Source organism: Streptomyces sp. WMMB 714 (assembly GCF_900090125.1).
Lineage (GTDB): Bacteria > Actinomycetota > Actinomycetes > Streptomycetales > Streptomycetaceae > Streptomyces > Streptomyces daqingensis.
Window position 1 is genome coordinate 115,344 of sequence record NZ_FMHJ01000012.1, and the last position, 57,102, is coordinate 172,445.

A 57,102-nucleotide genomic window follows, 5' to 3' on the forward strand; every position below is an offset into this window, starting at 1 on the left:
GCGTCACGATCTCGACGTGGGGCCGGTGCGGCGATGAGTTCCCGGCACCGCCGGAGTCGTCATGGGCACCAAGTACATCCCCCTCCCCGCGTCCCCCCGTGTCCGCCGACCGTATCCACCGACCGCACACGCACACATGGAGGCCGTCATGGCCCGGGAACTCTTCGCCGGCGTCCCCGTCACCGACTACGCGGCGGCACTGCCCTGGTACGAGCGGTTCTTCGGCGGGAAGCCGTCGTTCCTGCCGAACGACGTCGAGGCCGTGTGGGAGGTCGCCGAAAGCCGCTACGTCTACATCGTGGAGGACCCGGTCCGGGCGGGGAACGCCCTCGTGCTGACGTTCGTCGACGATCTCGACGGCCGGGTCGCCGGGATCGCCCGGCGGGGCATCGAGCCCGCGGAGCGCGAGACGTACGAGGGCGGCGTGACCAAGGTGATCTACCGGGACGCGGACGGCAACGAGATCAGCCTCGGCGGCGGGCCGGACTGACGCCGCCTCCAGTCCCGGCGGCCCCGGCCCGACGGGCGCCCCGTCGCGGCACGGACAGGCGCGCCGTCCGCCGCGGGCTTACGCTTCCCATATCGCCCACCTGCGGGTTCCGCCCCCGTCCGCCATCGAGAACCGTCCCGGCCCGCTCGCCTGCCCCTGCCGCCGGCGGACGGCCGGATCTGCTCGATGCGGGCTTCCGACGACGGCCTGGGAGGACGCCATGTCCACCGAAGCTGGTCCGGTTCCGCTCAGCGGCCTGCTCGCCGGGCACGCGCCCGGCGCGCCGTGCCTGGTCTTCGGGGGCCGGCGCTGGACGTACGCCGAACTGGCCGCTGCCACGGACGCCCTGGCCTCGGAGATGGCCCCCGTGTCAGGTGAGCGCGTGGCGTTCATGCTGCCGAACTGCCCGGAAGCGGTGACGGTGTACCTGGCCTGCTTCCGCTCGGGAGCTGTGGCGGCGCCGTTCAACACCCGGTACGCGCCCGCCGAGGTCGAAGCGGCCCTGACGCGGTCCCGTCCCCGGTGGCTGATCGTCCACGAGAGCCTCCTCGGCAAGCTGGAGGGCGTACGGCAGGAGGTCCTGGCGGGGGTCCGCGTCCTCGTGGCGGGCCGCGGCGAGGTCCCCGTGGCGGGCCGCGGCGACGGCTTCGAATCCCTGACGCCGCTCTGCGCCTCCGGAGCGAGGCCCACCGCGCCACGTCCCGGACCGGACCGGCCGGCTCTGCTGTTCTTCACCTCGGGGTCCACGGGCCCGCCCAAGGGCGTCCTCCACAGTCAGCGTTCGGCCTCCGCCATGCTGAGCAGCACCTCCGAGGCGATGGGAGACGTCGGCCCCCGCGACGTGACGCAGGTATGCGACCCCCTGGCCCACGTGAGCGGCTTCATCGAGACGATGACGACGCTCGCGGCCGGAGGAACGGTCGTGCTGCTCGACGGTTTCGAACTCGACTCGTACGTATCGGGGTTGCTCACGCACCGCCCCACTCTGGTCTGCACCCACCTCGACGTCCTGGCGCAACTCGTCCATGCCCCGGGCGCCCGCGGCGGGTGGTTCTCCTCGCTGCGGGGCGTCTACGCCGGCGGCGACACCTTCCCCGCCGCGCTCCAGCGCGACTTCAGGGACCTCACCGGTCTGGCCGTCGGCGTCGGCTGGGGGATGACGGAGGCGATCTGGCTGACTCTGGACCGCAGTCCGGGGCCGGACCGCGAGGGCTGCGTCGGCGTCCCGGTCGGCGGCGCAGAAGTGCGCACCGACGTGACGGGCGAGCTGCTCGTGCGCGGGCCGATGCTCATGACGGGGTACTGGGAGGACCCGAGGCTGACGGAGGACTCCTTCACCGGCGGCTGGTTCCGCACGGGCGACCTGGGTTCTCAGGACCCGGACGGCGCCTGGTGGTTCGAGGGGCGCATCAAGGACCTGATCGTGCGGCGCACCTCGAAGATCACACCGGGAGAGGTCGAGGCGGCCATCAACGGGCATCCCGACGTGGCCGCCTCGGCCGTGGTGGCCGCACCCGACGCCGAGGAGGGGCAGGTCCCGGTGGCCTTCGTCGTCCCCTCCCCCGCACGCGGTCTCACGCCGGACGGCCTGATGGCCTACCTGCGCAAGAGGATCGCGGCTTACAAACTGCCCGCCCGCATCCACTTCCTGGACCGGCTGCCGCTCACCGCGAGCGGCAAGATCGACCACAACGACCTGCGCAGTCTCGTCTGACCCCCGCGCTCTCGGTGGCGCCCTCGCGGCGATGCGTCACCGAAGCGACGGCAGCGGGGAGGGCCCGCCTCAGGAGCCGAGATTGCGAAGCCGCTCGAGCTGCTCCCAGTGTCGCGTGATGGCGGCCCTGCCCTGGGGCGTGAGGCCCACGCTGGTATGGGGCTTCTTGCCGACGAACGACTTGGTGATCGTCACCAGACCGCCCGCCTCCAGCTTGGCGAGATGGCTGGACAGGTTGCCCTTGGTCACCCCCAGCACGTTCTGCAGGAACAGGAAGTCGGCCGACTCGATGCGCTGCAGCACCGTCAGGATGCCCATCCGGGCGGGCTCGTGTACCAGCCGGTCGACCTGCCCGACGTCGGAGCTCCCGGGGTCAGCCATCGGCGACGGGCCGCATCGCGCTGGTGAGCCGGAGATGGTCGACCGCTCCGATGGCGATGAGCGCCAGGCCCATCAGTCCGACATCGGCCCGCCAGCGTCCGTCCGACGCGACCAGCCCGGCCAGCGGGAGCAGTGCGCCGGCCGCGAGCGCGCCGACCACGGCCGCCTGGGAGCGGGTCACCCCGACATGCCGGTAGTTGAGCAGGCCGAGGATCAGCAGTCCGACGGCTCCCGCCAACGGCCCCAGCAGGACCGGCGCGTCCAGAGCTTCGTCGGCCACGATCCCCGAGCACGCGACGACGATCAGGATGACGGCCGAAGCCACGGACATCCAGACCTGCTGGGGGCGCTGACGGACCTTGCCGTACTTCTTGTAGTAGTAGCCCTGCCCCAACGGCACGGCCATCGCGACGACGGCCGCGCCGTAGGCGGGAGTCGCCGTCAACGCCATGATGATCAGCCCCACGCCGGCTCCGAGCATGGTGAGGCCCTGGAGGGCCTCATAGTCCGCGGCCACCGCGGAGGCCCGCTGAATCGGATCCGTGGGCATCCCTGGCTTCCTCATACCGCTCCCTCAACGCCGACTGGTTTGCGCTGCAAACCCTAGCCTCGGCAGCGGCGGCCGGCAAACGGGTCTGCGTCGCAAACCTCGATTCGAGGCGCCGTCCGGCCCGGGCCCTACTTCCCTGGCCCGGGCTTCCTCCCCGCGCCACCCCCGTCGCGTCCGGCTCCCGAACGCCCCACCGGCCCCCGCCGCACCGACCCCGGCGCGTCCCACTCAGCGCGCTTCTTCGCGCGCTTGCGCGCCAGTTCGGACGACTCCAGCTGCCACGGCACGGACGTCACCATGACGCCCGGCGTGTACAGCAGCCGCCCCTTGAGTCGCAGCGCGCTCTGGTTGTGCAGCAGCTGCTCGTACCAGCGGCCGACGACGTACTCCGGGATGAAGACGCTCACCACGTCGCGGGGATTCTCCGAACGCAGCCGCTTGACGTACTCGATGACGGGCCGCGTGATCTCGCGGTACGGGGAATCGAGGATCTTCAGCGGTACGTCGATGCCCGCCTCCTCCCACTCCCTGCGCAGCTGCGCGGTCTCCTGGGCGTCGACGCTGATGGTCAGGGCCTCCAGCGTGTCGGAGCGCATCAGCCGGGCGTACGCCAGCGCCCGCAGGGTCGGCTTGTGCGTCTTGGAGACCAGCACGATGGAGTGCACGCGGGAGGGCTTCACACGCTTCTCGTCCGGATCGTCGGCGGCCAGCTCCTCCGAGACGAGGTCGTAGTGGCGGCGGATGGCGGTCATCACGCCGTAGAAGAGCAGCATGCCGAGGAGCGAGACCCACGCGCCGTGCGAGAACTTCGTCACGAGTACGACGAGGAGCACCAGCCCCGTGCAGAAGGCGCCGAAGGTGTTGATCACCCGGGAGCGGTGCATGCGGCGCCGTGCTCCGGCGTCCCCCTCCGTCGCCAGGAGCCGGTTCCAGTGCCGGACCATGCCGATCTGGCTGAGCGTGAAGGAGACGAAGACGCCGACGATGTAGAGCTGGATGAGGCGCGTGGAGTCGGCCTCGTAGGCGACGACCAGTATGGCCGCGGCTCCGGCGAGCACCACGATGCCGTTGGAGAACGCCAGCCGGTCGCCGCGGGTGTGCAGCTGGCGAGGCAGGTAGCGGTCCTGGGCGAGGATCGAGCCGAGCAGCGGGAAGCCGTTGTAGGCGGTGTTCGCGGCGAGGAACAGCACGAGGGCCGTCGCCGCGGCGAGGAAGACGAAGGGGAGGGACCCGCTGCCGAACACGGCTGCCGCAACTTGGGAGATGACCGGGTCCTGGTGGTAACCGGCGCCCGCCGGTTCGCCGTTGACGATCAGCTCCGTCGCGGGGTTCTCGGCCATCTTCACGCCCGTGGCCAGCGCCAGCAGGATGACGCCGCAGAACATCGTCACCGCGATCAGGCCCATCACCGCAAGGGTGTTGGCGGCGTTCTTCGACTTGGGCTTGCGGAAGGCGGGCACACCGTTGCTGATCGCCTCGACGCCTGTGAGGGCGGCGCAGCCGGAGGAGAAGGCCCGCAGCAGCAGGAAGGCCAGCGCGAAACCGGTGAGCCCGCCGCTGTGTTCGGCGTCGATCACGAAGTCCGCGGTGGGGGCGCGCATCTCGTCGCCGAGCAGGCCCCCGCGTATAGCTCCCCAGAGGATCATCCCGAAGACGCCGGCCACGAAACAGTAGGTGGGGACGGCGAACAGCTTGCCCGACTCCCGTACGCCGCGCAGATTCATCAGCGTCAGCAGCACGATGATGACGACGGCGACGGTCGTCTTGTTCTGGACGATGAAGGGGACCGCGGACCCCAGGTTCTCCACGCCGGAGGAGATCGACACGGCCACGGTCAGGACGTAGTCGACGAGCAGCGCGCTGGCGACGGTCAGCCCGGCCCGGCGGCCCAGATTGGTGTTGGCGACCTCGTAGTCCCCTCCCCCGGAGGGGTAGGCGCGTACGTTCTGCCTGTAGGAAGCCACCACCGTGAACATCAGGACGACGACCGCCACCGCGATCCACGGGCTGAAGTGGTACGCGGACACGCCTGCGACGGACAGGACCAGAAGCACCTCACCGGGGGCGTACGCCACCGACGACAGCGGGTCGGACGCGAAGACCGGCAGCGCGATCCGCTTGGGCAGCAGAGTCTCCGCGAGGCGGTCGCTTCGCAGCGCCCTCCCGAGCAGAAGTCGTTTGGGCAGATGGGTAATCCTGGACACGGAGAGGATCGTATGCGGTCAGCCGTGCGATGCTGAGGCGGCCCGCTGTAAGTGACGAGAGGGACGGGCGTGCATGTTGTGATCATGGGCTGCGGCCGGGTAGGCGCCGAGCTCGCACAGGCTCTGGAGCAGCAGGGCCACACGGTCGCGGTCGTGGACCAGGACCCGACGGCCTTCCGCCGCCTGGGCTCCGGCTTCGGGGGACGCAGGGTGACCGGGGTCGGGTTCGACCAGGACACCCTCAGGGAGGCCGGCGTCGAGGAGGCCGGTGCGTTCGCGGCGGTCAGCAGCGGCGACAACTCCAACATCATCGCGGCGCGCGTGGCCCGGGAGATGTTCGGCATCGAGCACGTCGCGGCGAGGATCTACGACCCCAAGCGGGCCGAGGTCTACCAGCGTCTGGGCATCCCGACGGTGGCCACCGTGCGCTGGACGGCCGACCAGATGCTCCGGCGCCTGCTGCCCTCCGGCGCGGAACCGCTGTGGCGGGACCCCAGCGGCGGCGTCCAGCTCGCGGAGGTGCACACCTCGACGAAGTGGGTGGGGCACCGGGTCAGCAAGCTTCAGGAGGAGGCCGGAGTGCGGGTCGCCTTCCTCACGCGGGTGGGCGAGGCGATGCTTCCGACGTCGGAGACGGTGCTCCAGGAAGGCGATCTGGTCCATGTGATGATGCGCTGCGACCAGGTCGATCAGGTGGAGGCAGTCTTCTCGCGGGGGCCCGAGGAGGGGCACTCGTGAACGGTGAAGGCACAGCGAACAGGGGACGCGGCCGATGAGGGTAGCTATTGCGGGTGCGGGCGCCGTGGGCCGCTCCATCGCGGGCGAGCTGCTGGAGAACGGGCACGAGGTGCTGCTCATCGACAAGGCGCCGACGGCGATCTCCGTGGAGCGGGTGCCGCAGGCGGAGTGGCTGCTGGCGGACGCCTGCGAGATCACGTCCCTCGACGAGGCAGCCCTGGAACGCTGCAACGTGGTGATCGCGGCCACCGGCGACGACAAGGTCAACCTGGTGGTCTCGCTGCTCGCCAAGACGGAGTACGGGGTGCCGCGTGTGGTGTCGCGCGTCAACAACCCCAAGAACGAATGGCTGTTCAACGAGTCGTGGGGTGTCGACGTCGCCGTCTCCACACCGCGGCTGATGTCGGCCCTGGTCGAGGAGGCCGTCAGCGTCGGCGACCTGGTGCGGCTCATGCGCTTCTCGCAAGGCGACGCGAACCTGGTGGAGTTGACGCTTCCGCCGGAGGCGGCCCTGGCGGGCACGCGGGTGGGGGACGTCGGCTGGCCCGAGGACACCGCCCTCGTCACCATCATCCGCGGCAACCGCGTGCTCGTTCCGGACAGCGACGACGCGCTGGAGGTCGGCGACGAGCTGCTGTTCGTCGCCGCGCCCGCCCGTGAGGCGCAGCTGGAGGACCTGCTCTCCGTCCGCGGCGAGTGACACCCCGGGACAGCGGCAGCTTCAACGGGCGGGCCGTTGTACTGGATCGGTCCTGTGGGGCCGGGCCGTCAGCCCGGCTCCGCCCGTACACGCGCCGGCGGCGCTCCGCCGCCGGCGCCCGGGCGGCCCGGGCCGTCAGCGGCGGTGACGCCCCGGCTGCTGCCCCCCGCCCGGCTCCTGCGCACGCTCGGACTCCGCGAGCAACGCCGAGGCGGCGTCGTCCGCGAGGCCCTCGCCGATGGCGTCGAGCTTCTTCTTCTGCTGCTCCCGCTCCTGCTCAGCCTTCTCCTCGGCCTCCATCTCCGCGATGACGTTGATGGGCGCGGGCGCCTTCGCCAGGAAGATCCACGTCAGGTAGACCGCGAGCAGGAAGGGCGGAATCTTCAGCGCGACCGTCACCCAGCCGAAACGCGTCGCGTCCGCTCCCGCGAAATACATCGGGAAGAGGATCGCGCACTTGCCGAGCAGGATGAATCCCCACGCGTAACTGGCCTTCGTGTAGGCCCTCTTGCGGCCCGGGTTCCGCTTGCGCCAGGAGAGGTTCTCCTTGAAGACCGGCCCGAGGACGAGGCCCAGCAGCGGGACGCCCGCCGCCGCCGTGATGATGTACGCCAGGGCGAGGCCCAGCGTGTAGAGCATGCCGGGCAGGTAGAAGGCCTTGGCGTCGCCCGTCATCATCGCGAAGATCACGCCGAAGGCCACGCCGAAGACGCCGCTGAAGGCGTGCTTGACGGTGTCCCTGCGGATCAGCCGGAAGATCCCCAGCACGGCGGAGAGGGCCAGAGCCGTCAGCGCCGCCGCATGGATGTCCTTGTTGATCGTGAACATGGTGATGAAGACGAGGCCCGGAACGGTCGTCTCCACCAGGCCGCGCACACCGCCGAAGGCTTCGAAGAGCGCTGCCTCCGTCACGGCACGCGGGGCCGCCGCGTCATCGGGTTGCGTTCCGCTGTCGGATGCCGGGTCGGCACCGGTCCGTCGGCCGGTTCCGTCGGCGGCCGGCTTGTCGAGGGGGGTCACCCGCTACTCCTGTCCCAGGGGTCGCAACTCGTACTTCGGGTTGAACATCACTGGACGGCCGTGGTTGAGCGAGACCCGTCCCCAGACGATCAGGCTCCGGCCCGGTTCTATGCCGGCGATTGCCCGGCGGCCGAGCCAGATCACGTCCAGGGCGGCGGACCCGTCGAACAGCTCCGCCTCCAGCGTCGGCACCCCGGCCCGCGGGCGCAGGGTGACGGTGCGCAGGGTACCCGTGACGCGCACTGTCTCGCGGTCCTGGCAGGCGGCGATGCGGGTGCAGCCCTTGCTGTCCGCCTCCTCGCGCAGCTCCTGGGAGTGCAGATCCTCCTCAGTAGAGGAAAGCCGCTCCAGGAAGCGCTTGAAACGCCCCCCGCCGCGCGGTCCCTGCTCTGCTCGGATGGCGCCTGTCATGGTGCCAGCGTACCGGGGAGAGCGGGCCCCGAACGGCCCAGGACCCCATCGTTCCCCGGGGATGCGCGGACACGCGACGGCCGTGGGGCCGGCCGGCGCGGCGGCCCCACGGCCGGAAAGCACTGACGCTCAGCGGACCTCGCTGATCTCCGGTCCGCGCTGCAGCTTGTCGAGGCCGCCCGCGAAGCGGGAGCCCTCCTCGACGGTCTCCTGCTGGACGCCGTCCGGCACCATCTGCGCATCGTCCGGCAGCTTCAGGACGATCGGGTCGCGGGGAGCCATGGGAGCGTCGCCGCGGACCACCACGGTGTCCTGGAAGACCTGCTCCAGCAGGACGCCCGACTCGGGCTGTACGGCGCCCTGGCCCGAGATCACGCCCCGCAGGAACCAGCGCGGCCCGTCCACACCGACGAAGCGGACCACCTGCACGCCGTTGGTGCCGTCGGGCAGCTGCACCGGGACCTGCGCACGCAGCTCCCAGCCGAGCCGGCCCTCGACCTCGTCGATGACACCGCCCTGCTTGGTGATGCCGGTGGCGATCTCCTCGCGCACCTCCTCCCACAGGCCCTCGCGCTTGGGAGCGGCGAAGCCCTGGAGCTGGATGGCGCTGTCCTGCAGTACGAGGGTCGCCGCGACGATCGACTCGCCCGCGACCTCCACGCGCAGCTCCATGCCCTCGACACCGGGGACGTACAGCCCGCCGAGGTTCACCCTGCCGTTGCTGGGGTCGGTCACCTCGCTGACGTCCCAGGGCCCGTCGGGTCGCGGCGCCGGAGGCAGCTTCACTCGCGCTGCCTGGGCGTCGGTGACGGAGTCGGCGGGGTCGGAGCTCCGGGCGGCGCCCTGCCCGTCCGTCCCGAAGTCGTCCGAGGCGCCCGTCTCAGGCTCTTCGCTCTTCTTGCGACGACGTCCGAACACGTCACTGTCCTCTCAGGTCGGAATGCCGGTCGGCTCCGACCGGAACGTAGTCATTCTGATGTGCGGCGGCCGCGGTGCTGCCGCCTGTGGAGCCGAATCCCCCCGCGGCCCGCGCCGAGCCCGGCAACTCTGCCACCTCGTGGAAGCGCACCTTCTCCACTTGCTGGACGACGAGTTGGGCGATGCGGTCGAGTCGCTCGAACCGCACGGTCTCGCGCGGATCAAGATTTGCCACGATCACCTTGATCTCCCCACGGTACCCGGCATCCACGGTTCCGGGTGCATTGACCAAAGAGATGCCGCACCTGGCCGCGAGACCGGAACGGGGGTGCACGAACGCCGCGTACCCGTCGGGCAGCGCGATCGACACCCCGGTGGGCAGAACGGTGCGCTCCCCCGGCGCCAGCTCGGCGGCCTCGGTGGTCACGAGGTCGCAGCCGGCGTCGCCGGGGTGGGCGTAGCCGGGGACCGGGACGTCCGGGTCGAGGCGCCGCAGGAGTACGTCGACGGGCTGCCTGGTCACGGGTTCACCTCGAATGCTCGGGCACGGCGGACCTGATCGGGATCGGCCATCGCGGCCTGGATCTCCTCGTCCCGTCCGTTGTCGGTGAAGTGCTCGACCTTCACCTGGATGAAAAGGGCCTCAGCCCGCACGGCGACCGGCCCCTCGGCCCCGCCGATGCGGCCCTCCGCGCTGGTGAAGATCTTCCGCCCGTGGACGCCGGAGGCCCTGGCGCTCAGGTGCAGGACGGTGTCGACGGGCACCGGACGCACGAAGTCGGTCTCCAGCCGCCCCGTCACCGCGATCACATGCATGAGCCAGCCCAGCGAGCCCATCGTCTCGTCGAGCGCCGTGGTCAGTACGCCGCCGTGGGCGAGCCCGGGTGCCCCCTGGTGGACGGGGCGGACCGTGAACTCCGCGGTGACGCTGACCCCTTCACCCGCCCTGGTCTCCAGGTGCAGGCCGTGCGGCTGGCCGCTGCCGCAGCCGAAGCAGTGCTGGTAGTGGGAGCCGAGAAGGGTGCCCGGGGCGGGCGCGTCGGGATGGCGTTCCGCTGCGGCGGCGCCGGGCGGCGGCGTCAGGGATCTCATCGGGGGTACGCGCTGTCCGTCCGCGGGGCCGGGCGCCTTCGGCTGTCGTTCACTCACGTGTGCAGACCTTACCCCCGCGTCAGTCGGGAGCTGCCTGCACGGACGCCGCACGGGGGCACAGCCGCGGCCGCCCGTGCCAAGCTTGTCGCATGGCTGCTGCGGAACGCCCTTACGACGAACGTCTCCACGCTCCCCGCGCGTGGTGGTTCATCACCGCCCTCGTCGGCTGCTCGACGGGTCTGGTCATGCTGCCGCTGGGGACGCTGGCGATGCTGGGCGGGCTGGTCGCGGGAACGGCGCTGGCGGCCGTCCTGGTCTCCGCGTACGGCTCGGCGCGCATCCGCGTCGTGGCGGGCTCCCTCGTCGCCGGCGACTCGCGTATCCCCGTCTCGGCGCTCGGCCCCGTCCATGTGCTCGACGAGGAAGAGGCCTTCGCCTGGCGCACGCACAGGGCGGATCCGCGCGCTCACATGCTGCTGCGCAGCTACATCGGCACGGCGGTGCGCGTGGAGGTGGCCGACCCCGCCGATCCGACGCCTTACGTGTATCTCTCCACGCGCTCCCCGCAGCGCCTCGCGGACGCGCTCACCGCGGCGAGGGCAGCCGAACCGCGGCCGGAGCCGGAACCGCGGCCGGAACCGCAGCCGCAGGCCAGGGCGGAGTGAGGGGCGGCGCGTCGTGAGGGGCGGCGCTCGCGTCTGACGCGCGGGCGTGATCAGGCGGGCGGGAGAGCGGGGCCGTCCAGGTCCGGCCCGTCCTCGAAGGAGCCGGCGGGCAGCGCTTCCCAGCCGTCGCCGGACGTGCGGAGGTCCGCGCGGATCTTCTCCGCGACCTTCCGGGTGTCGCGGCTGTTCATCACAGCGCCCACCGCGGCGCCCACCATGAAGGGCGTGAGGTTCGGGAGGTTGCGCACCGTGCGCTTCAGCAGCTGCTGGCGCAGTTCGCGCTTCATCTGGCCGCCCAGCGCCGCGTTGAGCGTCGTGGGCCGGGTGACGTCGATGCCGCGCTCGGACGTCCACGCCCCGAGGTAGGCGGCCGTGCGCTGCCCGAGGTTGCCGGGCGGACGGCGTCCGTAGACCTCGTGCAACTCGGCGATGAGCTTCAGCTCGACAGAGGCGACTCCGACGATCTCGGCGGCCAGCTCCGCCGGCATCGCGGGCGGTACGGGCATCATCGCCGCGGCGCCCACACCAGCGCCGACCGTGGCCGATCCGCGGACCGCGCCCGCCACGAGCTTGTCGGCGATCTCTTCCGGGCCGAGGCCCGGGAACTGCTCACGCAACGTCGCGAGGTCGCGTACCGGTACACGCGGTGCGACCTCGATGACACGGTCGGCGACCACGCTGATGAAGCCGCGCAGCCTTCCGCGCTGCTTCCCGGCCTCGCCGCTCCCCGTCTCGTCGTCGAGCGGCACGGAGGAGCGGTGTCCCCCGCCTTTCAGCCCGTCTCCCCCGCGTTCCGGAGTGCCGCGTCCCCCGCGCGGCCATGGAACGCGGAGGCGCGGGCGCGGCTTCGCGGGCAGTGGTACGAGCGGGGACGGCTGGTCAGGCCCGCCCCGCTCGTCGTCACGCTCGCCGTCCGCCACTACGACATCCCCACCAGGCCTCAGGCCGCGCAGTCGCGGCAGATCGGCTGGCCGTTCTTCTCAGCGGCCAGCTGGGACCGGTGGTGGACCAGGAAGCAGCTCATGCAGGTGAACTCGTCCGCCTGGCGAGGCAGCACGCGGACGGACAGCTCCTCGTTGGAGAGGTCCGCCCCCGGGAGCTCCAGGCCCTCGGCCTGCTCGAACTCGTCCACGTCGACGTTGGACGCGGACTTGTCGTTCCGCCGGGCCTTCAGCTCCTCGATGCTGTCTTCGTTGACGTCGTCATCGGTCTTGCGTGGGGTGTCGTAGTCCGTTGCCATTTCGCTCTCCCCCTCTGGGTTTCTTTGGTGTCTCAGCGCACGTAACGCGTGAGAGGCCGGACTTGTGCCCGACCTGAGGCGGAGATTTTGCCTCACATCAAGGTCTGTTACTCAATCGACACCCAACCGCACCCCTGAAGAGGTGATCGCGGCGACTGCCGAGGAGGACCTTAAACGGTCCCCCGGTCGCGCTGTGCGCACGCACCCCGGGTACTGCCCACGATCTCCACCTGCGGAAACCTGGATTTTCCGGTAATTCTTCGCTAACTGAGATCACCCAGGGTGGACGGCGGGGAAAATCGCGTGTGTGATCGATCACAACGCCGGTGCATGCGCACGCGCGGACAAAATTCCGCATATGGCGAACACCGCGTGGCACCCGTGGTGCCGCTGCGCCGCGGACGATCTCAGACCGGAAGCACGACCCGCAGCACCAGACCGCCCTCCTCCCGCGGCTCCGCGGTCACCGTGCCGCCGTGAGCTCGGACGACCGAGCGCACGATCGACAGCCCCAGGCCGACGCCCTTGTCGCTCCCCGTGCGGTCGCTGCGCAGCCGCCGGAAGGGCTCGAAGAGGTTGTCGACCTCGTACGCGGGGACGGCCGGGCCTGTGTTCTCCACCACCATCACGGCGTGCCCCGCCACGGCCTCCGTTCCCACGGAGACCCAGCCGTCGTCCCGCTGGTTGTAACGCACCGCGTTCTGCACGAGGTTGAGTGCCACACGCTCCAGAAGCACGCCGTTGCCCTGTACGTACGCCGGCTGCCGGATCCCGCGCAGTTCGACGCTCTTGCCCTCCGCCTCCGCGCGCACCTGCTCCACGGCCCGCCCCGCCACCTCGGACAGATCGACGGGCTTGCGGTCGACGATCTCGTTCTCGCTGCGCGCCAGCAGCAGCAGCCCCTCCACCAGCTGCTCGCTCCGCTCGTTCGTCGCGAGCAGCGTCTTGCCGAGCTGCTGGAGCTCCGGTGACGCCTCCGGGTCGGAGAGCTGCACCTCAAGGAGGGTGCGGTTGATGGCGAGGGGCGTGCGCAGCTCGTGCGAGGCGTTCGCGACGAAGCGCTGCTGCGCTGTGAAGGCGCGGTCCAGGCGGTCGAGCATCTCGTCGAACGTGTCGGAGAGTTCCTTCAGTTCGTCGTCCGGGCCCTCCAGTTCGATCCGCTTGTGCAGATCCGAGCTGGCGACCTGGCGTGCGGTGCGCGTGATGCGCCCGAGCGGCGAGAGCACCCGCCCCGCCATCACGTAGCCGAAGGCGAAGGCCGCCACCGCGAGCCCGAGCAGCGCCATCAGGGAGCGCTGCAGGAGCTCGTCGAGCGCGATGGCGCGCTGGGTGTCGGTGCACTCCTCCAGGCGCTCCATGAACTGGCCGCTGGGCAGCGTGCCGGTCAGGCCGGGGCAACTGTCGGAGGTGAGCTGCGCGTTGGCGTTGAGGATGCGGAAGGGGAGCTTGCTGCCCTCGTGCAGGGCCTCGGCCGCGAGCAGGTAGATGATCGTCAGCAGCAGCATGCCGGCGATCAGGAACATGCCGCCGTAGAGCAGCGTCAGCCTTATGCGGATCGTCGGGCGGAGCCAGGGAGGCTGGCGGGACTGGTCCTGCGGGTCCCACGTCGGCTTCGGGGGTGCGGGCGCCGGCGTGCGGGGGCGGGAGGGCTCCGCGGAACCGGGGGGTGTCGTCGAGGCGGCCATCGCGTTCAGATCCGGTATCCGGCGCCGGGAACGGTGTGGATCACAGCGGGTTCGCCGAGTTTGCGGCGCAGCGTCATCACCGTCACGCGCACCACGTTCGTGAACGGGTCGGTGTTCTCGTCCCACGCCTTCTCCAGCAGCTGCTCGGCGGAGACGACGGTCCCCTCACCGCGCATCAGCACCTCCAGGACGGCGAACTCCTTCGGCGCGAGCTGGATCTCCGCGCCGTTGCGGAAGACCTCGCGCCGGTTCGGGTCGAGCTTGATGCCGGCCCGCTCCAGCACGGGCGGCAGCGGCGAGGTGGTGCGGCGGCCCAGGGCGCGCACGCGCGCGGTCAGCTCCGCGAAGGCGAACGGCTTGGGCAGGTAGTCGTCCGCCCCGAGCTCCAGCCCTTCGACGCGGTCGCTGATGTCGCCCGAGGCCGTGAGCATCAGGACGCGCGTGGGCAGGCCCAGATCGACGATCCTCCTGCAGACGTCGTCGCCGTGTACGAGCGGGAGGTCGCGGTCGAGGACGACGACGTCGTAGTCGTTGACGTCGACGCGCTCGAGGGCCGCCGCGCCGTCGTAGACCACGTCCACGGCCATGGCCTCCCTGCGGAGCCCTGTGGCCACAGCATCGGCCAGCAGTTGCTCGTCCTCGACGACGAGTACGCGCACGACGTGAATCCTTCCCTCAGTCACGAGTCTCCTGCGGTCCCGGCCAGGACGGGAGGCCACAAGGCGTTCATCCTCCCCCGCGCCTCGGTAAACCGGCCGTAAGAGCCGGTGGTGCCGCTGCCGCGAGATTTTTCGGAACTTGAGGTTTTCCTGAGGTAGCGAGCGGGGAGGACGAGGGGCACACCCCGGATCACGCCCTGTAGGCGGCTAGCCACCCGACCGACCCGTGTCACGGCTGCCGACCGTCCAGCCAGGGAGCACGCCGTGATCATGATCGACAGGACCCTCGGCACCCACCCCGTGCCACCGACCCATGACGAGGGGGCGCACATGGACGCGTTCACCGCTGGACTTCTGCAGCGTATACAGAACACCGAGACCGACCTGACCCGCGCTCGTGAGTCGGGCGACGACTTCCTCGTGGACGTCGAGCAGGCCGAACTGGAAGACCTCCGCCGCATCGCCGCCGAGCACGGCGTCGAGATCGGCGCCACCACGGCCTGACAGCCCCCCGCCGCGGCCCGTCCGGGCCGGGGCAGTCCGCAGACCGACCTGATCCCCGGTTTCTCCAGAGCCCCGGGTGCCGATGGCACCCGGGGCTCAGCCGTGCGTACCGCGCGCGGAGCGCGGAGTCCCGCGGGGGCGCTCCGGCCGCTCAGTCGTGCCAGGCGCCGAGCCGGTCGAGCAGCGGCTGGAGGAGCTCGAAGACGCCGGGAGACGCCGCGATCGCGAGATCCCCGTCGGCGTCCAGGCCCGGCCTCCCTCCCGTACGGGCGCCCGCCTCGCGCGCGATGAGGTCGCCGGCGGCGAGGTCCCAGGGGTGCAGGCCGCGCTCGTAGAAGGCGTCGAGCCGGCCGGCCGCCACGTCGCACAGGTCGACGGCGGCGGAGCCCGAGCGCCGGATGTCACGCACCCTCGGGATCAGCTGCCGCACCAGTTCCGCCTGGGCCGCGCGCCGCTCCGCGACGTAGTTGAAGCCGGTGCCCACCAGCGCCTGGTCCAGCGGGGGCGCCGGACGGCAGTGCAGCGGCTGGGCGTTGCGGAACGCGCCGTGGCCGAGGACGGCGCGGAAGGTCTCGCCCCGCGGAGGGGACTCGACGACGCCCACGACCGTCTCCCCCTCGAACTCGGCGGCGATGGAGACGGCCCAGCTCGGCAGCCCGTAGAGGTAGTTCACCGTGCCGTCGAGGGGGTCGACGATCCAGCGGACTCCGGTGGAGCCCTCGAAGGACGCCCCTTCCTCGCCGAGGAAGCCGTCGTCGGGCCGGTGCTCGGAGATGTAGCCGGTGAGCAGCTTCTCCGACGCCAGGTCCATCTCCGTCACGACGTCCACCGCGCTCGACTTGGTCGCGGAGACCCCGAGGTCGGCGGGGCGCCCGTCGAGGAGGAGGGCGCCGGCGCGGTGGGCGGCCTCCAGGGCGAGTTCGAGGAGTTCGGCCTTGAGCTGGTCGAGCTGCGCGGTCACGGTTCTCCTTGCTCGTCTGGCTGTGCTGTGCTTGTCATGCCGGGACGGTGCGGGGCTCGTACGCCCGTTCCGGAGCCCCGTCACGGGAAGGGGCTGTCCGCCCCCGCCGCCGCGGGCTTCGGCGCCCTCGCCGGGCAGCAGCCCACGGGGCACACGTCGTGGCTCGGTCCCAGCATTCCCATCGCGCACCGCTCCGGCCGCGCGCCACGCTCCAGCGCCGCCCGTTCCAGGACAAGTTCCCTGATCGCGGCCGTGAAACGCGGGTCGGTGCCGACGGTCGCGGAGCGCGCCACGGGCAGACCGAGCCCGGCCGCCTTGGCCGCCGCCTCCGTGTCGAGGTCGTAGAGGACCTCCATGTGGTCCGAGACGAAGCCGACCGGCACCATCACGGCCGCGGGCGCGCCCTTGTCCCGCAGCGACTCCAGGTGGTCGCAGATGTCCGGTTCCAGCCACGGGATCTGCGGGGGGCCGCTGCGCGACTGGTAGACGAGTTCCCACTCCCGGTCCACGCCGGTCCGCTCCCGTACCGCCTCCGCCACGAGCCGTGCCGCGTCGAGGTGCTGTGCGACGTAGGCGCCCCCGTCACCGTGCGAAGGGGGAGGTCCCGAGGTGTCGGCCGCGGAGACGGGGATGGAGTGGGTCGTGAACGCGAGGCGGGCGCCGTCCCGCACGCCGGGGGGCAGCTGGGCGAGCGCGGCCACCACGCCGTCGGCGACGGGCTCGATGAATCCGGGGTGGTTGAAGTAGTGCCGCAGCTTGTCGACGCGCGGCAGCTCCAGGCCCTCCGTACCGAGCGCTTCCAGGGCCTCCGCCAGGTTCTCCCGGTACTGGCGGCAGCCCGAGTACGAGGCGTAGGCGCTGGTGACGAGCGTCAGCACGCGCCGCCGCCCGTCGTGGACCATCTCGCGCAGCGTGTCGGTGAGGTACGGCTTCCAGTTGCGGTTGCCCCAGTAGACGGGCAGGTCGACCGCTGTCGCCGAGAACTCCTCGCGCACCGCCTCCAGCAGCCGGCGGCACTGGTCGTTGATGGGGCTCACTCCCCCGAACTGGAAGTAGTGCTCGCCCACTTCGGCCAGGCGCTCCCGCGGGATGCCGCGCCCGCGGGTGACGTTCTCCAGGAACGGGACGACGTCGTCGGGGCCCTCGGGCCCGCCGAAGGACAGCAGCAGCAGGGCGTCGTAGGGGCGGGCGTCGGCGGAGAGCGGCCCGTCTGCGGGGCCGGCGGCAGGGAACGCGTCGGACATGCGGCGATCCTCGCATCCCGGCCGGGCGCCGGGCGGTCGCCCTCCCAGCCGTCCCGGTGGCAGCCCCACGTTTGCGGGCCCCACTGCGTGAGTATGATCCGATCTCATCGCGAGAGGGGACAGGCCAAGATGAACGCGCAGCCGCCGAGCAGCCGTACGGCCCGGACGTCCCGCAGAGGCGGAGCGACGTGGCAGAACTGGGCCGGGAACGTCACCGCCTCTCCCGCTCGCACCGTCTCCCCCTCCTCCACCGCCGGCCTCGCCGAGGCCGTGCGGCGCGCAGCCGAGGACGGGCTGCGCGTCAAGGCGGCCGGCACGGGGCACTCCTTCACGGCCGCGGCGGCCACCGAGGGGATGCTGATACGGCCTGAACACCTGGTCGGCATACGTGAGTTGGACCGCGAGGCCCGTACCGTCACCGTGGCGGCCGGAACGCCCCTCAAGCACCTGAACGAGACGCTGGCCGCCGCCGGGCTGTCGCTGACCAACATGGGCGACATCATGGAGCAGACGGTCTCGGGCGCCGTCAGCACCGGCACGCACGGCACCGGCCGCACCTCCGCGTCGCTGGCCGCGCAGGTCGTGGGCCTGGAGCTGGTGTGCGCCGACGGGTCCGTCATGCGCTGCTCGGAAGCGGAGAACGCGGACGTCTTCGCCGCCGCCCGGCTCGGGCTCGGCGCCCTGGGCGTCATCAGCGAACTGACCTTCGCGGTGGAGCCGGAGTTCCTGCTGACGGCCCGTGAAGAGCCCATGTCCTTCGATCGGGTGACGTCCGAGTTCGATCAACTCGTCGCCGAGAACGAGCACTTCGAGTTCTACTGGTTCCCGCACACGGACGGCTGCAACACCAAGCGCAACAACCGCGCCGCGGGCCCCGCGCAGCCGCTTCCCCGCGTCCGCGGCTGGGTCGACGACGAACTGCTCTCCAACGGCGTCTTCCAGGCCGTCTGTTCGCTGGGCGCGGCGGCCCCGGCGGTCGTCTCCTCCATCGCGAAGGTCTCCAGCCGGGCGCTCTCGGCGCGTACGTACACCGACATCCCGTACAAGGTCTTCACGACTCCGCGGCGGGTGCGCTTCGTGGAGATGGAGTACGCGCTTCCGCGTGAGGCGGCGATGGAGGCGCTGCGGGAGCTGAAGGAGCTCGTCGAGCGCTCCCGCTTCCAGGTCAGCTTCCCCGTCGAGGTGCGCACGGCGCCCGCCGACGCGATCCCGCTCTCCACCGCGCAGGGGCGGGAGACGGCGTACGTGGCCGTGCACATGTACCGCGGCTCGCCGCACGAGGCGTACTTCACCGCCGCCGAGCGGATCATGACCGCGCACGGGGGACGCCCGCACTGGGGCAAGTTGCACTCGCGGGACGCCGCCTACCTGGCTTCGGTCTATCCGCGGTTCGAGGAGTTCGTCCGCGTCCGCGACAGGCTGGACCCGGACCGGATGTTCGCCAACGACTACCTGCGACGCGTACTGGGCGAGTGAGAGCAGCAAGGGGGCGCACGCGCGGAGCCCGTTCGCCGCGAATCTGCCTCTGTCCGCCCCCGGCGCGCACACGAGCAGCTCGCGCGTACGAAATCGTCGCCGTTACGGGGAACTTGCCGCTCCCGGCGGCCCGCACGCCCGTGGCGGAATTCGTTCATCGCAGGTGACCAACCGGGCAATAACCGAAGGCAAAGGTTCCGTTCCGGACGGTTCTGTGACCCTTGCCACTCGCGAGTGGCCTTCCTAGGCTTGTCCGGACCCCAAAGTCCCTTTCCCTCGACCAACTTGAACGGCGCGGCGGCCCACCACCGTGGTCCATATGGAGTAGTGTGACGAGCCCTGGCCTCGGCTCAGGCCCGGCGCAGGCAGCACAGGTGGCGCGGACGGTCACCGTGCGTTGCGGAGTGATAACCGTGCCGAACGGCGGTTCCGGGAAGGTCCCGGACCTCCGGGCCGGTCGGAAAGGTTGTGGCAGGTCCCAGCCGGGCAGGCCACACTCGTCCAGCGGGAGCAGCGACGCACGTGACGTCGGCAGGCACCACCCGGGAGGTACACATGCCCGAACTGCGTGTCGTGGCCGTCAGCAACGACGGCACACGACTGGTGCTCAAAGCTGCCGACAGCACGGAATACACACTTCCGATTGATGAGCGGCTGCGCGCCGCCGTTCGCAACGACCGTGCTCGGCTCGGCCAGATCGAGATCGAGGTGGAGAGCCACCTCCGGCCGCGCGACATCCAGGCCCGTATACGGGCCGGTGCCTCCGCGGAGGAGGTCGCGCAGCTCGCCGCCATCCCCGTCGACCGCGTGCGCCGCTTCGAGGGCCCTGTGCTCGCCGAGCGTGCGTTCATGGCCGAGCGCGCCCGCAAGACGCCCGTGCGCCGTCCCGGGGAGAACGCCGGACCCCACCTCGGCGAGGCCGTCAACGAGCGGCTGCTGCTGCGCGGGGCCGACCGGGACGCGGTGCACTGGGACTCCTGGCGGCGTGACGACGGCACCTGGGAGGTGCTGCTCGCCTACCGGGTCGCCGGCCAGCCGCACTCGGCGACATGGACGTACGACCCGCCGCGGCGGCTCGTCCAGGCCGTCGACGACGAGGCGCGGGCACTCATCGGCGAGACCGACGACACCCCGGAGCCCAGCTTCCCGTTCGTGCCGCGCATCGCCCGCCTCCCGAGGGAGCGCGGCGAGCGCAACGACCGCGGGGAGCTGGAGCCCGCGGGCTTCTCGGGCGGCGGGGGTTCCGGTGACGCCCGTCAGGCGTCGGACGTCGACAGCCACGACGAACCGGACTCCCTGACGAGCCTGCTGGAGGCGGTCCCCAGCTTCCGCGGCGACATGGTCGTGCCGGAGCAGCAGGGGCCCGCGGCCTCGGCCGGGCAGTCCACCGCCTCGGACGCCGGCTCCGCGACGGACGACGAGGACGAACCCGACCAGCAGGAGGAGCCGGTCGAGCCGCCGGCGACAGCTGCGGGCGCCGGCTCCGCCTACGCGGACGTGCTGATGCCGCGTTCGGTCAGCGCGCACCGCGACCGCCTGAAGGGCACCACGGACCGCCAGGCCGAGGCGGACGGCGTGCGTCCGGGACGGCGTGCGGCGGTGCCCAGCTGGGACGAGATCGTCTTCGGCACGAGGCGCAAGAAGGACTCCTGAGGGGGCCCGGGGCGGGAGCCCCGGAACCTCGGCCAGTGGCTACGGCACCGAGAGAGCCGGCCCCGGCAGCACATGCCGGGGCCGGCTCTCCGGCGTCCTCACGTCAGCCGGGGTCGGCGCCGGTGGCGGCGGGCCTGCCCGGGTCGGCGGTCCAGTCGCTCCAGGAGCCGGCGTACAGCGCCGCGTCGAAGCCCGCCACCGCCAGTGCGAGGATCTCGTGGGCGGCCGAGACACCCGAGCCGCAGTACACGCCGACCTCGCCTTCCCGGGTGACGCCCAACGCACTGAAGCGCGCCCGCAGTTCGTCCGCAGAACGCAGAACCCCGCTTCCCTCCGCGACATTCTCCGCAGTCGGCGCCGAGACCGCTCCCGGGATGTGACCGGCGACGGGATCGATCGGCTCCACCTCTCCCCGGTAGCGCTCGGCGGCCCGCGCGTCCAGCAGCAGGCCGCGCCTGGCGAGCTCCGCGGCGCCGTCCGCGTCGAGCAGCGGCAGCGCGCCGGGCCGGGCGGTGAAGTCGCCCGGCTCCGGCACCACGTCGCCGCTCTCCAGCGGCCCGTGCCAGGCGGCCAGACCGCCGTCCAGCACGCGCACGTCCCCGTGCCCGGCCCACCGGAGCAGCCACCACGCGCGGGCCGCCGCCCACCCCTGGCCGCCGTCGTACACGACGACCGGACGTCGGTCGCTGACTCCAACGCGTCGCATCGACGCCTCGAAGTGCGCTGCGTCCGGGAGGGGATGGCGTCCGCCGTCGCCCGGCGGCGCGGCGAGTTCCGTTTCGAGGTCGACGTACGCGGCACCGGGAAGGTGCCCCTTCTCGTACTCGGGGCGGCCGGGCGGGCCGCCCAGCTGCCAGCGCACGTCGAGGAGCACGGGCGGCCGCCCTTCGGAGAGTTCGCGGGCCAGGGCGGATGCGGAGGTGATGGGAGTCACGGCTGTCATCCCGCCATTTTCGCTCAGCCGCTCCGAACAGACCGCACCGAAAAGGAATTAACCGGCGTTGTCGGGGAGCAAGGTGACCAAGGTGGTGCGAGCATGCGCAGGGGCACTGAATCCGAAGCGGCTCACAGCAGCCGACACGACGCGACCGCATCGACGACGGTCATGAGGGAGTAGAAGCCAGATGGAATCAGCAGCAGTTCGCAATCCGCTCGCCAGACAGATCCCCGGCACACCGTGCTGGGCGAGTCTTCTCGTGCGCGAACTGGCCGGAAGCCAGGAGTTCTACCACGAGTTGTTCGGCTGGGAGTTCTACTCCGGTCCGCAGCATCTCGGCCCGTACGTACGGGCCATGGTGGACGGGCGGGAAGTCGCCGGCCTGGGGGAGATCGCGGCGGGCCGGAGCCTGGACTCCGCCTGGCTGCCGTACATGGCGAGCGACGACGCGGACGCGACCGCGGACCTGATCCGGGAACGGGGCGGCACCGTCGCCGTCGGGCCGCTGGACGCCGACGACGTGGGACGGCTCGCCATCGCGGCGGACACCTCGGGAGCCAACTTCGGCGTGTGGCAGACGATGCCGCAGCCGGACGGGCTGAACCCGGCCGAGGAGGGCGCACCGGGGACTCCCGTCTGGTACGAGCTCGTCACCCGCGACTCCTCGACGGCAGCCCACTTCTATCCCGCCGTCTTCGGCTACGAGCCGGCGGCGGAGGGCGGCCAGGCCGCCGCCGAGGGCGGCACCGACTACGTGACGCTGCACCTGGAGGGCAGGCCCGTGGCGGGAGTCCAGGGTGTCGGGCGGGCCCTCCCCCGCGAGCGCGGACCGCACTGGAAGACGTACTTCTCCGTCGCCGACACCGACGCCACCGCACGGCGCGTGAGCGAACTGGGCGGACGGGTGGTCCACCCCCCGCGCGACTCACCGCACGGACGGGTGGCGACTGCCGCCGACCCGGAAGGCGCGCAGTTCAGCGTGATCGCAACCGCCGCCTAGGCGGGGGCGGTTACGCGCCTCCGCCGGCCGGGCCGGTTCACCGCGCCGAGTGGGGCGCCCTCTCCGCCTGCCGCGGCGTGGCCGGCGCGTCGACGGGCAGCACGTCCGGGGACAGGGCGCCCGCCCGTGCCGCGGACGCGGTGAGCCGGCGGCGGTGGTGGCGGCGGCACAGCACCTCGTATCCGACCTCGCCCTTGGGTTCTCCCACGTCGCCCACGACGACCTGGGCGCCTTCGACGACCATCTTCCCGCCCACCGTGCGGGCGTTGTGGGTCGCGCGGGCCCCGCACCAGCACAACGCCTCGACCTGCAGCACCTCGATGCGGTCCGCGAGCTCCATCAGGCGCTGGGAGCCGGGGAAGAGCCGGGTGCGGAAGTCGGTGGCGATGCCGAAGGCGAAGACGTCCATGCCGAGGTCGTCGACGATGCGGGCCAATTGGTCGATCTGGTCGGGTGTGAGGAACTGCGCCTCGTCCACGATGACGTAGTCCGTACGCCCGCCCGCGGTGAGGTGCTTGACGAGGTGGGAGTGGAAGTCGAGTCCCTCGCCGGCCTCGACGGCGTCCGTGACCAGGCCGAGCCGTGAGGAGAGCCGCCCCTCCCCCGCCCGGTCGTTCCGCGTGAAGATCATGCCCTGCAGGCCGCGCGTCGAGCGGTTGTGCTCGATCTGGAGCGCCAGTGTCGACTTTCCGCAGTCCATCGTTCCGGAGAAGAAGACCAGCTCTGGCATGGGGACTTCGGGCCTTTCTGCGCGTGGCGGTCGGAGCGTTGTCGCCGGCTCGGTGCGTGCGTGCTACGTGCGGACCTCGAGGAGCGGCACGAACTGCTCCGCGGGGGTGGCCGAACCGTGCATGCCGATCAGCGCGGACTCCTTCGGTTCGCGCTCGGTGGCCACGACGGCGGCGTCCCCGGTCATCGCGGCGACGACGTCCCCGACGCGTGCCCGTACCCGCTCGTCGACGACCGGGCCGAACCAGCCCAGTTCGAGGGCCTCTTCACGCGACGCCACCCACGCCTGGCCCGCCAGGACCTCGCGCCACACCGAGTGGACGTCGCGTGCGGCGCCCGGCACCGCGTACAGGTGGCGCATGCGGCCCTCACCGCCGAGCAGGGCGAGCCCGGCGTTCAGCTCCCAGTCCTCGTCCACGTCGAAGCGGGCCTCTGCCGTGGACGGCACGTCCACCATGCCGTGGTCCGCCGTGACGTACAGCGCGGAACGGGGCGGCAGTTGCTCTGCGAGGCGCTGCGCGAGGCGGTCGACGTACATCAACTGGCCGCGCCAGGCGTCGGAGTTCATGCCGTAGCGGTGGCCGTTGGAGTCCAGCTCGGCGTAGTAGGTGTAGACGAGGGCGCGGTCCGCGGCGGCCAGGCAGCCGGCGGCCCTGTCCATGCGCTCCTCGGCGCTGAGCACCCCGTGGAACGTCCCGCCCGAGAGCGCGATCCGCGTCAGCGGAGTGTGCTCGAAGTGCGGCGCCGAGACCTGGCTCGCCGCGATCCCGGCGGCGTCGGCGGTCTGGAAGACGGTCGGGTACGGCTGCCACACGTGCGGATCCGTCCAGGGCTGCCAGCGCAGCTGGTTCATCAGCCGGCTCGTCTCCGGGTCCCGCACGGTGTAGCCGGGCAGACCGTGCCGCCCGGGGGGCATGCCCGTCCCCACGGACGCGAGCGACGTCGCCGTGGTGGAGGGGAATCCGGCGGTCAGGGGGGCGCCGGTGCCGTTCAGCGAACTCGGCAGCAGCGACGTGAGGAACGGGGCCTCCTCCGGATGTGCCCGCAGCGCCTCCCAGCCGAGGCCGTCGACGAGGAACACGCAGACGCGGTCGGCCGGTTCGAGCTCCAGAGCCGTCGTCAGGCCCTCCACGCCCTGTGCGGAGACGACGGCGGGCAGGAGGTCCGAGAGCGACGCCTGGCCGTACCGCGGCACGGGCGCCGAACGGGGGTCCAGCGGAACGGGCTCCTGCTGATGCGCGGGGGCGGCCTGTGCCATCAGGACGGGGTCACCGTGGCCTCTGACAGGGCCTGCGCGAAGGCGAGCGTCTGCCGCACCGTGTCGGGGCCGTCCGCGGCCTCGCTGACCCGCAGCGAGAGGTCGTCGGCCGTGGAGGAGCCCGTGTAGCCGTGGTCCGCCTCGCAGTTGGGGTCGCCGCAGGTGGCGGGCTCCATGTCGAGACGGGAGACCGCGCCCCAGCCGATGGTGAGCACGACCTCGCGGGGCAGCGTGCCGGCCGTGTAGGACTCGGGGTCGGCGACGACGCGGGAGAGGACGACGGAGGAGATGCGCTGGATCTTGACCGACTCGGTCGACGTCGTCGCGTAGGAGGACGTGGAAGTGCCGTCGGCGGGCTGCTCGTCGGTGTGGCTGACGATGAACCGGGTGTCCGTCAGGACGAGGACCGTGACATGGCGGCGCACCTCGTTGGAGTCGAACGTCGTCTCCTGGTGCACGAGGAAGGAGACGACGGGCTCGCCGCCCACCGCCGCCTCGACGGCCTCGGCCACGAGGGTCGGGTAGTAGCCACTGCGCTCGATCGCCGCGCGCAGCCCCTGCGTCGTCGTACCGGTCTTCGCCATGCGGGCCATCCTACGGGGCCAGGTGCGTTCAGTAGGCGGGCAGGCTGCGACGTCCGAGGTCGGTCGGCGGGGGCGGCTCGGCCACGCTGACGGCCGCTCCCAGCACGGTCACCCCCCGCGTGGCGACGACCACCGGTTCCAGGTCCACGGCGACGATCTCGGGATGGTCGTGCAGGAGCCGCGAGACGCGCAGCAGCAGATCCTCCAGCGCGCCGGTGTCGACGGGCTGGGCACCGCGCCAGCCGAAGAGGATGGGGGCGCTGCGCAGGGAGCGCACCAGCCCGGCAGCCTCTTTGTCGGTGACGGGCACGAGCCGGTGCGCGACGTCCCCGAGCAACTCGGACGGGGTTCCGGCCAGACCGAACGAGAGCACCGCGCCGATCGTCGGGTCGACGGCGGCCGTGATCGCGGTGTCCACTCCGCGCGCCGCCATCGCCTGCACGACGGGACGCAGCTCCTCCGGCCCGCCGAACGCCTCGGTCAGCTCGGCGTACGCACGCCGCAGGCCGGCCTCCGAGGCGATGTCCAGGCGCACGCCGCCCAGGTCGGCCCGGTGGCGCAGATGCGGTGCCGTCGTCTTCAGGGCGACGGGGTAGCCCAGCCGCCCGGCGGCGGCGACGGCCGCGTCGGCGTCGGGGGCGGGGACGGTCGGCTGGACGGCGATCCCGTAGCAGGACAGCAGCGCCTCGGTGTCCTCGCCGGTCAGGGAGGGTCCCGCGGCGTCCCGGGAGCGGGCGCTGTCCGCGTCGTCCGCCGTACCGGCGGTGACCCGCTCCAGCAGCGCCGACGCCGCGGCCTCGTCGACGTCGATCTCCGGGACCCGGCCGGGATTCACCGCGTCCTGCCGCCAGCGGGCGTACCGGGAGGCCTCCGACAGGGCGCGGACGGCGCGCTCGGGCGCGGGGTAGGAGGGGATGCCCCGCTCGGACAGCGCGTCGTCGAGCCCCTCGATCGCCAAGTGCACGACGGCCACCGGCTTCTCCGCGCTCTCGGACGCCTCGTGCAGGGCGTCGGCCAGTTCCGCGACGGGAGTGTCGCCGACCCAGGGGATGACGGTGACCACGACGGCGTCCGTCCCGGTGTCCTCCAGCGCGGCCCGCAGGGCGGCGCGGTAGTCGCCGGGGGTGGCGGACGTGGAGAGGTCCTGGACGGGGTGGGGACGCAGGTCGCCGGCGAGGGCGGCGTCGTAGCTGATCAGCCCGAGGGACTCGGCGTTGCCGAGGATGGTGACGCGCCGTCCCTGCGGGAGGGGCTGCGTGGCCAGCAGCGCCCCGGCGTCGAGCAGTTCGGTGACCGTGTCGACCATGACGATCCCGGCCTGCCTCAGCAGCGTGGTGACGGTACCGGCGGGCGTCCGGGAGACGGGGGCGGCGTGGCCGCGCGGCGGGGCGCTGCCGCTGTGCCGCGCTCCCTTCACCACCACCATCGGCTTGCGTACGGCCGTGCGCTTGGCGAGCCGCGTGAACTTCCGCGGGTTGCCGATGGATTCGAGGTAGAACAGCGCGACGTCCGTGTCCGGGTCCTCGTACCAGTGCTGCAGGACGTCGTTGCCGGAGACGTCCGCGCGGTTGCCCGCGGAGACGAAGCTGGACAGGCCGATGCCGCGCTGGTGCAGCCCGGCGAGCAGGGCGATGCCGATGGCTCCGGACTGGGTGAAGAGGCCCACGCGTCCGGGCCGCGGCGTCTCGGGCGAGAGCGTGGCGTTGAGACGTACGCCGGGTGCGGTGTTCATCAGCCCGAACGCGTTGGGCCCGACGACGCGCGTGCCGTACGAGCGGGCGAGCCGGACGAGTTCGCGCTGCTCGTCCCGGTCGAAGTCGGCCGTGAGCACCACCAGGCCCCGCACCCCCGCCTCACCGCACTCCCGCGCCACCTCCGGCACCTCGCCGGCGGGGACCGCGACGACGGCGAGGTCCAGAGGCTCCGGCACGTCCCGCACGGAGCGGCGGGCGGGGACGCCGTCCAGTTCGTCCGTGCCCTCCGGCAGTGCACGGTTCACCGCGTACACGCTGCCCGTGAAGCCGCTGCTGCGCAGGCTCCCGAGAACCGCGCGCCCCGCTCCGCGCGGTGAACGGCTGGCTCCGATCACGGCGACCGAGCCCGGGGCGAGCAGCCGCCGCACGGAGGTGCCCTCGGCCCGCTGTTCACGGGCGCTCATCACCGCGAGCGACTGCTCGGTGGGCTCCAGGTCGAAGGTGAGGTGGACGGAGCCGTCCTCGAAGCTGCGGCTCTGCGAGTACCCCGCGTCCGTGAACACCTTGATCATCTTGGTGTTCGCGGGGAGGACTTCCGCCGTGAACCGCCGGATACCGCGCTCGCGGGCGACGGCGGCGATGTGCTCCAGGAGCGCCGACGCCACTCCGCGGCCCTGATGGTCGTCGCGTACGAGGAAGGCGACCTCCGCCTGCGCGGAGGGGGTGGCGGCCGGCCGGCCCGAGTCGTCCACCCGGTCGTAGCGGACGGTCGCGATGAACTCGCCGCCCACGGTGGCGGCGAGGCCGACACGGTCCACGTAGTCGTGATGGGTGAAGCGGCGCACGTCGCGGTCGGAGAGCCGGGGGTAGGGCGCGAAGAAGCGGTAGTACTTCGACTCGTCAGAGACCCGTTCGTAGAAGCTCACGAGCCGCTCGGCGTCGTCCGGGGTGATGGGGCGGATCAGGGCGGTCCCGCCGTCGCGCAGCACCACGTCGGCTTCCCAGTGCGCCGGGTAGGAGGGCTCCTCCGGGGTACGCATGGGTGTCAGGGTAAGGCCGTACGGGCCATGGCGTGCCTTCCCGTACGCCAGTGCACGTCACGGGGGTGCGGTCGACCGGCAGGGGTCACATGCGAGACTGGTTCGTGGCCGGAGCCGAGTACGAATCGAAGGGCAACAACCATGGTAGAGCGCCGCGTGACCGTCGGCTGGGCCGAGGGCTTGCACGCCCGCCCCGCCTCGATCTTCTGCCGTGCCGCGGCGGCTGCGGGCGTTCCCGTGACGGTGAAGAAGGGCGAGGACGGCACTCCGGTCAACGCCGCCTCGATGCTCGGCGTGCTCGGCCTCGGCGCGGAGGCGGGCGAGGAGATCGTGCTGGCTTCCGAGGCCGTGGACGCGGAAGGCGCGCTGGAGCGGCTGGCCACGCTGGTCTCCGAGGGCCTGGACGAGCTTCCGGAAACGGTCTGACCTGCGAATCTCTGACCCCGGGCTGAGACCCGCCCCCTGTCCGGAGCCGGAGGGGGCGCTTTCACACGCGGACGGCATCCCGGCCGGCGACCGGGGTTCCGTCCTTTCGGTTTTTCGGGGATCTTCAGTCTTCCGGTGACTCAGTCTTCCGGTGACTCGGTCTTCCGGTGACTCAGTCTTCCGGTGACATCTGGCAGTGCGCACAGGCCCGTGCACGGTGCGTGGCCCCGGTGGGGCCTCGGCCGTGACGCCGCGAGCGGCACGGGTGAGCCCCCGACCACGCGTGACCGCGATCGGGGGCTCTGCCGGGCCGCGACGGTGTCAGAGGTCGACGCCGTGCTTGCGGAGGTAGGCGACCGGGTCCATGTCCGTGCCGTAGTCCGGGCCGGAACGCGCCTCGAAGTGCAGGTGGGGGCCGGTGGTGTTGCCCGTCGAGCCGGCCAGGCCGACCTGCTGGCCGGACGTGACGGACTGCCCCGCGGAGACGCTGAGGGACGACAGGTGGCCGTACTGCGTGTACGTACCGTCCCGGTGCTTGATGACGACGTTGTTGCCGAACGAGCCGTCCATGCCCGCCTCGACGACCTCGCCGGCCGCGACCGACTGCACCTTCGTGCCCTCGGCGGCCTGGAAGTCGACGCCCGTGTGGCTGCCGGAGGACCACAGTCCGCCGGAGGACTGGTACGGGGTGGAGAGCGACGGGTCCTCCACCGGGGCCTTGTACGCGTTGAGCTTCGCCCGCTCAGCGGCCCTCGCCGCCTTCTCACGGGCCTCGCGCTCCCGCTCGGCCTTCTCGGCGGCGGCCCTGCGCTTGGCCTCGCGCTCGGCCTTGGCCTCGGCGGCTGCGGCCTTCTGCGCACGGGCCTGGTCACCGACGGTGTCGGCGATCGAGTCGCCGAAGCCGACGGCACGGGTCAGACCGGTCTCGCTTCCGGACCCGCCGGCGGCCTGCACGGCCCGGCTGCCTCCGGGCGCCTGCGTGCTCTCGTCCGCGGCCTGGGGCTTCTGATCGCCCGCGGCCATCGAGGGTGTGGCGAGTGAACCGACGACGCCTGCGGCGGTGAGGCCGGCGATGCCGACCGCCTTGGCGCCGCGGCGCGGTATGCGGCGGGGACGACGGTGCCTCCCCGAGGCATGGGTGAACGCCATGGGCTGGCGTGACTCCTTTCCTTCCTTCTCGCCTACCGGGTCTGCCTCCGCCGCTGGACGTACTGTCCAGCCGGCAAGGGATCCCCAGTCGGTTCGGAGCAGGAAGGTCTCCTACGGACCGCCTCTCGCAAGGCGCTCCGATTCACCCCACCCCCTCACTGGCGGCCCGGTCGAAACCGGCCCGGCCTGCGAAGGGACCCTCTCGCGCCGCGAACGGCGCCGAGGGAAGGATCCCCGGCTCCCCCGGGTACGTGGTGGTACGGGGGACTCGGCGATGCTGAACGTCGGCCGCGGTCGCGGTCACTTCTGACGAACAGCCGGATCGACGCTAAATGGGGCATCTGCCAACTGCCAAACCAAACCCTTGATTTGTCGCGTAGGCCACACAAGCGACCGGGGCAACACGCGTCAATCCGGACATAGGGGCGGCACAGCGCGACGGCCCCGGTCCGGAGACTTCCCGAACCGGGGCCGCACCGCGTCCGATTCCCGCACGGCGTACCCGACCGTGAGTGGGCCGGCACGCCGCCCGGTTCAGCCGCCGGAGACCACCTTCACCTCGCCGATCCCCAACTCCCGTACCGGATCGGCGATCTGGGAGGCGTCACCGACGAGGATCGTCACCAGCCTGTCCGCGGGGAAGGCGTTCACGACGGCCGCGGTGGCCTCCACGGTGCCGGTCTCCGCGAGCTGCGTGTACACGCGTGCCTGGAAGTCGTCCGGGAGTTGCTGCTCGACCTGCTCCGCGAGGGTGTCGGCGACCGCTGCCGCGGTCTCGTACTTCAGCGGCGCCACGCCCACGAGGTTCTGCACGGCGACGTCCCGCTCCTCCTCCGTGAGCCCGTCGGCCGCCAGCGTGCGCAGCACGTTCCACAAGTCCGACAGCGCCGGCCCCGTGACGTCCGTCGCCACCGATCCGGAGATGGCCAGCAGCGCGGCGCCCGTGGCGTCGGCGGAGGAACGCAGGACCTGGCTGAAGGCCCGCACGCCGTAGGTGTAGCCCTTCTCCTCGCGCAGCACGCGGTCCAGACGCGAAGTGAGGGTGCCGCCGAGGCAGTACGTGCCGAGCACCTGGGCGGGCCAGACGCGGTCGTGCCGGTCCGGGCCGATACGGCCGATGAGCAGCTGGGTCTGCACGGAACCGGGGCGGTCCACGATGACCACCCGCCCGGTGTCGTCCGCCGTGACGGGCGGCGCCTGGCGCGGTTCGGCCGCGGAGCCCTGCCACGTGCCGAGGGTGCCGGCCAGCGCCGCGTCCAGGTCGACGCCCTCCAGGTCGCCGACGACGACCGCCGTGGCCGCCGCGGGCCGTACGTGCGCGTCGTAGAACGCGCGCACCGCCTGCGCGTCGATGCGCGCCACCGTCTCCTCGGTGCCCTGGCGCGGGCGCGACATACGGGCGTCCGCCGGGTACAGCTCGTGGGCGAGTTCCTTGGCGGCACGCCGGGTCGGGTTCGCCATTTCGAGCGGAATCTCGTCCAGGCGGTTGCCGACCAGCCGCTCGATCTCCCCCTCGGGGAAGGCCGGAGCGCGCAGCGCGTCGGAGAGCAGGCCCAGCGCCTTGTGCAGCCGGGACGCCGGGACCTCCAGGGAGACACGCACGGAGGCGTGGTCGGCGTAGGCGTCCAACGAGGCGCCGTACCGCTCCAGTTCGTCGGCGAACTGCTCCGCGTCGAGCTTGTCGGTGCCCTCCGAGAAGGCGCGGGCCATGATCGTGGCGACGCCGTCGAGCCCCTTGGGCTCCGCGTACAGCGGGGCTTCCAGGGAGACGTCGACGGCGACGACCTGCTGACCCGGGCGGTGGCAGCGCAGCACCGTCAGCCCGTTGTCGAGGCGGCTGCGCTCGGGGGCGGGGAACGCCCACGGCTTGGGCCGTCCGCCCTGGGGCCGGGGGTGGAACTCCATCGACTTACCTGCCGTACTCGTCGTGCCCGTATCGGTGGACTGTGCGGGGTTGGGGGCGTCGCTCACTGGGCGGGCTCCTCGCTCTGCTCGGTCGGCTCGCTCTGCTCGGTGGGCTCGTAGACGAGCACTGCGCGGTTGTCCGGGCGGAGCCTGGCGGCGGCCACTTCCCGTACCTGCTCAGGAGTGACCTCCAGCAGGCGCTGCACCGCGGTCAGCGCGAGCTGCGGGTCGCCGAAGAGCACCGCGTAGCGGCACAGTTCGTCCGCGCGGCCGCCGACCGTCGCCAGCCGGTCCAGCCACTCGCGCTCCAGCTGGGCCTGCGCACGCTCCATCTCCTCGGGCGTGGGGCCCTCTTCGGCGAAACGGCGCAGCTCGTCGTCCACGGCCTCCTCGACGGCGGAGACCTCGACGCCGCCCGAGAGCTTCACATCGAGCCATCCCAGCGACGGCGCGCCCGCCAGGCGCAGAATCCCGAAGCCGGCACCGACAGCGAGCCGGTCGCGGCGCACGAGGCGCTTGTTGAGACGCGAGGACTCGCCGCCGCCGAGCGCGGTGAGCGCCACGTCGGCCGCGTCGCACTCGCGCGTGCCGTCGTGCGGCAGCCGGTAGGCGGCCATCAGCGCACGGGCGGGGACGTCCTCCTCGATCACCTCGCGCTTCTGCTCGCCGATCACGTCGGGCAGGGTGCCGTCGCGCGGCGGCCGCTTCCCCTCGTGGCCCGGCACGGAGCCGAAGTACTTCTCGATCCAGGCCAGCGTCTGCTCCGGATCGATGTCGCCGACGACGCTCAGCACCGCGTTGTTCGGCGCGTAGTACGTACGGAAGAACTCGCGGGCGTCCTCGAGCGAGGCCGCGTCCAGGTCGGCCATCGAGCCGATCGGCGTGTGGTGGTAGGGGTGGCCCTCGGGGAAGGCCATCGCCGTCAGCCGTTCGAAGGCGGTGCCGTACGGCACGTTGTCGTAACGCTGGCGGCGCTCGTTCTTCACGACGTCGCGCTGGTTCTCCATCGACTCCTCGTCCAGGGCGGCGAGCAGCGACCCCATGCGGTCCGCCTCGAGCCAGAGCGCCAGCTCCAACTCGTGGGCGGGCATGGTCTCGTAGTAGTTCGTGCGCTCGAAGCTGGTGGTGCCGTTGAGCGACCCGCCGGCGCCCTGCACCAGTTCGAAGTGGCCGTTGCCCTGCACCTGCGCGGAGCCCTGGAACATCAGGTGCTCGAAGAGGTGGGCGAGACCCGTGCGCCCGGCGACCTCGTGGCGCGAGCCGACGTCGTACCAGAGGCAGACCGCCGCTACGGGGGTGAGGTGGTCCTCTGAGAGAACCACTCGCAGGCCGTTGGCCAGCCTGTGCTCGGTCGCTGTCAGCCCGCCGACGGATGGCGGGGGCGTGGCCGTGTGACCCATGGGCTGTGGAGTCCCTTCGATCGCGTCAGTTGCGTGCACGTCGTGGCAAGCGGTTCTGTCACCCTATGCAACCGCGCCGACAGCGTGCGGAGTTCCCGTACGGTACGCCCTGGGGCCCGGCCCGCCGCGGGCCGTCCTCCGACGGAGCGGCGCCGGCGGCACCCCGGCCTGACGGGCCGGGGAGCCGGCTGTCGGCGACGCGGTCCACAATGGTCCGCGTCGAGTCCGCATCCGTACCCGGCTCGACAGCAGCCGCCCGCACCGGTACGCACCCTTAAGGAGAGCCAGCCGCGATGGCCCGCCGCAGTACGAAGACTCCACCGGAAGATTTCGAAGAGCGCATCCTCGACATCGACGTCGTCGACGAGATGCAGGGCTCCTTCCTGGAGTACGCCTACTCGGTCATCTACTCGCGTGCGCTTCCCGACGCCCGCGACGGGATGAAGCCCGTGCAGCGGCGGATCCTGTACCAGATGCACGAGATGGGCCTCCGCCCGGAGCGGAGCTACGTCAAGTGCGCCCGGGTCGTCGGCGAGGTGATGGGAAAGCTGCATCCGCACGGCGACAGCGCCATCTACGACGCGCTCGTGCGCATGGCGCAGTCGTTCTCCATGCGGCTGCCGCTGGTCGACGGACACGGCAACTTCGGTTCGCTGGGCAACGACGACCCGCCCGCGGCGATGCGGTACACGGAGTGCCGCTCCGCGCCCGCGGCCGGTCTGATGGTCGAGTCGATCGACGAGGAGACGGTCGACTTCGCGCCCAACTACGACGGCAGCGAGCAGGAACCGGGCGCGCTTCCGGCCGCCTACCCCAACCTGCTGGTCAACGGCTCCTCGGGCATCGCGGTCGGCATGGCCACCAACATGCCGCCCCACAACCTCGGCGAAGTCATCGCCGCCGCACGGCACCTGATCAAGCACCCCGGTGCGGATCTGGAGACGCTGATGCGCTTCGTCCCGGGTCCGGACCTGCCGACGGGCGGCCGGATCGTCGGCACGGACGGGATCAAGGACGCCTACGCGGGCGGCCGCGGCAGCTTCAAGATGCGCGCCACGGCTTACGTCGAGCAGGTCACGCCCCGGCGCAAGGGCCTCGTCGTGACGGAACTGCCCTTCACCGTCGGCCCGGAGAAGGTCATCTCCAAGATCAAGGATCTGGTCAACTCCAAGCGCCTGCAGGGCATCGCGGACGTCAAGGACCTCACCGACCGCGCCCACGGGCTGCGCCTGGTCATCGAGATCAAGAACGGTTTCAACCCGGAAGCGGTACTGGAGCAGCTGTACAAGTTGACGCCGATGGAGGAGTCCTTCGGCATCAACAACGTCGCGCTCGTCGACGGCCAGCCGCTCACGCTCGGCCTCAAGGAGCTCTTGGAGGTCTACGTCGACCACCGGTTCACCGTGGTGCGCCGGCGCAGCGAGTTCCGCCGCACCAAGCGGAAGGACCGGCTGCACCTGGTCGAGGGGCTGCTGGTGGCCCTCATCGACATCGACGAAGTCATCAGGATCATCAGGTCGAGTGAGAACTCGGCGCAGGCCAAGGAATCGCTGATGGCCCGCTTCGGGCTCAGCGACGTGCAGACCCAGTACATCCTCGACACCCCGCTCCGGCGGCTCACCAAGTTCGACCGCATCGAGCTGGAGAGCGAGCGGGACCGGCTGCGTTCCGAGATCGAGGAGCTGACGCGGATCCTGGAGTCGGACGCGGAGCTGCGCAAGCTCGTCTCCGGCGAACTCGCCGCCGTCGCGAAGAAGTACGGCACCCCCCGGCGCACGGAGCTGCTGGAGTCGGCGGGCGCGCAGGTGGCCGCGGTCCCGCTGGAGGTCGCCGACGACCCCTGCCGGGTGCTGCTCTCCTCGACGGGCCTGCTCGCCCGTACCGCCAACGGCGAACCCGCCTTCGACCAGGACGCGAAGCGCGCCAAGCACGACGTGATCGTCTCCGCCGTGCCGGCGACGACGCGCGGTGAGGTGGGCGCCGTCACCTCGGCGGGGAGGCTGCTGCGGCTCACCGTCGTCGACCTGCCGCAGCTGCCGGAGTCGGCCTCCGCCCCCCATCTCGCGGGCGGCGCGCAGGTCTCGGAGTTCCTCTCCCTGGAGGACGACGAGGACCTGATCTGCCTGACCACCCTCGACGAGTCCTCCCCCGGCCTGGCGCTGGGCACCGAACAGGGCGTGGTCAAGCGGGTGGTGCCGGACTACCCGGCCCACAAGGAGGAGTTGGAGGTCATCTCGCTGCGCGAGGGCGACCGCGTCGTGGGCGGCGCGGAGCTGCGCACGGGCGAGGAGGACCTGGTCTTCATCACCGACGAGGCTCAGCTGCTGCGTTATCCGGCCGGGCAGGTCCGTCCGCAGGGGCGGGGTGCGGGCGGCATGGCCGGCGTCAAACTGACGGGTGAGGCGAAGGTCATCTCCTTCACCGCGGTCGACCCGTCCGTGGACGCGGTGGTCTTCACGCTCTCCGGTTCGCACGGCACCCTGGACGACTCGATCAGTACGGCGAAGCTCACCCCGTTCGACCAGTTCCCGCGGAAGGGGCGCGCGACGGGAGGCGTGCGCTGCCAGCGGTTCCTCAAGGGTGAGGACTGCCTCGCGCTGGCCTGGGCCGGTCCCGCGCCCGCGAAGGCGGCGTCCAAGAACGGCACACCGGCGGAGCTGCCGGAGATCGATCCGCGCCGCGACGGGTCGGGGGTGCCGCTGCAGAAGCCGGTCGCGGTCGTCGCGGGGCCCGTGTAGGCGCCGGCTCGGCGCACGGACGCCCCGCCGGACGGGCGCCCCCGGCGGCGGGGCGTTCACCGGCGGTCGGGCCCGGTCAGATCAGAGACCGGGCCCCGCGACCGGCTCCTCCTCGGCTTCGGGCTCGTACCAGGGCGCGTCATCCCCCGCGAGGTCGTCTGCCGGAGAGCGGTCGCCGGCGCGGCCTTCGTCCCAGCCGCCCTCCCCGGGCTCCTCGACGTACCGCAGCACGCCCCACAGAGCGTTCGGATCGTCGTCCTCGGCCCCGTCCGCGACGCAGCCCTCCAGCTCCTCGCGCAGGGCGGCCGTGTCGGCGCCCGCGCTGATCAGCACCAGCCTGGTGAGCCGCTCCTCGTCCTGCGGCCACCGCTCCGGCGTGAACCGCAGGAACCCGCCGACAGCGTGCACGCCATAGCGGTTCGCGGGGTCGGCCGGCCCCAGGTCGACGTGGCCTTTGATGCGGTAGAGCCCGGCCGGCCGGCTGTCCAGGAAGTCCATGAGGCGCCTGGAGTGCAGCGGCCGGTCCGAGGTGAACGACACGCTCTCGTACGCGGCGTGCAGATGCCCTGTGTGGTCGTCCTGCCCGCATCCTTCTGCGTCACCGTCCGTGGCCTCTTGCGCGGCCCCGTCGCTGCCTTCCCCGCCGTCCTCGCCGCGCTCTTCGCGCTCTTCGCGCTCTTCGCGCAGCAGGTCTTCGAAGGAGAGCTGTTCGACCGGGGGACGTTCCCGCCGCGCCGGGTCGAAGAGCAGCGAGGGGTCGATCCGCCCGTGTGCCGCGGTGACGACCGGCGTACCCGGGCTGAGCCTGGCCAGTTCCTCCTGCAGCGTCTGCCGTACCGGCTCGGAGACCCGGTCCGTCTTGTTGAGCACCACGAGGTCGGCGGCCCGCACATGCCGGTCCAGCTCCGGGTGGCGTTCGCGCGTGCGGTCGAACTCGGCGGCGTCGACGACCTCTGTCAGCCCGCCGTAGACGATGTGCTCGCTCCGGGCGGCGAGGATCATGCGGATCATCGTCTCGGGCTCCGCGAGCCCGCTGGCCTCGACGACGATGACGTCCATGTCCACTGACGGGCGGGCCAGCTTGTCGAGAACCTCGTCGAGGTCGCTGGTGTCCACCGCGCAGCACAGGCACCCGTCCCCGAGGGCGACCATCGAGTCGACCTGGCCGGCCACCGCCATGGCGTCGATCCCGATGCTGCCGAAGTCGTTGACGACAGCGCCGATCCGGGTGCCGCGGCTGTTCCGCAGCAGATGGTTGAGCAAAGTCGTCTTGCCGGAACCGAGGAACCCTGCCAGGACGATGACCGGGACGCGGCGGGTGGTCACGGGCGGTGCCTCCAGCGTGGTGCCGTCTGAACGGCTGTTGATCGTAGTGGAGGGCGCCGTGTGCTCTCACCGCGAGCCCGGCCCGGAGGGGACGGGACGGTGGCAGGTGCGCCGGGCCGCGAGGGTGCGCTGACCGGGGATCGCGCACGTCACAGCGGACAGCACCCGGACGGGCTACCGTCTCGCACACACGCAGGAGAGCGGCCCCGCCCGCCTCTCCCCTCCGCCCGGTACGGCCCCTGCCGGCGCCCGCCCGTCCCGTCGTGCACCGCAAACGAGGACCCCGTGACCCCATCCGACGCCTCCGCCCCCGGCACACCCCCGACCGATGTGCGGCAACGCCTGCGCGCCCCCCTGAGCCGGGTCCGATGGCCGCAGCGTGTGTTCTCGCAGGTCCTGCTGATGCAGCTGGCCATCGCCACCGGCGTCACCGCGCTGGTCACGGTCTTCTTCCTCGCACCGCTCAGCGACGAGCTGGACGACCGGGCGATGGACCGCGCCCTGGCCATCGCGCAGACGACGGCGGCCGGCCCCGGTCTCGCCCGCCGGCTCGGCTCGGAGGCAGGGCCCTCCGCCGACGGCCCGGTGCAGGCCCAGGCGGAACGCATACGCAAGTCCACGGGCGCCGGCTACGTCGTCGTCATGGACACCGACGGCATCCGCTGGTCACACCCGGAGCGCCGCCGCGTCGGCGAGCACGTCTCCACCGATCCGGGCGCGGTGCTGGCCGGACGCGAGGTACGGCACATCGACGAGGGGACCCTCGGCCGGTCCGCACGCGGAAAGGTTCCGCTGCGCGACGAGGAGGGCCGCCTCGTCGGCGCGGTCTCCGTCGGCATCGCCTACGACGGCGTACGGGACAGGCTGCTGGGCGCGGTGCCGGAGCTGCTGGCGTACGCGTGCGGGGCTCTGGCCGTCGGAGTGCTCGCCGCGGTGCTCGTCTCCCGGCGGCTCCAGCGGCAGACCCACGACCTGGCTTTCTCCGACATCTCCGCGCTGCTGGACGAGCGGGAAGCCATGCTGCACGGCATCCGCGAGGGCGTCGTCGCCCTCGACGCCCGCGGCTGCCTCAGGCTGATCAACGACGAGGCGCAGCGGCTTCTGGAGCTCCGGCCCGAGGACACCGGACGGCCCCTGGCGGAGGCCCTCGGCCCGGGACGCACGGCGGACGTGCTGTGCGGGAGCGTCACCGGCTCGGACCTGCTCACCGTCCGGGGCGGCCGCGTACTGGTGGCCAACCGCATGCCCACGGGCGACGGCGGCGCGGTGGCCACGCTGCGCGACCGGACGGAACTCGAGCTGCTGGGGCGCGAACTCGACGGCTCCCGCGGCCTGATCGACGCCCTCCGCGCCCAGGACCACGAGCACGCCAACCGGATGCACATCCTGCTGGGGCTGCTGGAACTCGGCCAGTACGACGAAGCGGTCGACTATCTCAGCGCCGCTGTCGGAGTGCACCGCGCGACAGCCGAGCAGATCACCGAACGTGTGGGGGATCCGCTGCTGGCCGCGCTGCTCGTGGGGAAGGCGACGGTGGCCGCCGAGCGCGGCGTCGTCCTGCACACCACGTCGGGCACACGGCTGCCGGACCGGCTGGTCGACCCGCGGGAGCTTGCGACCGTGCTCGGCAACCTCGTCGACAACGCCGTGGACGCGGCGGCCGGTTCCGCGGATCCCCGGGTGTCGGTGGAGCTGCGCCCTCAGGACGGGCAGGACGGAGTGGGGCTGCGCGGGGGCCGGGAGGGGCTCCGGAACGACGGCGCGTCCGGGGCCGGCCGGGAGGACGGCGGGGCCGGTACCGGCATCGTCCTGCGGGTCGCCGACAGCGGCGCGGGCGTACCCGACGACCAGCGCGATCTCGTCTTCGCCGAGGGATGGTCCACGAAGGAACCGCCCGCGCACCGTCAGAGGGGTCTGGGCCTCGCCCTCGTGCGGCGGCTCGCCGAGCGGCACGGCGGTACGGCGCGGATCGGCGAAGCCGAGCTGGGCGGTGCGGAGTTCACCGTCGTGCTGCCGCACGCCCTCCACCCGGGGACGGCCGCTGCTTCGGCAGGGGCGGCGTCACCGGGGACGGCCGCGGCGTCCGCGTCGGAGGACGTGGAGCGGGAGAGGGCGTAGGGGCGGGGCCCCGAGGAGGGCGGCCCCGCCCCTCCCCCGGTCAGTTGCCTCCGGTGACGCGGACGTAGTCGACCACCAGCTGCTTCGGGAAGCTGGTGCTGCCGTCCGGATCGCCCGGCCAGTCACCGCCGACCGCGAGATTCAGGATCAGGTAGAAGGGGTGGTCGAAGACCCACCGGTTGCCGTTGAGGTCCGCGGGGGTACGGGTCTGGTACACGTTGCCGTCCACCGACCAAGTGATCTTCTCCGGGGACCAGTCGACGGCGAAGGTGTGGAAGCCGTCGGAGAACTTCTGCCCGTCCGGCAGGGAGTATCCGGCTCCGATTCCGCCGCCCCCGGAGTAGCCCGGCCCGTGGAGCGTGCCGTGGACCGTCCCGGGCTCGAACCCGACGTTCTCCATGACGTCGATCTCGCCGCACTCCGGCCATCCGACGCTGCCGATGTCCTCGCCCAGCATCCAGAAGGCGGGCCACATGCCCTGGCCCTCGGGCACCTTCAGGCGGGTCTCGACGTGCCCGTAGGTCGTCTTGAACGTGCCGGCGGTGTTCAGCCGGGCCGAGGTGTATTCGCAAGCGCCGTACCAGCACTGGTAGTCGGCGGGGTTCTCCTTCTTCGCGGTGATCACGAGGTTGCCCTGGCCGTCGAGTGCGGCGTTGTCCGTACCGCTCGTGTACCACTGGCGCTCGTGGTTGTTGACGTTGTCGCCTGTCTCCAGCTGCCACTTCGACCCGTCGACGGGGCTGCCCGCCGGGCCGTCGAAGTCGTCGCTGAACGACGCCACCGCGCGGTCAGGTTGCGGGGGCTCGGCCGCGCTTGCGGGCGTCACCAGTACGGGGGCGGTGGCCAGGGCGACGGCCGCGAGGAGGCCGGTCGTGAAGGAACTCCGGGGTTTCATCGAGCGGTTGCCTTCCTGTGGACGGATCACACGGAACTGGCATGCCGTAATTTGTTGAAGACAATGTCCGGCGTCACCGCGTACATGTCAATAGGTCTGGACCATCTTCTTCACGCCCTGACGGCACTCAGACAGCGCCCGCACCGGTCAGTGAACGGACCTCCGTCTCCGCGTGCTTGGCCTCGTCGGCTGCTTCGCGCGACGTGACGGTGCCGAGCCAGCCCGCCAGGAAACCGAGCGGGATGGCCACCAGCCCGGGGTTCTCCAGGGGGAAGACCGCGAAGTCGGCATGCGGGAACAGCGCACCCGGCGCCCCTGACACCACCGGCGAGAGGACGACCAGGGCGATGGCCGGAATCAGACCCCCGTAGACCGACCAGACCGCGCCCCTCGTGGTGAACCGGCGCCAGAAGAGCGCGTACAGCAGTACGGGAAGGTTGGCGGCCGCCGCGACCGCGAAGGCCAGCCCGACGAGGAAGGCCACGTTCAACTGCTGTGCCAGCAGCCCGAGTCCGACTGCCGCCGCACCCACCACGGCCGCGGCCACCCGCGCCACCCCGACCTCGCTCCACCCCTTGCCTCCGCCGGACCGGGCACGCCGGCTGAACGAGGCGTACAGGTCGTGCGCGACGGACGCGGAGGAGGCGAGGGTGATGCCCGCGACCACCGCCAGGATCGTGGCGAAGGCGATGGCGGCCACGATCGCGAACAGCGCCTGCCCGCCCGCCGATTCGGCGCCCCCGCCCAGTTCGAGCGACAGCAGCGGTACCGCGGTGTTCCCCGCCGGATCGGACGCCCGTACCGCATCGCTGCCCAGCAGCGCCGCGGCGCCGAACCCCAGCACGACGGTCATCAGGTAGAAGCCGCCGATGAGACCGATCGACCAGACCACCGAGCGGCGAGCGGCGCGCGCCGTCGGCACCGTGTAGAAGCGGGAGAGGATGTGCGGCAGCCCCGCCGTGCCCAGGACGAGCGCGAGCCCCAGGCTGATGAAGTCCAGCCTGTGCGTCCACTCCCCGCCGTAGCGGAGCCCCGGGGCGAGGAAGTCACGCCCGTGGCCGCTGCCTTCGGCGGCGCTGCTGAGCAGTGCGCCGACGTCGCCGCCGAACCGCAGCAGCACGAGCACCGTCAGCGAGAGGGCGCCTCCCAGGAGCAGCACCGCCTTCACGATCTGAATCCACGTCGTCGCCCGCATGCCCCCGCAGGAGACGTAGACGATCATCAGCGCTCCGACCCCGATCACCGTCCACGACCGGGCCTGTCCGCTTCCGCTGCCGAGCAGCAGCGCGACGAGGCTGCCGGCCCCCACCATCTGCGCGACGAGGTAGAGGACCGAGACGGTGACGGAGGAGATGCCCGAGGCGATCCGCACCGGCCGCTCGCGCATCCGCGCGGCGACCACGTCGGCCAGCGTGAACCGGCCGCAGTTGCGTACGAGTTCGGCGACGAGGAGCAGCACCACCAGCCACGCCACGAGAAAGCCGACGGCGTAGAGGATGCCGTCGTAGCCGAACAGCGCGATGACCCCCGAGATACCCAGGAACGACGCGGCCGACATGTAGTCGCCCGCGATGGCGAACCCGTTCTCCATGGGGCTGAAGAGACGGCCGCCCGCGTAGAACTCCACGGGCGACCCCTGCCGCCGGCGGCCCGCCCAGCTCGTGATGGCCAGCGTCACGGCGATGACGGCACTGAAGAGCAGCAGGGTCAGTGTCCGGTGGTCGTCCGTCACAGCGTGCCCTCCCGAGCGGTGCGCGGACCAGGGAAGTCGGCGAGCGCCTCGGCCCGCCGCCCGCTGCGGGCGTCCCCGCGGCTCTGCGCGGGGGCGTCGCCGCGATCGCGACCGGGGCCGCCCGCTGCCGCGGCGCCCGTGCGGGTCATGTCCTGCGTCTCCCACCGCAGTTCGAGCGCCGGTCTGTCCCTGCGCAACCGGGCATGGCGGACGTAAGCCCAGGTCAGCAGGAAGGTGGTGGCGAACTGCGCGAGACCGGCGGCCATCGCCACGTTGAAGACCCCCACCAGGGGCCTGGCCATCAGCTGCGGGGCGAGCGTGGCCGTGACCACGTACGCGAAGTACCAGACGAGGAACGCCGCGGTGGCGGGCAGGACGAAACGCCGGTACCGGCGCCGCACCTGCTGGAACGCGGGGCTGCGCTGGACGGTGAGGTAGACGGCCGCGTGCGGATCGCCGGGCTCCCCGCCCCCGGGCCGCGCCTCTGCGGGGCGGCCCGGTGCGGCGGGGAGTCCGTCGTGCTCGCCCCAGCCTGCGGCCAGGGCGTCGTCGTACCAGGGGTCTTCGGTGCGCATGGCCCAAGGATGGGCACGCGCAGAAGATCACGGATGGGGCATCCTGGACTGTTCACCCCTTCAGGTGACGTACCAGACATGCAGGTCCGTGCGGCGAGGCACCGTCGATCAGACGTCGATCCGCGAGCGGTCCAGCGTCGCCGCGGAGGAGCTGATGAACTCCCTGCGCGGCGCCACTTCGCTGCCCATCAGCAGGTCGAACGCGGCCTCCGCGGACTCCAGGTCGCTGATGTTGATCCGGCGCAGCGTGCGGTACCGCGGGTCCATCGTCGTCTCCGCAAGCTGGTCGGCGTCCATCTCGCCCAGGCCCTTGTAGCGCTGGATCGAGTCCTTGTACCGCACGTTCCTGCGCTGCAGGTCCATCAGCGTCTGCCGCAGCTCGTTGTCCGAATAGGTGTAGATGTACTTGGCCTGCCCCTTCTTGGGGTTGGTCAGCTCGATCCGGTGCAGCGGCGGCACGGCGGAGAAGACGCGGCCCTCCTCGACCATGGGGCGCATGTAGCGCTGGAAGAGGGTGAGCAGCAGGCAACGGATGTGCGCACCGTCGACGTCGGCGTCCGCGAGGAAGATGACCTTGCCGTAGCGGGCCTGGTCGATGTCGAAGGTCCGCCCGGACCCGGCTCCTATCACCTGGATGATCGAGCCGCACTCGGCGTTCTTGAGCATGTCCGCGACGGAGGACTTCTGGACGTTGAGGATCTTGCCGCGGATCGGCAGCAGCGCCTGGAACTCGGAGTTCCGGGCCAGCTTCGCGGTGCCGAGCGCCGAGTCGCCCTCGACGATGAACAGTTCGCTGCGCTCGACGTCGTCACTACGGCAATCGGCCAGCTTGGCGGGCAGCGCGGACGATTCCAGGGCAGTCTTCCGCCGCTGCGCCTCCTTGTGCTGCCGGGCGGCGATGCGCGTACGCGCCGCCGCCGCGATCTTCTCCAGGACGGCACGGGCCTGCTGCTTGGCGTCCCGCTTCGTCGAGGTCAGGAAGGTCTTCAGCTCCGAGGCGACGACCTGCGCGACGATCCGTGAGGCGGCCGAGGTGCCCAGCACCTCCTTGGTCTGCCCCTCGAACTGCGGCTCGGCCAGCCGTACCGTCACGACCGCCGTCAGGCCCTCGAGGGCGTCGTCCTTGGCGACGTCGTCCTCGGCGACCCGGAGGATCTTCGTGGCCCGCAGCGCCTCGTTGACGGTCCTGGTGACAGAGCGTTCGAACCCGGACACGTGGGTGCCGCCCTTGGGGGTGGCGATGATGTTGACGAAGGACTTCAGCGTGGTGTCGTACCCGGTGCCCCAGCGGAGCGCGATGTCCACGCCCAGCTCACGCTGGACCTCGGTGGGGATCATGTGGCCCCGGTCGTCGAGGACGGGCACCGTCTCCTTGAACTGACCCTTGCCCTGCAGCCTCAGCACGTCGCAGACGGGGCGGTCCTGCGCGAGGTACTCGCAGAACTCGCTGATGCCGCCGTCGTAGTGGAAGACCTCCTCCGTGACCCCGGAGCCGGACGCGTCCTGCCCCTCGGATCCCGCCGGCCGCTCCACCCCGCGCTCGTCCCGTACGACCAGCGTGAGCCCGGGGACCAGGAAGGCGGTCTGGCGGGCGCGGGCGTACAGCGTCTCCAGCGAGAGCTTGGCGTCCTTGAGGAAGATCTGGCGGTCCGCCCAGTAGCGCACGCGCGTACCGGTGCGGTTCTTCGGCAGCTTCTTGCCCTTGCGCAGGCCGCTCGCCGGGTCGAACGGCGCATCGGGGCCCGACTCGGTGAAGATCCCGGGGACGCCGCGGCGGAAGCTGATGCTGTGCGTGCGGCTTCCGCGGTCGACCTCGATGTCGAGCCGCGACGCCAGCGCGTTGACGACCGAGGCACCGACGCCGTGCAGACCGCCGGAGGCGGCGTAGGAGCCGCCGCCGAACTTGCCTCCGGCGTGCAGCTTCGTCATCACGACCTCGACGCCGGAGAGGCCCGTCTTGGGCTCGACGTCGACGGGGATGCCCCGGCCGTTGTCGCGGACCTCGACCGAGCCGTCCTCGTGGAGGATCACCTCGATGCGGTCGCAGTGGCCTCCGAGGGCCTCGTCCACGGAGTTGTCGATGATCTCCCAGAGGCAGTGCATGAGCCCGCGGCTGTCGGTGGAGCCGATGTACATGCCGGGGCGCTTCCGCACCGCCTCGAGCCCCTCGAGAACCAGCAGGTGCCGCGCGGTGTAGTTGGAGCCGCCGTCCCGGTCTGCGCCGGTGAGCAGTGCGGCGGACGGCTTTGTGTTCCCCGTGCCGGTGGCCAGGGAAGGTTCGGCGGTCACGCGGTTCGCTCCTCGCTGAATTCTGCTGGGGGTGGCTGGCTGCCGCGTCAGAGGGTACCGAGAGTGCAGGAGAGGGCGCGCCGCGCCACCCGGGAAGGGGGTTCATGCTAGCCCATGCTCGATAGAGTGTTCGATAACACGAGCGGGTGACGCACACATCACGTTCCCTTTGGCGCATGAACCATTTAGGCTCCGGGCACGTCCCCTTCAACAACGGGAACCGACGGCAACACTGCACAGACAACAACTGGACAACAGCAACCAAGCGACATGACGACGAAGCAACCCACGTAATACGGCTCATTCGCCGCCACCCGGCAACATGCAGCCGCCCCCGCGGAGAAACCTCCGAGGGAATCGTCGAGAGCGGGAACGTTTTCGACCTGGTTGGATGTTGACCCTGGTACGACAGCTCGTCGAGCTAGAGAAGAGGCGACGTGACTACTGTTCTGACCCCCGCGACTCCGTTGACGGCCGCCGATCGCTGCGACCGCTGCAACGCTCAGGCCTACCTGCGCGTCGTGCTGCTCAGTGGCGGAGAGCTGCTGTTCTGCGCCCACCACGGCCGCAAGTTCGAGCCCGAGCTCAAGAAGATCGCCGCGGAGATACAGGACGAGACGGAGAAGCTCACCGCGTCTCCCGCGAATGCGGAGACCGGCGAGTAATCCCGAGCGTCCTGGAACTGACGCAAGCAACGTCCCGAACCGACGAGCTCGGTCCGGCTGAGAGCCGGAAACGGTGGGCGGCCACCCGGTGACACCGGGTGGCCGCCTTTCCCTGTCCCGCGCCCGATCCGGTTTCTCAGGTAAGCCGCCGGAGAATTTCGCTCTCAGCGAACCACTTCCTCCAACCCATATCCCGGCCCCTTCAAACCTTCGAATTCCCTCCGCCTTCGGCAGCCCGCGAGGGGCTTGCGCCGCGGTCCGCTCACCCCCTGTGCGCCCGTATGGCGTCCGCCATCGCGGAGACCCGCGTGTAGACGCCAGGACGCCCCTCCTCGCCGCACCCCACGCCCCAGGAGACCAGCCCCACCAGACGGCCCTTCGCGACGAGCGGACCGCCGCTGTCGCCCTGGCACGCGTCCCGACCGCCCGCCGGCGTTCCCGCGCACACCATCGACCGCTCTTCGAAGACCCCTCCGAAGGTGCCCGAGGCACTGCGCGGATACGCCCGGGCGCACTCCGAGTCCTCCACCATCTCCACATCGGCAGCGCGGAGGCCTGAGGCGTACGCTCCGCTGCCGCTGGTGTCACCCCAGCCGTAGACCTCCGCGGCGGTCCCAGGGGCGTACGCGGCGTCCTGAGCCGCCGCCACGGGTACGGGGTGGTCCTCCGGCAGCGGCTCGGAGAGAGCGAGCACGGCGATGTCCTGCTCATTCGTCGCGGCGTCATAGCCCGGATCCACCCACACCGAAGCCACCGGCACCTCGCGCCCCGACCCGGTTTCCAGATCCCCCCGCCCCGATATGACGTGCAGATCCCGCACCTCACCCCTGGCCGCGCCCAGCACCTCCGGGCCGAGGCAGTGTGCCGCCGTGACCACAGTGCGTACGTCCACCAGCGCACCCCCGCAGAACTGCCCCGAGCGATCCGGGCCGAAGCGCTCCTTGCTGGAGAGCGCGACCGCCCAGGGATGCTCCGCCGCGTCGACAGGATGCCCCCCGACCACCGCACGGCCCCGCACACCGGTACGGACGGCCGCGGAATGCCCGGCAGCCCGATTGTCGACGGGGCCGGCTGCCCGCTCAGGCGCCCGTGCCTGACCACGCGGCGGGGCGCCGTCCGGGAACCGCTCCGAAGCCGCGGGCAGCCCGGCGAGCAGGACCGCCGTGAGCAGGAACAACGGGATCGCACGCAGGTGACGACGCATGCAGCCTCCAGACCCGTGGAGCGGCTATCCGGAGCACCAAGGGTGAGCCGCATGGCGCAGTCCCGCATCCGGAGACGGGCAGCGCACACGCGGCAGGGGCCGGCGATCCGTGGAAGGATCACCGGCCCCTGCCGTAACCGCGTGCCTGTGGCCGCCTCAGTCCAGGTAGTCGCGCAGGACCTGGGACCGGGAGGGGTGACGCAGCTTGGACATCGTCTTGGACTCGATCTGGCGGATCCGCTCACGGGTCACGCCGTAGACCTTGCCGATCTCGTCCAGGGTCTTCGGCTGACCGTCCGTCAGGCCGAAGCGCATCGACACCACGCCCGCCTCGCGCTCGCTGAGCGTGTCCAGCACCGAGTGCAGCTGCTCCTGGAGGAGCGTGAAGCTGACCGCGTCGGCGGGGACGACTGCCTCGGAGTCCTCGATGAGGTCACCGAACTCGCTGTCGCCGTCCTCACCGAGGGGCGTGTGGAGGGAGATCGGCTCGCGGCCGTACTTCTGGACCTCGACGACCTTCTCCGGCGTCATGTCCAGTTCCTTGGCCAGCTCCTCCGGCGAGGGCTCGCGGCCCAGGTCCTGGAGCATCTGCCGCTGGACGCGCGCGAGTTTGTTGATGACCTCGACCATGTGCACCGGGATGCGGATGGTGCGGGCCTGGTCGGCCATCGCGCGCGTGATGGCCTGCCGGATCCACCAGGTCGCGTACGTCGAGAACTTGTAGCCCTTGGTGTAGTCGAACTTCTCGACGGCGCGGATGAGACCGAGGTTGCCCTCCTGGATCAGGTCCAGGAAGAGCATGCCGCGGCCGGTGTAGCGCTTGGCCAGGGAGACGACCAGACGGAGGTTCGCCTCCAGCAGGTGGTTCTTGGCCCGGCGGCCGTCCTCGGCGATGATCTCCAGCTCGCGCTTGAGCTTCGGTGCGAGCTTGTCCGCCGCGGCGAGCTTGTCCTCGGCGAAGAGACCGGCCTCGATCCGCTTGGCGAGTTCGACCTCCTGCTCGGCGTTGAGGAGCGGCACCTTGCCGATCTGCTTCAGGTAGTCCTTGACGGGGTCGGCCGTGGCGCCCGCCGCCGCGACCTGCTGCGCGGGCGCGTCGTCCTCGTCGTCGTCGGAGAGGACGAAGCCCTCGTTCTCGTTCTTCACCTCCGCGGCGGGACCGTCGTTCGCGCCGGGCTTGTTCGCCGCCTTGGACGGCGCCTCGTCGGCGGCCTCGTCCGAGCCCTCGAGGAGCTCGTCGACGACGGACTTCTTGCCTGCGCCCTTCTTCGCTGTGGCCTTCTTGGCGGTCGCCTTCTTGGCCGTCTTCTTGGCTGCGGTCTTCTTCGCCGCGGCCTTCTTGACCGGCTCGGCGGCTGTCTCGACAACGGCCGCGTCGACGACCTCCGCGGGGACCGCGCCGGTCTCCGCGGCCGTCTCCGGCTTGGCGTTGGCCTGCTTCGCGGCAGCGGTCTTGGCGGGAACCGTCTTCGTGGCGGTGCGCTTCGCCGGGGTCTTCGCCGCGACGCTCTTACGGGTGCGCTTGGGGGCTTCTGCGGCACTCACCATCAGCGTCACACCCTCCTCGTCGAGGATCTGGTTGAGGCTGCGCAGTACGTTCTTCCACTGGGTTGGCGGAATCTGGTCAGCCTCGAAGGCCCGACGCACGTCGTCGCCGCCGATCTGCCCCTCAGCCTTTCCCCGCTCGATGAGCGCCACCACAGATTCGGATTCGGCGATCTCCGCAGGGAGCGTACGGGATGTGCTGGCCGACACGAACAACCTCTCGGAACGATGGAAACGGCAAACCGCCGGTGGGGATGGACCGACGGCGCGGGCTGAGCATCGAAGGAATACGGCGCCTGGTTGAGCGCCGGGCTCGGGCTTCGTATTCCTCCTCGGCTGTCACCTCTTGAGTCATCGCGCTGCACCGCGAAGCGTTACGGGCAATACGCGTGGCCCGGATCACATCCTGCACGCATGCATTCTGTGAAAAATCCCTGAAAGACGGACAAGAGGGGCGCCTGTACGACCAGGCACCGCCCTGATGGACGCGATACGGATGCGCCGCCGATGTCCGGCGGCGCATCCGTATGTGCCGCCGGCGCGGCTTGTCGGTCGCGTCCCCCGCTCCGGCTCGCCCCCGAGGCACGGGGACGCCGGAGCTTCGGGCACTTCGCTCAGTGCTCGCGGGGCGCCGGGACGACGTGATCGGTACCGCCCGTACCGCCGGCGCCCGTGCTGCCGCCCGGCTGCGGCACCGCGGGGGCGGCCGCGGTCTCCGGACGTACGCCGAGCAGCTGACGCATCGCCGACTCGGCCGTCGCGGACTCACCCGAAGCGAGTGCGTCGAGGACCCGCTTGTGGTGGGCGATCGACGCCTCGGACGCCCGGTCGCACCCGGTGGCCGGGCCACCCGAGACCTGGAGTGCGGCGGAGACGATCCCCGAGAGGTGCTCGAGCATGCGGTTCCCCGCCGCCTGCAGCAGCAGCCCGTGGAACTCCGCGTCCGCGCGGGAGAAGGTGAGGGTGTCGCCCTGGCCGAGTGCGTGCGTCATGATCTCGACCATGTCCGCGAGGCGCTGCTGAACCTCGTCCCGCACCTGGCCGGCGGCGAGGCGGGCCGCCAACGGCTCGATGGTGCTGCGCAGTTCACGCAACTCCCGGCGCTGGTCCTCCCGCTGCGGCCCGAAAGCGCGCCATTCGATGATGTCGGGGTCCAGCAGGTTCCAGTCGCTGACGGGGCGAACCCTCGTCCCCACGTTGGGCCTCGCGCTGACGAGACCCTTCGCCTCCAGGACCCGGAGGGATTCGCGGACGACGGTGCGGGAGACCTCGAAGCGGTGGCCGATCTCCTCGGGGACCAGCGGACGATCGGCTCCGAGGTCGCCGGAGACGATCATCTGGCCGAGTTGCTGGACGAGTTGGCCGTGCAGACCGCGTCCGCGGTTTCCGGTGGCGCGGCGGCCGACGCGGTTGATGTCGGCCTCGGAGCCTTGCCAGGCGGGGACGTTGCTGGTCGTGCGTGCCGAGCCGGAGGACTCGGCGTACGCGTAACGGTCGATTTCTCCCGGGCCGGTGAGCCCGGAGTCGGCTGAACGAGCCGCGGTCATCATGGTGTGCGCAAGGGTAGTCACGCATTTCTTGTCGGCGGGGTTTCGCGGCGCCTTGAGGGCTTTGGTGAAAAGCACACGAAAGGGTGATCGTTAACCTCCCCGCAATTGACGCCTTATCGGAAAGGCATCGATGCCCGGAGACCATCTACCTGTCATATGCGAGACGTTGACACTTCTCCCACCGGGCAGTGCCCGACGCGCAAGTCGGAGGCACGTCCGGCGTCCCGGGTCAGCGTCCACCCACGTCTCACCGCGCGCGGCTGCGTACCGCGGTGACGAGATAGGCGAACGACAGCACCAGGAGAACCAACCCCAAGGCAGGGCCCGCGGGTTGGGACACCAACTCGACAACGGCCGACACCCAGCGCTCCGACCCGGGAGGCCAGGGGACGAGCAGCGCTGCTTCCAGACGTTCGGAAAGGCCGTCGAGCGACCGGCCGCCGGATTCGCTGAACAACTCGCGCAGCGCAGGTGAGACGAGCAGCGGCACCGCCAGCACCACTGCCGCACCGGCGGCTGCGGAACGGAAGACGCCTGCGGCGAGAAGTCCGGTCCAGCCGCACCCGACGGTGAAAGCGACCAGCGCTGCGGAGTGCAGCTGCCAGGGAGTGCCGCCGACCGGTGCGCCCGTATCCGCGAACAGTGAACCGGCAGAGGATTCCACCGCGTTCGACGTGCCGAAAGCGAAGACCTCGGGACCGAAGAACACAGTCAGTGCCATCACGTTGAGCCCGGCCACGAATAGGCAGAGCACGACGGAGAGAACGGCCGATACCGCGAGTTTGGAGGCGAGCAGGCTCAGTTTGTGAGGGACGGCAGGACGCGCGGGGACGAGCGCCGGGAACCGGAACTCCTCGCCGAACGCGAGCGCCCCCAGGACCCCGACGGCGAGGGCTACAGGGGGCAGCAGAAAGAAGCCGCCCGGCGGCCAGCCGGAGAGCAGACGCACCGCGGGCGCGACCGTACTGCTCGAAGCCGTCGGCAGGCCCAGGCCCGTCCAGGCCATGACGAGCGAGAGACACAGCGCCACCACCACGGCCGCGGCCACGACGATCCACGTGGTGCGGACGCCGAAGAGGCGGCGCAACTCGTAACTCAGGGGGGCCACGGGGCCCGGGCGCGCGACCGCGTGGAGGGGCGGCGGAAGTTCCGCGGCAGCAGGCACCGGAGGGCACGACGGGGACCACCCCGACTGGGTACTTGAGGATTGCGCGGCCGCCGTTCCGTCCTCGGGGCGGGCGGCAGAGGCAGCGGAAGCCGCCGAGCGATGCTTCGATCCACGGGACGGGGCGTCGGGGTCGACAAGGGGGACGACGCTGATGACGACGGTCGGATCGTCCGGGGACGCCTGCGGGGCGGGAGACGTCCCGGAGGGGCCGGCGGGACCGGCCTCGGGTCCCCCTGCGCGCGGGGGCGCTTCGACATCCGCTTGGGGCGGAGCCGAGTTGACGTGAGAGCGGGAGCGGTCCGGTTCCCCGGCGGAGGAGTGGTTCCCCTCGCTTCGGCCGGCAGGGGTGAGGGCTGCGGACAGCGCCATCGCCGGTGAGGCGTCCGCCGAGGAGCGCTCCAGCGTGGCGCCCTCCGCCGAGGAGCTGTCGGCCACTGCGTGGCTGTCCGTAGATGTTGCGACGGTGTCAGGAGGCCCCTGGGGCACCGGCGTTGAGCCGGGTGCGAGTTCGGCTTCCGCGAACTCCCTGTCACGTTGCGGTTCGTGGTCGTCGTCCGGTTCCTCTCCCGGTTTCGGTTCGAGTTCGGTATCGACAGCGGGAGGGCGGTCGGCGTCGGGCTGTGCTGGGGCGGTCACGGCGGAGGAGGCGGCCGCCGGGGTCCCGGGATCCTTCGACGAGGGCTCCGGCGGTGTCGTCCCGGGCCGTGAGTCGGCGGTCGGCGACGCCTCTTCACCCCAAGTCGCAGACGTCGAGGACGAATCGGCAGCCGGCACCGGGGGCTCGTCGTCGTGCCTGCCGGACGCCGTACGGGCGGCGCCATCTGGCTCCGGCTCGATGTCCGCTTCCGGCGACTCCTCGGGCTCCTGGCCATGCGACGCGGCGCCCGGCTGTACGGGTGCTGTCACCGCATCCGTAGCGGCGGGTTCGGCCGGGGAATCGGTTGCGGCCGACAGCGCCGAGGACCGGCCGGTTCGTGACAGCGAGGCCGTCGAAGGGACCGGCCGGCGACCGTCTGCTCGTACAAGCGGCTCAGGAGCCCCGACGTCCCCCACGTCACCGCTCTCGTCGGTGAGTTGATGGACGAGGATGTTGTTCCGATAGGCGTACTCGCCTACTTCGGCGCAGCTGCTGCCGTACACAGACAGATGGTTGCCGTCCTCACGGACGACCTTGAGAGGGCCGCTGTCGCGCCCCGGGCCGGCCCTGCGCGCCTCGTCGGTGAGAACCGCCGCCAGGCGGTCCGCGTGCGGGGTGCGGACGGCGACGCGAGGCCGCAGCCGGGTGCGTACGAAGTCGGCGACTTCCTGGTCCGCCATCAGGCAGCCTGAGTCGACGCTCACCACCCGGTCGGCCAGATCTGCCGCCTCGTCGGCACGGCGTGATGTCACCAGGACAGTGCCGCCTTCGTTCGCGTAGCCGCGCAGCAGCGAGTAGAGCCAGCTGGTCTCGCGTGGCGAGAGGTCCTGCGCCGGTTCGTCCAGGATCAGGGTGTGCGGGTCGCCGAGCAACGCGCAGGCCACCGCTAGGCGTCGGTCCATTCCGCGTGAGAGTTCCCCGATGCGCTTGTCCGCGAGGCCGCTGAGCCCGACGACGTCGAGCACGTCGTCGGCCCGGCTCACCGGTACGCCCGCGGCAGCGGACAGCATGCGCAGGTGGCCCCGTGCCGTGCGTGCCGGGTGGCCCGGCACGTCACCGAGCAACGTGCCGACTTCGCGGGCGAGATGGACGATCCTCTGCACGGGCCGTCCACGGAACAGGGCGACGCCGCGACCGGGCTGCAGCTGGAGCATGAGCCGTAGAGCGGTCGTCTTTCCCGAACCCCTGGGACCGAGAAGGACGGTGACGCGGCCGGGACGTGCCTCGAAGGTGAGGTCGTCGACGGTCGGCTTGAGTTGGTGTCGGCGAGGCAGGCTGGTCAGCCCGATGGCCTGGATCATCGCTTCTCCCGCGAGACGCCTGGGGGACGCATTGATGCAACATAACGCGACATACCAGGCTTTCCAGGCAATGCGCTCCACCCGGCCAGGTCCGTTCACCGGCGGATGCGCCGAGGCCGCGCCGGGTTGGCGGTCTGGCCGGTCGGCCGGAAACCGCTCGGCCGGATGTCGAGGCAGATTCGGGCGAGAGGCAGATACCGGCACGAGGCAGATACCGGCGGGAGGCCACATGCCGGCTCAGGGTCGAGTTCAGACTCGGGCCGAGACCAGACTTCTGATCGCGTTCAGACTTCGGGGGGAGTTCAGACTTCGGGGCGCAGCATGGGCGGGTTCAGTAATGTCGCTCCTCCAGCCCGGAAGAGCTGCGCTGGGCGGCCTCCCTGCCGCGTCGTCGTGCCACCGCTGGGGACCAGAAAGCCCGGCGTGCCAGTCACCTTGCGGTGGAAGTTGCGGGGGTCGAGGACGACTCCCCACACGGCCTCGTACACGCGGCGCAGTTCCCCGACAGTGAATTCCGGCGGGCAGAAGGCCGTTGCGAGGGAGGAGTACTCGATCTTCGAGCGGGCCCTCTCGACGCCGGCGGCCAGGATCTCCCCGTGATCGAAGGCGAGCGGGCTGTGGGACTCGCTGTCCTGTGCGGATGAGTCAGCGTTGCCGAGCAACGCGTCCACCGGCGCCCAGCGCGCACTCCTGGCGTCGCCGCCGGCTGTCGGCGAGGGAAGGTCCGGGGCGAGCGCGAGATGCGCGACGCTGACCACCCGCATCCGGGGGTCCCGTCCGGGATCGCCGTAGGTGGCGAGTTGTTCGAGGTGCGCTCCCGGAGAACGGCTTTCCTGATCGTGGGCCCGCAGCCCCGTCTCCTCCGCGAGTTCGCGTGCTGCTGCCGTGGCCAGATCCTCGTCGGCCCGGACGAAGCCTCCTGGCAGCGCCCACATCCCCTTGTAGGGCTCTTCACCGCGACGCACGGCGAGTGCGCACAGAGCGTGTCTGCGGACCGTGAGCACCACGAGGTCGACGGTGACAGCGAAGGGAGGGAAGGCCGACGGATCGTAGGGCATGGCGTGATCATAGTCGTCTCCCTGACGATAAACAGGGCCTTCCCGAATGGCTCTCTGCCCGGTTCTCCGTCACGGTTCGCCATCCGGGTCCATGCCGGAACCGTGTCAGTCAGCGAGTCGCAAGCTCCCCGGAATCTCGGAGACTTCTCCCTTCCCTTTGTCGGTCACCCGGACGGAGAAGGGCTCTCCCGCAACGCGCAAGCCGGCGAACTCGACGGCTCCCAGCGGGACGGTGGTGAGAGGACGCAGGGTGAGGGTGCCCTCGGGCACGTTCGCGTGCAGTCCGGCGAGCGTCAGGAGCAGTTGGATGCCTCCGGTCGCGGCGACCGCTGCTGGGCGGCACGCTGCCGGATGCGGAACGGGCAGCCCGCCACGCGAGCGTTGCTCCGCCGCGTACATCTCCGGCAGCCGCAGACCGAAACGTCCTGCCGCGTCGACGATCCCGCGTAGCAAGGCCCCTGCCTCACGCTCGTGGCCCGACCGGGCAAGCCCTGTCACCGCCGTGACCGACTCCTGGAGACGCACTGCCCCACTCCGGTGACCGAACGGGTTGTACCTCGCGTCGCGGCAGTCGAGGCTGCGCAGACCCCACCCCGAGTTGAGGGAGGGACCCGCCAGGAGACGGGCGAGCTGCTGGGTCTGCTCCTCCGTCAGCAGGCCCTCTGCTGGTCCGCCGGCCCCGGGCAGGCCGGTGTCCAGCAATTCGACTGCCGCGCAACCCAGGTAGGCGACGGGGCCGTCCTTCCGGGTACGCAGGGCGACCGGTCTTCCGCCGCTGTCGTCATCGGACCAGAAGTCCTTCCGGAAGCGTCCTCGCAGTGCGCTCGCCCATTCCTTCAACTCCCCTCCCCCGTCGCACCCGTGGGCGTCGAGAAGTTCGGCTCCGAGCAGAGCCGCCCGGTACGCCCCGGCCTGTACCTCGCAGCGGTACGGGCCGTCGGGCACGGGGTCGGGCAGATAGGGCCGCTGCTCCACGGCGCGGAGCATCCACTGCAGGGCACGCCGGGCTGCCGGCAGTAGCTCTTCCGCGTCACTCGCCGGGAGGCCCCAGCGGCATGCTTCGGCGAGCAACGCGGGGAAGAGCAGGGTGGCTTCGATGCCTGTACAGCTGGGCGGGGCGTACGGGCCGGCCAGTCTCATCGCGCCGGGCAGGCGGCCCGACTCACGCCCCGACCCGGCGATCTGTCCTCGTGCGAGGGTCCGCAATGTTCCTGCTGCGAGCCTGGTCCCGAGTGGTAGGAGCATCCGGGCGGCCCGCAGGGATTCGACCGGGGCGAAGGCTCCTCGCCAGGGCACTCCCGCCACCAGGTGGAGGTCCGACGAGTCAGCGGGATCGGCCATCAGCAGCGCGTTGGCGTCATCGAGGCAGACGCGGAAGAGTGCGCCCACCCTCGGGTCGTCACCGCGCGCCCGGACGCCGTGCCACAGCCGGGGCGGTCTGGCGGTCCGTGAGATCACGGTCGAAGGGCGGGCGTTCTTCCTTGGGCGAGAGTTCGAGGAGGCTGTCCTGGTGAGATCGGCGCTGAGTGTCACGGTGCGGGACTGACCTGGTGGCAGCTCCCAGTCCCAGCGCAGCACGCCGAGTTGTGCCCAGCAGCTTTCCGGCTGAGGATCGGCGGCGACGCGAGCGCGGAAACCCCTCGAAGTCCAGGAGAGACCGGCCCCGTTCACGGAGCCGGGCAACTCCTGTCCGGCGCATCCGACTGCCACCTGCGCGATCTCGGCCAGGTCCGTACCCAGCCGCAGCTCGAGCGGGACCCTTGCAGGAACCCCTCCCGCATTGCGCAGCGTGATCCGCTCCGTGCCGTCCGCCGACCGCAGCCGCTCGACCATGATCGCCGGGTCGGGGCCGTCGGCAGGTGTGGTGCGTGCGGTGGAGACGAACCGGGCACGCCAGGCGCTGACCATGCGTCCCTGCAGGGGAAGGGGTTCCATGCCGGCGATGAACAGTTGGCTGCGGGCGAGGACCCTGCGGCCCGCGTAGTAGACGCCCTCCATCCCCTGCCCGGTCAGTTGGCCGTGTTCGGGAGAGACAGCCAGGTGAGGGGCGGCCACACAGATCAGTGCGGAGTGGGCGGTCTGGTGTTCCGCCCGGTTTTCGATCCGCCCCGGTTCCGATGGCGGTCCGCCGACGCCTTGGCCGGGACGCGCCGCCAGTTCGCGGGGCCTCTTCTCTGTCCGCGCCTTCTGTTCGTCCTGACGGCGCGTCTGCGGTGAAGTGGACTGCGGCGTAGGAGACATGGAGCGTTCCTCCGCTTCCTGGTTCGTGGATCCGGCCGGGCCGGTGCGGTGGTGAGCGGCGTCCGCACACACATGAACGGATGGACAGGCGCGCAGGTCACGGGCCACTTCGGGGCACCCCGTTCGGCCGATCCTGCTTCTCGAGCGCCCTGCGGGCCTCTTGTTCCTTGCGCATACAGCCGCGCAGCAGTTCCGGATCGGTTCCCTCGTTGAAGAGCCGGTGCAGCAATCGGGCGAACGAGTACTCCGGGTCGTTCTCGAGAGCCCGGTCCAACGCGACGCGGGCAGTGGCCTCGTCACCACCGGACCACGCCACCCAGCCCGTCAGCGTCAGCGGAGCGGCGGAGTGCTCCGTATACGGACCGACGCAGCGCCGCGCCAGCGCACGCCACAGCCGCAAGGCCGGCTCGACCTCGTCGCCCTCCATCCATTCGGCCGCCCGGTCCCTGGTCCTGCGGTCCTGCAGGCCGAGGAGCAGCAGCGCTGCCTCTTCGTGGCTCATCAGCCCGTCGTCGTGAGCATCAGCGGTGGCGGCGTCCTCGCTCGGCGGTACGTCCGCCCTGTAGCGGGCCAGCAGCCTCTCGGCCAGTTCGACCGTCTCCGCTTCGACCGCCGGGCGGGTGCCGGCCACGAGCATGCGCGGCACGAGGAGTCTGCTGGCGCGGTCCAAGGCCCGCTCCTGCGCCTCGGCCGCCTTCAGCTCCAGTGGGGCGAGTCTGCGCTCCAGCTCCCGCAGGGAGCCTCGCACTTGAATACCCGCGTAGGCAGCCGCCGCTGCCATCGGGGAGGTGCCGGGAACTCCCATGGGCCGGCCTTCCGCAGGACAGCACTCGGCGTCCGGGCAGCAGTAGGACCAGAACGATCCGCCCGAGAGGCACAGCGCCTCCCACACCGGCATCTCCCGCTCGCCGCACGCCGTACGGAGTGCCTGCGCGAGCGGACGCAAGCGCTCCGTCACCTCCCGCCCCGACTCACCGGCGGCGGGGTCCCGGCAGAGGTACACGATGGCGCCTTCCGGACGGCGCCCACCCGACTTGACGTTCTCCTCCAGGCAGGCCGCGACCTGGGCCGAGACGGCAGGCCATTCCCCCGGGTCAGCGGGGAGGCCCAGCCTGATGCGGCCGCCGAACCGGCGGCGATCGCCGTGCAGGGCGACGACCACGATGGAGTCGTCGGGGTAGAAGCCGAGGAGATACGGCAGCGCGTCGGCCAGTTGGGCAGGGCCGCGCAAGGCGATCTCCCCCGCCCCCTGGAGTGGTGTGCGGTGTGCGCTACGGGCGGCGTCTCCCGGTTCGCCGCCGCCCCGGACTCCTCGGTCGGTGCGGTCGTTCTCGCTGTGGCTGCGGTGCTGGCTCTCTCGCTGCGTCATGCCAGGACGGTGCCTCGCCGCGCACGATGTTGGTCGGCAGTTATCCACAGACATCACGATTGGTGTGCTTAGTCATACGGAATGTGACTTATCCACAGGCTCATTCGCGGTTCCCCTATGCCGTCGGGTTGCATGGGGGCATGAACGACTCAGAGCTGCGCCGCGAGGCCGATAGCGTCCTGACCCGTCTCGTCGGAGCCGAGCCCGCTGAGACGGCAGGTGCCGAACCGGCCCGGCTGCGTGAGGACCAGTGGCGGGCGATCG

At 71.3% G+C, this 57,102-nt stretch carries 47 protein-coding genes and 1 pseudogene (1 of these 48 cut by a window edge); 14 read left to right on the top strand and 34 right to left on the bottom strand.

The window, feature by feature from the left end; genetic code table 11:
* The first annotated feature begins 148 nt into the window (after positions 1-148).
* Positions 149-490, top strand: coding sequence for a VOC family protein (locus tag H181DRAFT_RS21280; RefSeq protein WP_045866172.1), 342 nt, complete (start codon positions 149-151; stop codon positions 488-490).
* Positions 491-710: 220 nt separating this feature from the next.
* Positions 711-2,204, top strand: a complete 1,494-nt coding sequence (locus H181DRAFT_RS21285) for a class I adenylate-forming enzyme family protein (RefSeq protein ID WP_052708681.1) — start codon at positions 711-713, stop codon at positions 2,202-2,204.
* Between the two features lie 69 nt (positions 2,205-2,273).
* Here H181DRAFT_RS21285 and H181DRAFT_RS21290 read toward each other — a convergent pair whose 3' ends face one another.
* From H181DRAFT_RS21290 to H181DRAFT_RS21300, 3 genes are all read right to left on the bottom strand, one after another.
* Positions 2,274-2,585 carry a winged helix-turn-helix domain-containing protein gene (locus tag H181DRAFT_RS21290; RefSeq protein WP_045866173.1) on the bottom strand — a complete coding sequence of 104 codons (312 nt, stop codon included), beginning with the start codon at positions 2,583-2,585 and terminating at the stop codon, positions 2,274-2,276.
* Positions 2,578-3,135 (bottom strand): hypothetical protein, encoded by a 558-nt coding sequence (locus tag H181DRAFT_RS21295; protein ID WP_045866174.1) that lies wholly within the window; start codon positions 3,133-3,135, stop codon positions 2,578-2,580. Before H181DRAFT_RS21295 ends, H181DRAFT_RS21290 begins: the two co-directional genes overlap by 8 nt.
* A gap of 128 nt (positions 3,136-3,263) precedes the next feature.
* Positions 3,264-5,339 carry an APC family permease gene (locus tag H181DRAFT_RS21300; RefSeq protein ID WP_045866175.1) on the bottom strand — a complete coding sequence of 692 codons (2,076 nt, stop codon included), beginning with the start codon at positions 5,337-5,339 and terminating at the stop codon, positions 3,264-3,266.
* A gap of 69 nt (positions 5,340-5,408) precedes the next feature.
* Here H181DRAFT_RS21300 and H181DRAFT_RS21305 point away from each other — a divergent pair, with 69 nt between their 5' ends.
* Entirely contained in the window at positions 5,409-6,077 is a 669-nt protein-coding gene (locus H181DRAFT_RS21305) for a potassium channel family protein (protein ID WP_045866176.1), read from the top strand.
* A 34-nt stretch (positions 6,078-6,111) separates the two neighbouring features.
* A complete protein-coding gene (locus H181DRAFT_RS21310; protein ID WP_074467975.1) occupies positions 6,112-6,777 on the top strand; it encodes a potassium channel family protein in 666 nt (221 codons plus the stop codon).
* A 135-nt stretch (positions 6,778-6,912) separates the two neighbouring features.
* Here the strand turns inward: H181DRAFT_RS21310 and H181DRAFT_RS21315 are convergent, their stop codons facing one another.
* From H181DRAFT_RS21315 to H181DRAFT_RS21335, 5 genes are all read right to left on the bottom strand, one after another.
* Complete coding sequence (locus H181DRAFT_RS21315) at positions 6,913-7,797, bottom strand: DUF3159 domain-containing protein (protein WP_045866178.1); 885 nt, start codon at positions 7,795-7,797, stop codon at positions 6,913-6,915.
* A gap of 3 nt (positions 7,798-7,800) precedes the next feature.
* Positions 7,801-8,208, bottom strand: coding sequence for an OB-fold nucleic acid binding domain-containing protein (locus H181DRAFT_RS21320; protein ID WP_045866179.1), 408 nt, complete (start codon positions 8,206-8,208; stop codon positions 7,801-7,803).
* Between the two features lie 129 nt (positions 8,209-8,337).
* Complete coding sequence (locus H181DRAFT_RS21325) at positions 8,338-9,126, bottom strand: DUF3710 domain-containing protein (protein ID WP_045866180.1); 789 nt, start codon at positions 9,124-9,126, stop codon at positions 8,338-8,340.
* A 1-nt stretch (position 9,127) separates the two neighbouring features.
* Entirely contained in the window at positions 9,128-9,649 is a 522-nt protein-coding gene (gene dut / locus H181DRAFT_RS21330; RefSeq protein WP_045866181.1) for a dUTP diphosphatase, read from the bottom strand.
* Positions 9,646-10,218 carry a PaaI family thioesterase gene (locus H181DRAFT_RS21335; RefSeq protein ID WP_045866182.1) on the bottom strand — a complete coding sequence of 191 codons (573 nt, stop codon included), beginning with the start codon at positions 10,216-10,218 and terminating at the stop codon, positions 9,646-9,648. Before H181DRAFT_RS21335 ends, dut begins: the two co-directional genes overlap by 4 nt.
* A gap of 149 nt (positions 10,219-10,367) precedes the next feature.
* Between H181DRAFT_RS21335 and H181DRAFT_RS21340 the strand changes: the two genes are divergently transcribed.
* Positions 10,368-10,883 carry a DUF3093 domain-containing protein gene (locus tag H181DRAFT_RS21340; RefSeq protein WP_045866183.1) on the top strand — a complete coding sequence of 172 codons (516 nt, stop codon included), beginning with the start codon at positions 10,368-10,370 and terminating at the stop codon, positions 10,881-10,883.
* 50 nt (positions 10,884-10,933) lie between these two features.
* Here H181DRAFT_RS21340 and H181DRAFT_RS21345 read toward each other — a convergent pair whose 3' ends face one another.
* The 4 genes from H181DRAFT_RS21345 to H181DRAFT_RS21360 form a co-directional block, all read right to left on the bottom strand.
* Positions 10,934-11,845 (bottom strand): hypothetical protein, encoded by a 912-nt coding sequence (locus tag H181DRAFT_RS21345; RefSeq protein WP_254666938.1) that lies wholly within the window; start codon positions 11,843-11,845, stop codon positions 10,934-10,936.
* The gene (locus H181DRAFT_RS21350) at positions 11,824-12,123 is read right to left on the bottom strand and encodes a DUF4193 domain-containing protein (protein ID WP_016470291.1); all 300 of its coding nucleotides are present in this window, start codon (positions 12,121-12,123) and stop codon (positions 11,824-11,826) included. The genes H181DRAFT_RS21345 and H181DRAFT_RS21350 overlap by 22 nt, the downstream gene beginning before the upstream one ends.
* A gap of 407 nt (positions 12,124-12,530) precedes the next feature.
* Positions 12,531-13,808, bottom strand: coding sequence for a sensor histidine kinase (locus H181DRAFT_RS21355; RefSeq protein WP_045866184.1), 1,278 nt, complete (start codon positions 13,806-13,808; stop codon positions 12,531-12,533).
* A 5-nt stretch (positions 13,809-13,813) separates the two neighbouring features.
* Positions 13,814-14,467 (bottom strand): response regulator transcription factor, encoded by a 654-nt coding sequence (locus H181DRAFT_RS21360; protein ID WP_045866185.1) that lies wholly within the window; start codon positions 14,465-14,467, stop codon positions 13,814-13,816.
* 270 nt (positions 14,468-14,737) lie between these two features.
* Between H181DRAFT_RS21360 and H181DRAFT_RS21365 the strand changes: the two genes are divergently transcribed.
* Positions 14,738-14,971 carry a hypothetical protein gene (locus tag H181DRAFT_RS21365; RefSeq protein WP_139131739.1) on the top strand — a complete coding sequence of 78 codons (234 nt, stop codon included), beginning with the start codon at positions 14,738-14,740 and terminating at the stop codon, positions 14,969-14,971.
* A 151-nt stretch (positions 14,972-15,122) separates the two neighbouring features.
* Here the strand turns inward: H181DRAFT_RS21365 and H181DRAFT_RS21370 are convergent, their stop codons facing one another.
* On the bottom strand, positions 15,123-15,932 hold the full coding sequence (locus H181DRAFT_RS21370) for an inositol monophosphatase family protein (protein WP_045866187.1): 810 nt from the start codon (positions 15,930-15,932) through the stop codon (positions 15,123-15,125).
* A gap of 80 nt (positions 15,933-16,012) precedes the next feature.
* A complete protein-coding gene (locus H181DRAFT_RS21375) occupies positions 16,013-17,176 on the bottom strand; it encodes a ferrochelatase (RefSeq protein ID WP_045866188.1) in 1,164 nt (387 codons plus the stop codon).
* Between the two features lie 129 nt (positions 17,177-17,305).
* On the opposite strand from H181DRAFT_RS21375, the gene H181DRAFT_RS21380 reads away from it, so the two are divergent.
* Both H181DRAFT_RS21380 and sepH read left to right on the top strand, forming a co-directional pair.
* A complete protein-coding gene (locus H181DRAFT_RS21380; RefSeq protein ID WP_045866189.1) occupies positions 17,306-18,652 on the top strand; it encodes a D-arabinono-1,4-lactone oxidase in 1,347 nt (448 codons plus the stop codon).
* A gap of 555 nt (positions 18,653-19,207) precedes the next feature.
* Positions 19,208-20,305 carry a septation protein SepH gene (gene sepH, locus H181DRAFT_RS21385; RefSeq protein WP_045866190.1) on the top strand — a complete coding sequence of 366 codons (1,098 nt, stop codon included), beginning with the start codon at positions 19,208-19,210 and terminating at the stop codon, positions 20,303-20,305.
* Positions 20,306-20,408: 103 nt separating this feature from the next.
* Here sepH and H181DRAFT_RS21390 read toward each other — a convergent pair whose 3' ends face one another.
* The gene (locus tag H181DRAFT_RS21390; protein WP_107068821.1) at positions 20,409-21,239 is read right to left on the bottom strand and encodes a sulfurtransferase; all 831 of its coding nucleotides are present in this window, start codon (positions 21,237-21,239) and stop codon (positions 20,409-20,411) included.
* 190 nt (positions 21,240-21,429) lie between these two features.
* Between H181DRAFT_RS21390 and H181DRAFT_RS21395 the strand changes: the two genes are divergently transcribed.
* Entirely contained in the window at positions 21,430-22,242 is an 813-nt protein-coding gene (locus H181DRAFT_RS21395; RefSeq protein ID WP_045866192.1) for a VOC family protein, read from the top strand.
* Positions 22,243-22,279: 37 nt separating this feature from the next.
* Here H181DRAFT_RS21395 and H181DRAFT_RS21400 read toward each other — a convergent pair whose 3' ends face one another.
* From H181DRAFT_RS21400 to H181DRAFT_RS21415, 4 genes are all read right to left on the bottom strand, one after another.
* Positions 22,280-22,972 carry a thymidine kinase gene (locus H181DRAFT_RS21400; protein ID WP_045866193.1) on the bottom strand — a complete coding sequence of 231 codons (693 nt, stop codon included), beginning with the start codon at positions 22,970-22,972 and terminating at the stop codon, positions 22,280-22,282.
* Positions 22,973-23,035: 63 nt separating this feature from the next.
* Positions 23,036-24,229, bottom strand: coding sequence for an alkaline phosphatase family protein (locus H181DRAFT_RS21405; protein WP_045866194.1), 1,194 nt, complete (start codon positions 24,227-24,229; stop codon positions 23,036-23,038).
* Positions 24,229-24,813 carry a DUF5998 family protein gene (locus H181DRAFT_RS21410; RefSeq protein WP_045866281.1) on the bottom strand — a complete coding sequence of 195 codons (585 nt, stop codon included), beginning with the start codon at positions 24,811-24,813 and terminating at the stop codon, positions 24,229-24,231. The genes H181DRAFT_RS21405 and H181DRAFT_RS21410 overlap by 1 nt, the downstream gene beginning before the upstream one ends.
* 28 nt (positions 24,814-24,841) lie before the next feature.
* Positions 24,842-27,547, bottom strand: a complete 2,706-nt coding sequence (locus tag H181DRAFT_RS21415; RefSeq protein WP_045866195.1) for a bifunctional acetate--CoA ligase family protein/GNAT family N-acetyltransferase — start codon at positions 27,545-27,547, stop codon at positions 24,842-24,844.
* 141 nt (positions 27,548-27,688) lie between these two features.
* Between H181DRAFT_RS21415 and H181DRAFT_RS21420 the strand changes: the two genes are divergently transcribed.
* The gene (locus H181DRAFT_RS21420) at positions 27,689-27,973 is read left to right on the top strand and encodes an HPr family phosphocarrier protein (protein ID WP_045866196.1); all 285 of its coding nucleotides are present in this window, start codon (positions 27,689-27,691) and stop codon (positions 27,971-27,973) included.
* Positions 27,974-28,294: 321 nt separating this feature from the next.
* On the opposite strand, the gene H181DRAFT_RS21425 is transcribed toward H181DRAFT_RS21420, so the two are convergent.
* From H181DRAFT_RS21425 to H181DRAFT_RS21435, 3 genes are all read right to left on the bottom strand, one after another.
* The gene (locus tag H181DRAFT_RS21425; protein WP_045866197.1) at positions 28,295-29,122 is read right to left on the bottom strand and encodes a M23 family metallopeptidase; all 828 of its coding nucleotides are present in this window, start codon (positions 29,120-29,122) and stop codon (positions 28,295-28,297) included.
* 534 nt (positions 29,123-29,656) lie between these two features.
* Positions 29,657-31,027, bottom strand: a complete 1,371-nt coding sequence (locus H181DRAFT_RS21430) for a M16 family metallopeptidase (RefSeq protein WP_045866198.1) — start codon at positions 31,025-31,027, stop codon at positions 29,657-29,659.
* Between the two features lie 62 nt (positions 31,028-31,089).
* Entirely contained in the window at positions 31,090-32,427 is a 1,338-nt protein-coding gene (locus H181DRAFT_RS21435; RefSeq protein ID WP_045866199.1) for a M16 family metallopeptidase, read from the bottom strand.
* 293 nt (positions 32,428-32,720) lie between these two features.
* On the opposite strand from H181DRAFT_RS21435, the gene H181DRAFT_RS21440 reads away from it, so the two are divergent.
* The gene (locus H181DRAFT_RS21440) at positions 32,721-35,165 is read left to right on the top strand and encodes a DNA gyrase/topoisomerase IV subunit A (RefSeq protein ID WP_045866200.1); all 2,445 of its coding nucleotides are present in this window, start codon (positions 32,721-32,723) and stop codon (positions 35,163-35,165) included.
* Positions 35,166-35,246: 81 nt separating this feature from the next.
* On the opposite strand, the gene H181DRAFT_RS21445 is transcribed toward H181DRAFT_RS21440, so the two are convergent.
* Entirely contained in the window at positions 35,247-36,491 is a 1,245-nt protein-coding gene (locus H181DRAFT_RS21445) for a CobW family GTP-binding protein (protein ID WP_045866201.1), read from the bottom strand.
* 402 nt (positions 36,492-36,893) lie between these two features.
* Between H181DRAFT_RS21445 and H181DRAFT_RS21450 the strand changes: the two genes are divergently transcribed.
* On the top strand, positions 36,894-38,609 hold the full coding sequence (locus H181DRAFT_RS21450) for an ATP-binding protein (protein WP_078895904.1): 1,716 nt from the start codon (positions 36,894-36,896) through the stop codon (positions 38,607-38,609).
* Between the two features lie 40 nt (positions 38,610-38,649).
* Here the strand turns inward: H181DRAFT_RS21450 and H181DRAFT_RS21455 are convergent, their stop codons facing one another.
* The 4 genes and pseudogenes from H181DRAFT_RS21455 to H181DRAFT_RS21470 all read right to left on the bottom strand — a co-directional run bounded on the left by H181DRAFT_RS21455 (position 38,650) and on the right by H181DRAFT_RS21470 (position 44,100).
* Positions 38,650-39,504: a glycoside hydrolase family 16 protein gene (locus H181DRAFT_RS21455; RefSeq protein ID WP_045866202.1), complete on the bottom strand. Its 855-nt coding sequence runs from the start codon at positions 39,502-39,504 to the stop codon at positions 38,650-38,652.
* Positions 39,505-39,631: 127 nt separating this feature from the next.
* On the bottom strand, positions 39,632-41,236 hold the full coding sequence (locus tag H181DRAFT_RS21460) for a solute symporter family protein (protein WP_045866203.1): 1,605 nt from the start codon (positions 41,234-41,236) through the stop codon (positions 39,632-39,634).
* Positions 41,237-41,376: 140 nt separating this feature from the next.
* Positions 41,377-41,811 (bottom strand): annotated as a pseudogene (locus H181DRAFT_RS21465) (DUF485 domain-containing protein); the annotation flags it as partial.
* Positions 41,812-41,919: 108 nt separating this feature from the next.
* On the bottom strand, positions 41,920-44,100 hold the full coding sequence (locus H181DRAFT_RS21470) for a DNA gyrase/topoisomerase IV subunit B (protein WP_045866204.1): 2,181 nt from the start codon (positions 44,098-44,100) through the stop codon (positions 41,920-41,922).
* 437 nt (positions 44,101-44,537) lie between these two features.
* Between H181DRAFT_RS21470 and H181DRAFT_RS21475 the strand changes: the two genes are divergently transcribed.
* A complete protein-coding gene (locus H181DRAFT_RS21475) occupies positions 44,538-44,765 on the top strand; it encodes a DUF7455 domain-containing protein (protein WP_045866205.1) in 228 nt (75 codons plus the stop codon).
* A gap of 262 nt (positions 44,766-45,027) precedes the next feature.
* On the opposite strand, the gene H181DRAFT_RS21480 is transcribed toward H181DRAFT_RS21475, so the two are convergent.
* From H181DRAFT_RS21480 to H181DRAFT_RS21510, 7 genes are all read right to left on the bottom strand, one after another.
* Positions 45,028-45,969 carry a serine protease gene (locus H181DRAFT_RS21480; protein WP_045866206.1) on the bottom strand — a complete coding sequence of 314 codons (942 nt, stop codon included), beginning with the start codon at positions 45,967-45,969 and terminating at the stop codon, positions 45,028-45,030.
* Positions 45,970-46,125: 156 nt separating this feature from the next.
* On the bottom strand, positions 46,126-47,724 hold the full coding sequence (locus tag H181DRAFT_RS21485) for an RNA polymerase sigma factor (RefSeq protein WP_254666932.1): 1,599 nt from the start codon (positions 47,722-47,724) through the stop codon (positions 46,126-46,128).
* A gap of 404 nt (positions 47,725-48,128) precedes the next feature.
* A complete protein-coding gene (locus H181DRAFT_RS21490) occupies positions 48,129-49,139 on the bottom strand; it encodes a FadR/GntR family transcriptional regulator (protein WP_074467978.1) in 1,011 nt (336 codons plus the stop codon).
* 172 nt (positions 49,140-49,311) lie between these two features.
* A complete protein-coding gene (locus tag H181DRAFT_RS21495) occupies positions 49,312-52,170 on the bottom strand; it encodes an ATP-binding cassette domain-containing protein (RefSeq protein ID WP_045866208.1) in 2,859 nt (952 codons plus the stop codon).
* 302 nt (positions 52,171-52,472) lie between these two features.
* On the bottom strand, positions 52,473-53,228 hold the full coding sequence (locus H181DRAFT_RS21500; protein ID WP_045866209.1) for an NUDIX hydrolase: 756 nt from the start codon (positions 53,226-53,228) through the stop codon (positions 52,473-52,475).
* Positions 53,229-53,333: 105 nt separating this feature from the next.
* Positions 53,334-55,283 carry a glycogen debranching N-terminal domain-containing protein gene (locus tag H181DRAFT_RS21505; RefSeq protein WP_045866210.1) on the bottom strand — a complete coding sequence of 650 codons (1,950 nt, stop codon included), beginning with the start codon at positions 55,281-55,283 and terminating at the stop codon, positions 53,334-53,336.
* Positions 55,284-55,566: 283 nt separating this feature from the next.
* A complete protein-coding gene (locus H181DRAFT_RS21510; RefSeq protein ID WP_078895899.1) occupies positions 55,567-56,838 on the bottom strand; it encodes a DUF4192 domain-containing protein in 1,272 nt (423 codons plus the stop codon).
* 140 nt (positions 56,839-56,978) lie between these two features.
* Between H181DRAFT_RS21510 and H181DRAFT_RS21515 the strand changes: the two genes are divergently transcribed.
* On the top strand, positions 56,979-57,102 hold the start of the coding sequence (locus tag H181DRAFT_RS21515; RefSeq protein ID WP_045866211.1) for a RecQ family ATP-dependent DNA helicase. Its footprint extends 2,087 nt past the window's final position; 124 of the gene's 2,211 nt are visible here — the first part of the coding sequence; it begins with the start codon at positions 56,979-56,981; its stop codon lies beyond the right edge, outside the window.

What these genes read in the sequence shown, in the direction of transcription:
- H181DRAFT_RS21400 (WP_045866193.1), bottom strand. Translation starts at nt 22,972, where the DNA reads ATGCCAGAGCTGGTCTTCTTCTCCGGAACGATGGACTGCGGAAAGTCG.
- H181DRAFT_RS21440 (WP_045866200.1), top strand. Translation starts at nt 32,721, where the DNA reads ATGGCCCGCCGCAGTACGAAGACTCCACCGGAAGATTTCGAAGAGCGC.
- H181DRAFT_RS21375 (WP_045866188.1), bottom strand. Translation starts at nt 17,176, where the DNA reads ATGTCCGACGCGTTCCCTGCCGCCGGCCCCGCAGACGGGCCGCTCTCC.
- H181DRAFT_RS21425 (WP_045866197.1), bottom strand. Translation starts at nt 29,122, where the DNA reads ATGGCGTTCACCCATGCCTCGGGGAGGCACCGTCGTCCCCGCCGCATA.
- H181DRAFT_RS21455 (WP_045866202.1), bottom strand. Translation starts at nt 39,504, where the DNA reads ATGAAACCCCGGAGTTCCTTCACGACCGGCCTCCTCGCGGCCGTCGCC.
- H181DRAFT_RS21295 (WP_045866174.1), bottom strand. Translation starts at nt 3,135, where the DNA reads ATGCCCACGGATCCGATTCAGCGGGCCTCCGCGGTGGCCGCGGACTAT.
- H181DRAFT_RS21435 (WP_045866199.1), bottom strand. Translation starts at nt 32,427, where the DNA reads ATGGGTCACACGGCCACGCCCCCGCCATCCGTCGGCGGGCTGACAGCG.
- H181DRAFT_RS21500 (WP_045866209.1), bottom strand. Translation starts at nt 53,228, where the DNA reads ATGCCCTACGATCCGTCGGCCTTCCCTCCCTTCGCTGTCACCGTCGAC.
- H181DRAFT_RS21380 (WP_045866189.1), top strand. Translation starts at nt 17,306, where the DNA reads ATGAACGCGCAGCCGCCGAGCAGCCGTACGGCCCGGACGTCCCGCAGA.
- H181DRAFT_RS21320 (WP_045866179.1), bottom strand. Translation starts at nt 8,208, where the DNA reads ATGACAGGCGCCATCCGAGCAGAGCAGGGACCGCGCGGCGGGGGGCGT.
- H181DRAFT_RS21365 (WP_139131739.1), top strand. Translation starts at nt 14,738, where the DNA reads ATGATCGACAGGACCCTCGGCACCCACCCCGTGCCACCGACCCATGAC.
- H181DRAFT_RS21450 (WP_078895904.1), top strand. Translation starts at nt 36,894, where the DNA reads ATGCAGCTGGCCATCGCCACCGGCGTCACCGCGCTGGTCACGGTCTTC.
- H181DRAFT_RS21510 (WP_078895899.1), bottom strand. Translation starts at nt 56,838, where the DNA reads ATGACGCAGCGAGAGAGCCAGCACCGCAGCCACAGCGAGAACGACCGC.
- H181DRAFT_RS21495 (WP_045866208.1), bottom strand. Translation starts at nt 52,170, where the DNA reads ATGATCCAGGCCATCGGGCTGACCAGCCTGCCTCGCCGACACCAACTC.
- H181DRAFT_RS21350 (WP_016470291.1), bottom strand. Translation starts at nt 12,123, where the DNA reads ATGGCAACGGACTACGACACCCCACGCAAGACCGATGACGACGTCAAC.
- H181DRAFT_RS21355 (WP_045866184.1), bottom strand. Translation starts at nt 13,808, where the DNA reads ATGGCCGCCTCGACGACACCCCCCGGTTCCGCGGAGCCCTCCCGCCCC.
- H181DRAFT_RS21280 (WP_045866172.1), top strand. Translation starts at nt 149, where the DNA reads ATGGCCCGGGAACTCTTCGCCGGCGTCCCCGTCACCGACTACGCGGCG.
- H181DRAFT_RS21480 (WP_045866206.1), bottom strand. Translation starts at nt 45,969, where the DNA reads ATGCGTCGTCACCTGCGTGCGATCCCGTTGTTCCTGCTCACGGCGGTC.
- H181DRAFT_RS21290 (WP_045866173.1), bottom strand. Translation starts at nt 2,585, where the DNA reads ATGGCTGACCCCGGGAGCTCCGACGTCGGGCAGGTCGACCGGCTGGTA.
- H181DRAFT_RS21415 (WP_045866195.1), bottom strand. Translation starts at nt 27,547, where the DNA reads ATGCGTACCCCGGAGGAGCCCTCCTACCCGGCGCACTGGGAAGCCGAC.
- H181DRAFT_RS21420 (WP_045866196.1), top strand. Translation starts at nt 27,689, where the DNA reads ATGGTAGAGCGCCGCGTGACCGTCGGCTGGGCCGAGGGCTTGCACGCC.
- H181DRAFT_RS21395 (WP_045866192.1), top strand. Translation starts at nt 21,430, where the DNA reads ATGGAATCAGCAGCAGTTCGCAATCCGCTCGCCAGACAGATCCCCGGC.
- H181DRAFT_RS21285 (WP_052708681.1), top strand. Translation starts at nt 711, where the DNA reads ATGTCCACCGAAGCTGGTCCGGTTCCGCTCAGCGGCCTGCTCGCCGGG.
- H181DRAFT_RS21340 (WP_045866183.1), top strand. Translation starts at nt 10,368, where the DNA reads ATGGCTGCTGCGGAACGCCCTTACGACGAACGTCTCCACGCTCCCCGC.
- H181DRAFT_RS21410 (WP_045866281.1), bottom strand. Translation starts at nt 24,813, where the DNA reads ATGGCGAAGACCGGTACGACGACGCAGGGGCTGCGCGCGGCGATCGAG.
- H181DRAFT_RS21335 (WP_045866182.1), bottom strand. Translation starts at nt 10,218, where the DNA reads ATGAGATCCCTGACGCCGCCGCCCGGCGCCGCCGCAGCGGAACGCCAT.
- sepH (WP_045866190.1), top strand. Translation starts at nt 19,208, where the DNA reads ATGCCCGAACTGCGTGTCGTGGCCGTCAGCAACGACGGCACACGACTG.
- H181DRAFT_RS21430 (WP_045866198.1), bottom strand. Translation starts at nt 31,027, where the DNA reads ATGGAGTTCCACCCCCGGCCCCAGGGCGGACGGCCCAAGCCGTGGGCG.
- H181DRAFT_RS21405 (WP_045866194.1), bottom strand. Translation starts at nt 24,229, where the DNA reads ATGGCACAGGCCGCCCCCGCGCATCAGCAGGAGCCCGTTCCGCTGGAC.
- H181DRAFT_RS21310 (WP_074467975.1), top strand. Translation starts at nt 6,112, where the DNA reads ATGAGGGTAGCTATTGCGGGTGCGGGCGCCGTGGGCCGCTCCATCGCG.